This window comes from Sinomicrobium halophytocola, from assembly GCF_052983395.1.
In genome coordinates this window covers 115,344-173,014 of the sequence record NZ_JBRKIT010000042.1, presented here as the reverse complement: position 1 = coordinate 173,014, position 57,671 = coordinate 115,344, and the positions used below count along the sequence as shown (strand labels likewise).

57 protein-coding genes (2 of these 57 cut by a window edge) are annotated in these 57,671 nt (G+C 43.3%); 27 read left to right on the top strand and 30 right to left on the bottom strand.

What is annotated here, in order from left to right:
- The 7 genes from ACVBDY_RS19100 to ACVBDY_RS19070 all read right to left on the bottom strand — a co-directional run.
- Positions 1 to 1,449, bottom strand: partial view of a S41 family peptidase gene (locus ACVBDY_RS19100; protein WP_447177064.1) — the 5' portion only. It extends 186 nt beyond the left edge of the window; only the first 1,449 of its 1,635 coding nucleotides appear in the window; the start codon lies at positions 1,447 to 1,449; the stop codon falls past the left edge of the window.
- A 56-nt stretch (positions 1,450 to 1,505) separates the two neighbouring features.
- Positions 1,506 to 2,111: a bifunctional nicotinamidase/pyrazinamidase gene (gene pncA / locus ACVBDY_RS19095; protein WP_447177063.1), complete on the bottom strand. Its 606-nt coding sequence runs from the start codon at positions 2,109 to 2,111 to the stop codon at positions 1,506 to 1,508.
- Between the two features lie 23 nt (positions 2,112 to 2,134).
- Positions 2,135 to 3,544: a nicotinate phosphoribosyltransferase gene (locus ACVBDY_RS19090; protein WP_447177062.1), complete on the bottom strand. Its 1,410-nt coding sequence runs from the start codon at positions 3,542 to 3,544 to the stop codon at positions 2,135 to 2,137.
- Positions 3,545 to 3,554: 10 nt separating this feature from the next.
- On the bottom strand, positions 3,555 to 3,941 hold the full coding sequence (gene rnpA, locus ACVBDY_RS19085; protein WP_447177061.1) for a ribonuclease P protein component: 387 nt from the start codon (positions 3,939 to 3,941) through the stop codon (positions 3,555 to 3,557).
- Positions 3,942 to 4,016: 75 nt separating this feature from the next.
- A complete protein-coding gene (locus ACVBDY_RS19080; protein WP_447177060.1) occupies positions 4,017 to 5,891 on the bottom strand; it encodes a M1 family metallopeptidase in 1,875 nt (624 codons plus the stop codon).
- 87 nt (positions 5,892 to 5,978) lie between these two features.
- Positions 5,979 to 7,613 (bottom strand): S8 family peptidase, encoded by a 1,635-nt coding sequence (locus tag ACVBDY_RS19075; RefSeq protein WP_447177059.1) that lies wholly within the window; start codon positions 7,611 to 7,613, stop codon positions 5,979 to 5,981.
- Positions 7,614 to 7,659: 46 nt separating this feature from the next.
- Positions 7,660 to 8,526, bottom strand: a complete 867-nt coding sequence (locus ACVBDY_RS19070) for an MBL fold metallo-hydrolase (protein ID WP_447177058.1) — start codon at positions 8,524 to 8,526, stop codon at positions 7,660 to 7,662.
- Positions 8,527 to 8,856: 330 nt separating this feature from the next.
- On the opposite strand from ACVBDY_RS19070, the gene ACVBDY_RS19065 reads away from it, so the two are divergent.
- The 5 genes from ACVBDY_RS19065 to ACVBDY_RS19045 all read left to right on the top strand — a co-directional run bounded on the left by ACVBDY_RS19065 (position 8,857) and on the right by ACVBDY_RS19045 (position 15,371).
- Entirely contained in the window at positions 8,857 to 9,192 is a 336-nt protein-coding gene (locus tag ACVBDY_RS19065) for a DUF202 domain-containing protein (protein WP_447177057.1), read from the top strand.
- A 45-nt stretch (positions 9,193 to 9,237) separates the two neighbouring features.
- Entirely contained in the window at positions 9,238 to 11,022 is a 1,785-nt protein-coding gene (locus ACVBDY_RS19060) for a cation:proton antiporter domain-containing protein (protein WP_447177056.1), read from the top strand.
- Between the two features lie 67 nt (positions 11,023 to 11,089).
- On the top strand, positions 11,090 to 13,114 hold the full coding sequence (locus ACVBDY_RS19055) for a cation:proton antiporter (protein WP_447177055.1): 2,025 nt from the start codon (positions 11,090 to 11,092) through the stop codon (positions 13,112 to 13,114).
- Between the two features lie 11 nt (positions 13,115 to 13,125).
- Positions 13,126 to 14,901 carry an SLC13 family permease gene (locus ACVBDY_RS19050; protein ID WP_447177054.1) on the top strand — a complete coding sequence of 592 codons (1,776 nt, stop codon included), beginning with the start codon at positions 13,126 to 13,128 and terminating at the stop codon, positions 14,899 to 14,901.
- A gap of 299 nt (positions 14,902 to 15,200) precedes the next feature.
- Positions 15,201 to 15,371: a hypothetical protein gene (locus tag ACVBDY_RS19045; RefSeq protein WP_447177053.1), complete on the top strand. Its 171-nt coding sequence runs from the start codon at positions 15,201 to 15,203 to the stop codon at positions 15,369 to 15,371.
- A 136-nt stretch (positions 15,372 to 15,507) separates the two neighbouring features.
- Here ACVBDY_RS19045 and accC read toward each other — a convergent pair whose 3' ends face one another.
- The 6 genes from accC to pdxA form a co-directional block, all read right to left on the bottom strand.
- Positions 15,508 to 16,860, bottom strand: a complete 1,353-nt coding sequence (gene accC / locus ACVBDY_RS19040) for an acetyl-CoA carboxylase biotin carboxylase subunit (protein ID WP_447177052.1) — start codon at positions 16,858 to 16,860, stop codon at positions 15,508 to 15,510.
- Between the two features lie 20 nt (positions 16,861 to 16,880).
- Entirely contained in the window at positions 16,881 to 17,369 is a 489-nt protein-coding gene (accB, locus tag ACVBDY_RS19035; protein ID WP_447177051.1) for an acetyl-CoA carboxylase biotin carboxyl carrier protein, read from the bottom strand.
- A 67-nt stretch (positions 17,370 to 17,436) separates the two neighbouring features.
- Positions 17,437 to 18,435 (bottom strand): beta-ketoacyl-ACP synthase III, encoded by a 999-nt coding sequence (locus tag ACVBDY_RS19030; RefSeq protein WP_447177050.1) that lies wholly within the window; start codon positions 18,433 to 18,435, stop codon positions 17,437 to 17,439.
- 337 nt (positions 18,436 to 18,772) lie between these two features.
- Complete coding sequence (gene rpmF / locus ACVBDY_RS19025) at positions 18,773 to 18,970, bottom strand: 50S ribosomal protein L32 (protein WP_123214281.1); 198 nt, start codon at positions 18,968 to 18,970, stop codon at positions 18,773 to 18,775.
- 27 nt (positions 18,971 to 18,997) lie between these two features.
- Positions 18,998 to 19,531 (bottom strand): YceD family protein, encoded by a 534-nt coding sequence (locus ACVBDY_RS19020; RefSeq protein ID WP_447177049.1) that lies wholly within the window; start codon positions 19,529 to 19,531, stop codon positions 18,998 to 19,000.
- Between the two features lie 332 nt (positions 19,532 to 19,863).
- Positions 19,864 to 20,913, bottom strand: coding sequence for a 4-hydroxythreonine-4-phosphate dehydrogenase PdxA (pdxA, locus tag ACVBDY_RS19015; protein WP_447177048.1), 1,050 nt, complete (start codon positions 20,911 to 20,913; stop codon positions 19,864 to 19,866).
- A gap of 97 nt (positions 20,914 to 21,010) precedes the next feature.
- On the opposite strand from pdxA, the gene ACVBDY_RS19010 reads away from it, so the two are divergent.
- Entirely contained in the window at positions 21,011 to 21,601 is a 591-nt protein-coding gene (locus tag ACVBDY_RS19010) for a riboflavin synthase (protein ID WP_447177047.1), read from the top strand.
- Positions 21,602 to 21,908: 307 nt separating this feature from the next.
- Here the strand turns inward: ACVBDY_RS19010 and ACVBDY_RS19005 are convergent, their stop codons facing one another.
- The 8 genes from ACVBDY_RS19005 to ACVBDY_RS18970 form a co-directional block, all read right to left on the bottom strand.
- Entirely contained in the window at positions 21,909 to 22,694 is a 786-nt protein-coding gene (locus ACVBDY_RS19005) for an enoyl-CoA hydratase/isomerase family protein (RefSeq protein WP_447177046.1), read from the bottom strand.
- Between the two features lie 4 nt (positions 22,695 to 22,698).
- Positions 22,699 to 24,135: a sensor histidine kinase gene (locus ACVBDY_RS19000; RefSeq protein ID WP_447177246.1), complete on the bottom strand. Its 1,437-nt coding sequence runs from the start codon at positions 24,133 to 24,135 to the stop codon at positions 22,699 to 22,701.
- Positions 24,136 to 24,247: 112 nt separating this feature from the next.
- The gene (locus tag ACVBDY_RS18995) at positions 24,248 to 24,802 is read right to left on the bottom strand and encodes a CopD family protein (RefSeq protein ID WP_447177045.1); all 555 of its coding nucleotides are present in this window, start codon (positions 24,800 to 24,802) and stop codon (positions 24,248 to 24,250) included.
- An 81-nt stretch (positions 24,803 to 24,883) separates the two neighbouring features.
- The gene (locus ACVBDY_RS18990; RefSeq protein WP_447177044.1) at positions 24,884 to 26,248 is read right to left on the bottom strand and encodes an MATE family efflux transporter; all 1,365 of its coding nucleotides are present in this window, start codon (positions 26,246 to 26,248) and stop codon (positions 24,884 to 24,886) included.
- Between the two features lie 178 nt (positions 26,249 to 26,426).
- A complete protein-coding gene (gene hemH / locus ACVBDY_RS18985) occupies positions 26,427 to 27,470 on the bottom strand; it encodes a ferrochelatase (RefSeq protein WP_447177043.1) in 1,044 nt (347 codons plus the stop codon).
- 172 nt (positions 27,471 to 27,642) lie between these two features.
- On the bottom strand, positions 27,643 to 28,362 hold the full coding sequence (locus tag ACVBDY_RS18980; protein ID WP_447177042.1) for a ThuA domain-containing protein: 720 nt from the start codon (positions 28,360 to 28,362) through the stop codon (positions 27,643 to 27,645).
- 146 nt (positions 28,363 to 28,508) lie between these two features.
- Entirely contained in the window at positions 28,509 to 28,952 is a 444-nt protein-coding gene (locus tag ACVBDY_RS18975) for a DinB family protein (RefSeq protein WP_447177041.1), read from the bottom strand.
- A 46-nt stretch (positions 28,953 to 28,998) separates the two neighbouring features.
- A complete protein-coding gene (locus ACVBDY_RS18970; RefSeq protein ID WP_447177040.1) occupies positions 28,999 to 29,892 on the bottom strand; it encodes an AraC family transcriptional regulator in 894 nt (297 codons plus the stop codon).
- Between the two features lie 200 nt (positions 29,893 to 30,092).
- On the opposite strand from ACVBDY_RS18970, the gene hemA reads away from it, so the two are divergent.
- The 10 genes from hemA (at position 30,093) to hemB (ending at position 40,299) form a co-directional block, all read left to right on the top strand.
- Positions 30,093 to 31,397, top strand: a complete 1,305-nt coding sequence (gene hemA, locus ACVBDY_RS18965) for a glutamyl-tRNA reductase (protein WP_447177039.1) — start codon at positions 30,093 to 30,095, stop codon at positions 31,395 to 31,397.
- 84 nt (positions 31,398 to 31,481) lie between these two features.
- The gene (hemC, locus tag ACVBDY_RS18960; RefSeq protein ID WP_447177038.1) at positions 31,482 to 32,441 is read left to right on the top strand and encodes a hydroxymethylbilane synthase; all 960 of its coding nucleotides are present in this window, start codon (positions 31,482 to 31,484) and stop codon (positions 32,439 to 32,441) included.
- Positions 32,442 to 32,609: 168 nt separating this feature from the next.
- The gene (locus ACVBDY_RS18955; RefSeq protein ID WP_447177037.1) at positions 32,610 to 34,364 is read left to right on the top strand and encodes a TrkH family potassium uptake protein; all 1,755 of its coding nucleotides are present in this window, start codon (positions 32,610 to 32,612) and stop codon (positions 34,362 to 34,364) included.
- Positions 34,365 to 34,436: 72 nt separating this feature from the next.
- Positions 34,437 to 35,129: a potassium channel family protein gene (locus tag ACVBDY_RS18950; RefSeq protein ID WP_447177036.1), complete on the top strand. Its 693-nt coding sequence runs from the start codon at positions 34,437 to 34,439 to the stop codon at positions 35,127 to 35,129.
- Positions 35,119 to 35,793, top strand: coding sequence for a uroporphyrinogen-III synthase (locus ACVBDY_RS18945; RefSeq protein ID WP_447177035.1), 675 nt, complete (start codon positions 35,119 to 35,121; stop codon positions 35,791 to 35,793). Before ACVBDY_RS18950 ends, ACVBDY_RS18945 begins: the two co-directional genes overlap by 11 nt.
- Positions 35,794 to 35,854: 61 nt before the next feature.
- The gene (gene hemE / locus ACVBDY_RS18940) at positions 35,855 to 36,874 is read left to right on the top strand and encodes a uroporphyrinogen decarboxylase (RefSeq protein WP_447177034.1); all 1,020 of its coding nucleotides are present in this window, start codon (positions 35,855 to 35,857) and stop codon (positions 36,872 to 36,874) included.
- A gap of 47 nt (positions 36,875 to 36,921) precedes the next feature.
- Complete coding sequence (locus tag ACVBDY_RS18935) at positions 36,922 to 37,419, top strand: DUF6973 domain-containing protein (RefSeq protein ID WP_447177033.1); 498 nt, start codon at positions 36,922 to 36,924, stop codon at positions 37,417 to 37,419.
- A gap of 15 nt (positions 37,420 to 37,434) precedes the next feature.
- Complete coding sequence (hemF, locus tag ACVBDY_RS18930; RefSeq protein WP_447177032.1) at positions 37,435 to 38,337, top strand: oxygen-dependent coproporphyrinogen oxidase; 903 nt, start codon at positions 37,435 to 37,437, stop codon at positions 38,335 to 38,337.
- Positions 38,334 to 39,305 (top strand): DUF4421 domain-containing protein, encoded by a 972-nt coding sequence (locus ACVBDY_RS18925; RefSeq protein WP_447177031.1) that lies wholly within the window; start codon positions 38,334 to 38,336, stop codon positions 39,303 to 39,305. The genes hemF and ACVBDY_RS18925 overlap by 4 nt, the downstream gene beginning before the upstream one ends.
- Positions 39,306 to 39,309: 4 nt before the next feature.
- A complete protein-coding gene (gene hemB / locus ACVBDY_RS18920; protein WP_447177030.1) occupies positions 39,310 to 40,299 on the top strand; it encodes a porphobilinogen synthase in 990 nt (329 codons plus the stop codon).
- Between the two features lie 47 nt (positions 40,300 to 40,346).
- On the opposite strand, the gene ACVBDY_RS18915 is transcribed toward hemB, so the two are convergent.
- Entirely contained in the window at positions 40,347 to 41,405 is a 1,059-nt protein-coding gene (locus ACVBDY_RS18915; RefSeq protein WP_447177029.1) for a DUF3667 domain-containing protein, read from the bottom strand.
- A gap of 173 nt (positions 41,406 to 41,578) precedes the next feature.
- Here ACVBDY_RS18915 and ACVBDY_RS18910 point away from each other — a divergent pair, with 173 nt between their 5' ends.
- The 6 genes from ACVBDY_RS18910 (at position 41,579) to ACVBDY_RS18885 (ending at position 46,121) form a co-directional block, all read left to right on the top strand.
- Complete coding sequence (locus ACVBDY_RS18910) at positions 41,579 to 41,944, top strand: hypothetical protein (protein WP_447177028.1); 366 nt, start codon at positions 41,579 to 41,581, stop codon at positions 41,942 to 41,944.
- A gap of 98 nt (positions 41,945 to 42,042) precedes the next feature.
- Positions 42,043 to 42,516, top strand: a complete 474-nt coding sequence (locus tag ACVBDY_RS18905; RefSeq protein WP_447177027.1) for a hypothetical protein — start codon at positions 42,043 to 42,045, stop codon at positions 42,514 to 42,516.
- Positions 42,517 to 42,636: 120 nt separating this feature from the next.
- Entirely contained in the window at positions 42,637 to 43,713 is a 1,077-nt protein-coding gene (locus ACVBDY_RS18900; protein WP_447177026.1) for a CNNM domain-containing protein, read from the top strand.
- Positions 43,710 to 44,186 (top strand): methylated-DNA--[protein]-cysteine S-methyltransferase, encoded by a 477-nt coding sequence (locus ACVBDY_RS18895; protein ID WP_447177025.1) that lies wholly within the window; start codon positions 43,710 to 43,712, stop codon positions 44,184 to 44,186. The genes ACVBDY_RS18900 and ACVBDY_RS18895 overlap by 4 nt, the downstream gene beginning before the upstream one ends.
- A 65-nt stretch (positions 44,187 to 44,251) precedes the next feature.
- Positions 44,252 to 45,406, top strand: a complete 1,155-nt coding sequence (locus tag ACVBDY_RS18890; protein WP_447177024.1) for a serine hydrolase domain-containing protein — start codon at positions 44,252 to 44,254, stop codon at positions 45,404 to 45,406.
- Between the two features lies 1 nt (position 45,407).
- Positions 45,408 to 46,121, top strand: coding sequence for a 3'-5' exonuclease (locus ACVBDY_RS18885; RefSeq protein ID WP_447177023.1), 714 nt, complete (start codon positions 45,408 to 45,410; stop codon positions 46,119 to 46,121).
- Here the strand turns inward: ACVBDY_RS18885 and ACVBDY_RS18880 are convergent.
- Entirely contained in the window at positions 46,110 to 47,075 is a 966-nt protein-coding gene (locus ACVBDY_RS18880; protein ID WP_447177022.1) for an endonuclease/exonuclease/phosphatase family protein, read from the bottom strand. The genes ACVBDY_RS18885 and ACVBDY_RS18880 overlap by 12 nt on opposite strands.
- 274 nt (positions 47,076 to 47,349) lie before the next feature.
- Between ACVBDY_RS18880 and hflX the strand changes: the two genes are divergently transcribed.
- Positions 47,350 to 48,561, top strand: a complete 1,212-nt coding sequence (gene hflX / locus ACVBDY_RS18875; protein ID WP_447177021.1) for a GTPase HflX — start codon at positions 47,350 to 47,352, stop codon at positions 48,559 to 48,561.
- Between the two features lie 69 nt (positions 48,562 to 48,630).
- On the opposite strand, the gene ACVBDY_RS18870 is transcribed toward hflX, so the two are convergent.
- From ACVBDY_RS18870 to ACVBDY_RS18855, 4 genes are all read right to left on the bottom strand, one after another.
- Positions 48,631 to 49,551, bottom strand: coding sequence for a DUF3078 domain-containing protein (locus tag ACVBDY_RS18870; protein ID WP_447177020.1), 921 nt, complete (start codon positions 49,549 to 49,551; stop codon positions 48,631 to 48,633).
- A 102-nt stretch (positions 49,552 to 49,653) separates the two neighbouring features.
- On the bottom strand, positions 49,654 to 50,157 hold the full coding sequence (locus ACVBDY_RS18865; RefSeq protein WP_447177019.1) for a DUF2480 family protein: 504 nt from the start codon (positions 50,155 to 50,157) through the stop codon (positions 49,654 to 49,656).
- Between the two features lie 48 nt (positions 50,158 to 50,205).
- Positions 50,206 to 50,535, bottom strand: coding sequence for an SUF system Fe-S cluster assembly protein (locus ACVBDY_RS18860; protein ID WP_447177018.1), 330 nt, complete (start codon positions 50,533 to 50,535; stop codon positions 50,206 to 50,208).
- A 12-nt stretch (positions 50,536 to 50,547) separates the two neighbouring features.
- Positions 50,548 to 50,970: a SufE family protein gene (locus tag ACVBDY_RS18855; protein ID WP_447177017.1), complete on the bottom strand. Its 423-nt coding sequence runs from the start codon at positions 50,968 to 50,970 to the stop codon at positions 50,548 to 50,550.
- Positions 50,971 to 51,540: 570 nt separating this feature from the next.
- Here ACVBDY_RS18855 and ACVBDY_RS18850 point away from each other — a divergent pair.
- Positions 51,541 to 52,407, top strand: a complete 867-nt coding sequence (locus tag ACVBDY_RS18850; protein ID WP_447177016.1) for a cupin-like domain-containing protein — start codon at positions 51,541 to 51,543, stop codon at positions 52,405 to 52,407.
- A gap of 13 nt (positions 52,408 to 52,420) precedes the next feature.
- On the opposite strand, the gene ACVBDY_RS18845 is transcribed toward ACVBDY_RS18850, so the two are convergent.
- The 3 genes from ACVBDY_RS18845 to ACVBDY_RS18835 all read right to left on the bottom strand — a co-directional run bounded on the left by ACVBDY_RS18845 (position 52,421) and on the right by ACVBDY_RS18835 (position 55,310).
- A complete protein-coding gene (locus ACVBDY_RS18845; RefSeq protein ID WP_447177015.1) occupies positions 52,421 to 52,921 on the bottom strand; it encodes a regulatory protein RecX in 501 nt (166 codons plus the stop codon).
- Positions 52,922 to 53,147: 226 nt separating this feature from the next.
- Complete coding sequence (locus tag ACVBDY_RS18840) at positions 53,148 to 54,692, bottom strand: Rne/Rng family ribonuclease (protein WP_447177014.1); 1,545 nt, start codon at positions 54,690 to 54,692, stop codon at positions 53,148 to 53,150.
- A 327-nt stretch (positions 54,693 to 55,019) separates the two neighbouring features.
- Entirely contained in the window at positions 55,020 to 55,310 is a 291-nt protein-coding gene (locus ACVBDY_RS18835) for an HU family DNA-binding protein (protein WP_072316194.1), read from the bottom strand.
- Between the two features lie 132 nt (positions 55,311 to 55,442).
- Between ACVBDY_RS18835 and mutY the strand changes: the two genes are divergently transcribed.
- The 3 genes from mutY to ACVBDY_RS18820 form a co-directional block, all read left to right on the top strand.
- Positions 55,443 to 56,480 carry an A/G-specific adenine glycosylase gene (gene mutY, locus ACVBDY_RS18830; protein ID WP_447177013.1) on the top strand — a complete coding sequence of 346 codons (1,038 nt, stop codon included), beginning with the start codon at positions 55,443 to 55,445 and terminating at the stop codon, positions 56,478 to 56,480.
- Positions 56,481 to 56,541: 61 nt separating this feature from the next.
- Positions 56,542 to 57,000 (top strand): single-stranded DNA-binding protein, encoded by a 459-nt coding sequence (locus tag ACVBDY_RS18825; protein WP_447177012.1) that lies wholly within the window; start codon positions 56,542 to 56,544, stop codon positions 56,998 to 57,000.
- A 25-nt stretch (positions 57,001 to 57,025) separates the two neighbouring features.
- On the top strand, positions 57,026 to 57,671 hold the 5' end (the start) of the coding sequence (locus ACVBDY_RS18820) for a gliding motility-associated protein GldE (protein WP_447177011.1). The gene runs 698 nt beyond the window's last position; 646 of the gene's 1,344 nt are visible here — the first part of the coding sequence; the start codon lies at positions 57,026 to 57,028; its stop codon lies off the right edge, out of view.

The following is a 57,671-nucleotide window of genomic DNA, read 5'->3' as shown; positions in this document are numbered from 1 at the left end:
TGCGATATCCTCCAGTAATTTCCTGTAGTCTTCCTGTACCTCATCGCCAAACAGTTCCATCTCTTCATTCTCCCCCACCTTCTTAAGAAGTTTCTCCACTTCGGTTTCGTAATTGAAATCACTTTTAGCCACAAAATCCTTAAATTCGTGATAATCCGCATCTGAAAATGAAAAGTTTTCCAGGTCTTCTACCTTATGGTTAAAATAATAATCGGTGGCATAATCAAAAACCACCTGATTGCTCAGCAGTTCCTGTACGAGTTTATTTTGGCGAAGTACCTTTACTTCCAGGTCGGGCATTATCCCCCCACCGTCATATACGGTCCTTCCTTTTCTTGTTTTAAAAGCATTATACCTGGAAGCATCTGTTCTTACGGCATTCCCATTCTCATCCCGATGCATGTAGTCCAGGGCCTGGATACACCTGCCGCTGGGCGTGTAATACCTGGATATGGTCACTTTGAGTTGTGTTCCGTAAGTTAGTTTAAGCGGCCTTTGCACCAATCCTTTTCCAAAGCTTCTGGCACCTACTACAACGGCCCTGTCCAGGTCCTGAAGTGCCCCGGATACTATTTCACTTGCAGAGGCGCTTCTTCCGTTTATAAGAATTACCAGGGGGATTTCCGTATCTACGGGATCTTTCCTGGTACGGAACTCCTGGTTGAACTTCTTCACCTTGGATTTCGTAGTCACAATAGTTTCTCCTTTGGGAACAAACAAATTGGTAATATCTATGGCTTCGGTAAGCAGTCCTCCCGGATTGCCTCTCAGATCCAGAACCAATTGCCTTATTCCCTGCGACTTAAGATCTTCCAGTGCCTCTTTGGTCTGGCTGGCTGCTTTCCGGTTAAAACGGGACAGCACAATATACCCGGTATCGTCATTGACCTTTCCGTAAAAAGGAACGGCATCCACTTCTATTTCCTTCCTGGTCAGTGTTGTTTTACGGATCTCTCCCTGCCGTCGATAGGTTATATCTACCGAACTGTTTATGGTTCCTTTAAGCAGCTCACCCGCATCATCTTTAAAATCCGAGATACGGACATCGCCTATCTGGATCAGTTCGTCTCCTGCTTTCAAACCTGCTTCATCGGCGGGATAGCCCTTATAGGGCTCTATAATAAGTAGCTTATCGTGATAACTGCGAACCACGGCCCCGATACCGGAATATTCCCCGCTATTCTTTATCTTGTATTCCTCCACGTCCTGCTCGTTCATATACACCGTATACGGATCGAGATTATCGAGCATTTCCTTGATGGCCCCGTCCATAAGCCTGGCCGGGTTAATTTCATCCACATAGTTCATATTAAGCTCTTTGAACAAGGTGGTGAAAATCTCTATTTGCTTGGCTATCTCGAAAAAGTCGTTTTTAAATGACGTTGCCGTAAAAAGCATACAAACGGCAATGAGCGGCAATACTATTCGTTTTTTAAGCAGTTTTTTCATGGCTCTCAGATTTAGTCTTTATCTTCTTTACGGGAACAACACACTTTTTCTTTGCATCACAATTCCTCTGAGGATACCAAATGTACTCCAATTTGACGTAAATCGGAAATTGCTTTTTCGTAAGATTCGCCGGCTATGAACCTGGTAGCATCTGTAATATAATGCGTCCGGAACCCGGCATTGCAGGCGTCTTTTGCCGTATAGTATACACAATAATCGGCTGCAAGGCCACAGACATATACTTCTTTTACTTCCATTTCCCGGAGATAGGAAGCCAGCCCGGTACTGTATTTTTTTCCGTTATCGTAAAACCCGCTGTAGCTATCTACCCGGTAATGCATTCCTTTCCGGAAAATAGCAGCAATCGGTTTTTGGTTTAATGCTTTGGCAAAATCAGCACCGGAACTTCCCTGCACACAATGATCCGGCCAAAGCACCTGCTCCAGTCCGTACAGATCTATTATTTCAAAAATTTTTTTCCCGGGGTGTGCAGAAGCAAAACTCAGGTGTTCCTCCGGATGCCAGTCCTGGGTAGCAACCACGAGATCGAAATGGGATTGTAAAGCGTTGATCACCGGTATCACTTCATCTCCGCCCGGAACGGCCAGGCTCCCTCCGGGCAAAAAATCATTTTGTACGTCTACGATCAGTAATGCTTTCATGGGAAGGAATTTATGTTTTATTTTCAGCTTTCTTTTAACTTTTCCGCTTTCAGATGATTCCGCATCTGCTCTATTTCACTACTAAGTCCAACTTTATACACATGCGGAAAATCGAAACGTTTGTGCTCCTCCGGCAAACGCCCCAGGTTTTTTACGGCAGCAGCGGCTATGTCCCGGACAGATCGTGCCGGAAAAAGGCGTCTACCTCCCTTCATAACCTCCTGCAACAACGGCTCTGCCAGGGCAGGGTTTAAAGGCATTCTCTTATGCGGCTCAAACGGGTGGGCCATGCTGTCTGGAGCCTCCAGTCCTTCCAGGGTTATCGCATCTGCAACACATTTGCCATTGCCGTTCAAGTAACGATATACCTGTTTTTGTCCCGGAAAATTCATCTTCCTCAGGTTCTCCGATATTTTTATACGGGGTTTGTCTTCAAAACTGCACAGTTTATACACCCCGTCAAGTGCAGCATTTTCATGTCCTACCACAAGATTGGTCCCGACCCCGAAAATGTCTATAGCCGCACGTTGTTCCTTCAAACTCCGTATAACGTGCTCGTCGAGTTGATTGGAAGCGGCTATTTTAACATATGAAAGTCCCGCATCATCCAGCATTTTCCTGGCTGCTTTTGACAGATAGGCAAGGTCACCGCTATCCAGCCGTATTCCTATCAGTTTCTTTCCTTTTCCTTCCATTTCCCCAGCAATGGTAATAGCATTCGGTATACCACTGTTCAATGTATTATACGTATCCACCAGTAAAACGCAGTTATCCGGATGTGTTTCCGCAAAATCCCGGAATGCGGTGAGTTCATCATCATAGCTCTGTATATAGGCATGGGCCATGGTCCCGGTGACCGGTATTTGAAAAGTTTTACCGGCCAGGACATTGGAAGTAGCATCAAATCCGCCTATAAAAGAGGCACGTGAAGCCTGAAGCCCTGCATATCCCTGAGCCCTCCGTAACCCGAACTCGGCCAAGGATTTGTCTTTACCCGAAATATAACGGATACGACTGGCCTTCGTTGCGATGAGCGACTGGAAATTCAGGCAGTTTAAAAGAAAGGTTTCCACGATCTGGCATTCTACTACCGGTCCCGTAACCGTGATAATGGGTGCGAAAGGAAAGACTATTTCTCCTTCGGGCGCACTTTTAACCGTCCCCGTGAACCGAAAATCGCTAAGATATTCTATAAATCCGGGATCAAAACCCTGTTCCAAAAGATAGTCCAGGTCTTCCCGGGAGAACGAAACTTTCTCCAGCCAGTCCAGCGCATCTTCCAAACCGCAGAAAAGAACATATCCGCTGTTAAAAGGGGTTTTCCTGTAAAAATAATCGAAGGTGGCTTCTGTTTCGTGCTTGCCTTTTAAGAAGTAGGCTTGTCCCATAGCCACCTGGTAAAGGTCTGTATACAATGCGGTATTAAAGTCCATACTTTCTGCTTTAAAGTTTATCTTCCCCGGCTTCTTTTTCCAGGAACAGGTGCAGTAACTCTTTCATTTTACGATCGGTTTTCCGGTATTCGGGCATTTCCCTGCCAAGATACAAAATCATAAAGGCATAAGAATCCCCGATCCCTTCCCGGATCTCGTGTTTATTCAAACGGTACGTTTCCCTTAAAAGCCTTTTTATCCGGTTACGGTCCACAGCTTTTTTAAAATTTCGCTTACTTGCAGACACGGCTGTCTGAACCCTGACTGCTCGGGGAAGTTCGGTTTTAATATACACCAGACGAAGCGGAAACCGGGAGACGCTTTTCCCTTCGGAAAAGAGTTTCTCTATCAGCTTTTTGCTCTTTAATTTTTCCTCTTTCGGGAAACTGTGATCCATCCGATTATATTTCTGTAAAAATAGAAAAACCTCCCGACAACAGGAGGTTTTTCATATAAGTCATTTAAACTTCTTTTATTCAAAAGTCATCCCGTTGTTGCTCTTGTCTATATCAGCCATAAGATCAGAAGGGTCGATCACTATCGCTTTGATGTCGCTTTTAGGTCTGTTTATATTAAATTCATAAGTAGGATATGCCCATGCCCAGTCCGGAAGCACGGTCCTTTCCAGGTTCGGATAAGGATTGTCCTTTATACCGTGCATCATGCGCAGCGGAGCGTAAAAGGTCTCATAAGAGTCGTCTTTGTAAACAACCAGGACATCTAAAGGCATCGGCATCAAACCGATGCGCTCCAGAGTTACCTTGGTGCCTTCTCCTTCTTCAGCCACTTCTTTAATACTATAATCGATCGTATTGGTAGTCATGGTCCAATCTATCAGGTACCAATCGAGCTGAAAGCCGGATACTTTTTCGGCCACCCTTTTAAAATCATTGGGAGTTGGATGTTTAAACTTGAAATCTTCGTAATATTTGTGCAGGGTTTGCATCAGCTTATCCTGCCCTATAATATAACCGAGTTGAGCCAGGAACACCTCTCCTTTACTGTAAGCGCTAAAAGAGTATGCCATATTTTCCGCATAGCGGTCGCCATGCGTGGTTTGCGGTTGTTCTTTACCGGATATGGCCAGCATAAAATAGCTGCGATATGCGTTTTCAAACGGATTGGGTTTGTTCCTTTCCATGATCTCGTTCTCAGCCAGATCGGAAATAAAAGAAGTAAAGCCCTCATCCATCCAAGGGTGTTTGGACTCGTTGGTAGCCAGCAAGTGCTGGAACCAGGCATGTGCCATTTCGTGGGCGGTTACGCCTACAAGACTCCCGAAGCTTCGCTCCCCGGTAATAAGGGTGCACATGGCATATTCCATACCGCCGTCTCCACCCTGTATTACGGAATACTGCTTCCACGGGTAAGGCCCTATGTTTTTGTTATAGAAATCGAGTAATGCCGCGGTTTTGGGTTGAAGCTTTTTCCAGTTTTCCACAATTTCCGGGTTGTCCTTATACAAAAAGTGCAGGGTTACACCGCCCTGAGTTTCCAGGGTATCATGAATATATTCCGGGTCTGCCGCCCAGGCAAAATCATGCACTTTTTCCGCATTAAAATGCCAGGTCAGTTTTTTGCCTTTAGCACGTTTTACCTTGGCTCCCTCTTTTTCATAACCATGCCCTATTTCATCCCCGTTTTGCAGGTTTCCGGTTCCTCCGAGGACATAATCTTTATCGATGGATATCTGCACGTCGAAATTCCCCCAAACTCCGTGAAATTCCCGTCCGATATACGGATCGGCATGCCATCCTTCAAAATCGTACTCCGCCATTTTCGGATACCATTGTGTCATGGACAAAGCTACTCCTTCGGAACTGTTACGGCCCGATCTTCGTATTTGCAGCGGCACCTGGCCTTCAAAGTCCATCACTAGTTTGGTAGATGCCCCAGGTTTTAAGGGGCTGGCGAGTTTCACTTCCAGAATGGTTCCTTCTTCATTAAAAGTCACCGGCTGACCGTTCTGGGTAAGTGATCGTACTTTAAGATATCCTGTCTCATCCGGGTTTAATACTCCGATGCGGCTCTCGTATTCGGGTTCTTCCTTAGAGCCTTTGTTTATAACCATCCGTTTATCCGGGTCGGCTATGGTCTTCAAGCGAACATCCATTTCACTCCCCGGCTGAAAGGCGTTGAAATACAGGTGATAAAATACTTCATCGAGAACATCCGGGGAATTATTGGTATAGACCAGTTCCTGTTTTCCCGTATAACGGAAGTTCTTCACATCCATATCCACATTCATCTTGTAATCCACATGTTGCTGCCAGTAACCGGTAGTTTCCTGGGCATTTGCGGCAACACCGGCAAGAAGGACGGAGCATGCAATAATAATTTTTTTCATACGACTCATTTTTACATCTATACTGTGCATGGCAGGCAAGGCGTTTTTCAGGTAAAAGCAGGCGGTTTCGGGGGCATTTATACTTTCCTACAGAACCAGTTTTTTCCTGGATACTTTGTCGGCCATGATAATGGCGTTATAAGCATTTACCATTCTCCCCGACCCGGATACTTCAGAGAAAGGCTGTTTTTTCTCCGGATCGCCTTCAAGGATAACATTCGCTTTTGCCGCAAGTCCGGAATGCATTATTATTTTTTTAACCTGAGATGCTGTCAGGTCCGGGTAATAAGAACGTATTAACGCAGCAACACCGGCCACTTCGGGAGACGCCATAGACGTTCCCTGTTGAAATTCGTACTTGCTTCCCGGTACTGAAGACCATATTTTGGTTCCCGGCGCAAAGACATCTACGTTGTTTTTCCCGTAGTTGGAAAATTCCGCTACCATTTCCGGTCCGTATGAATAATCCAATGCACCTACGGTTAAGAAGTTATCTGCAATTTCCTCTCCGTTATCTACGGCATCATTGGGATATACATTCGTTTTGTCCAGGTCTTTGGATTCATTTCCCGCAGCGTTGACAATGAGCACGTCTTTTTCCGCAGCGTATTTAATGGCATCCCTTACCCATTCCGGGTGCGGGGAATAATACTTACCGAAGCTTGTATTGATAATCCTCGCCCCGTTGTCCACCGCATAACGGATACCCAGTGCAATATCCTTATCATATTCGTCTCCGCCCGGCACTGCTCTTACCGCCATGATCTTCACATTGTTAGCTACGCCATTCATTCCTAACCCGTTATTCCTTACGGCGGCAATAATACCCGAAACATGAGTGCCGTGTTTGGCCTCTTCTTTATCAGGTCCTATTACGTTATTATTTCCGTAATCCGTATCGTTAATGTCATCGGGGTTATCACCTACGGGACCTCTTCCGTCAAAATCCAGGTTCAGGTTATAATTCAACTGGTCGCTGAAATATTCGATACCTTCTTCAAGCTCTTTTTTCAGTTCTTTTACGGAACTCAGTGAAGTGTCTACAGACATGATATTCGTCAGAAATCCTTTTGCCTGTACCAGTTTCAGATTGGACGAAGGAAGTTTTTCAATATCTTCCCTGGTATAATCTTCTTTCTGGAGTTCTTCCCTGACCGTTTCATCGGCATTATTTACCATCTGCAATATCTGCTCGTACTGGTTTTTATTTGTTTTTGCCTCTCCGATCTCTTTGTCATATTCCGCTTTGGCTCTTTTATATTCTTCGGAACCGTCGTCTCCTTTCTTGATTATCCTCACATACTCCAGGTTCTCGTGAATGGCATCTCCCAGGAAGTTCCAGCCGTGAACATCATCTACGTACCCGTTACCATCATCATCTATACCATTCCCCGGAATTTCCTTTTCGTTGGTCCAGATTATATCTTTCAGGTCTTCGTGTTCTATATCCACACCGGAATCCACCACTCCGACAATTACTTTCACCCCTTTTCTTCCTTTCAGAAGCTCTTCATACGCCTTGTTTACACTCATCCCCGGAATAGTATCGGCTATGAGATCTGCATGAGGCCAGGTCTTAAACTCATTTTCATTAAGATCGGCTACTTTAAGAGGTACCGAATCTATATTTTCTATCGGCGTAGAAACAATGGCCGCAGTTCCGCAACCTGCGAGCAAAAAAACTGCCGAAACCGGCAAAAGAAATGATCTTGTAAGGTTCATAATAAATTGATGTTTTATCCGACCGGGTGTTTTCCGGTCATTTCGTTTAGTTAAACACCTCGTCAAAGGTGTGGATTTCGCGGAGACGAACTCCTTTTTCGGTATGTTTGAGGGTGCATATTTCGTTATGGGCATCGTGCTCCAGGAACAAGTAAAACTCATCCGAAGCTGCTTGGTTCAGAAAATCTGCTTTTTCTTTCAGGGTAAGTAAAGGACGGGTATCATAGCCCATTACAAAAGGCAGGGGAATATGCCCCACAGTAGGCAGCAAATCTGCCATAAATACCAGGGTTTTTCCTTTGTATTGAAGAACGGGGATCATCTGTTTATCCGTATGCCCGTCCACATAAAGGATATCAAAACCCAATCCCGGGTCTTTGAGATAACGGGAATCTTTTTCGGGTACGGGGATAAAAGACAATTGCCCGCTTTCTTCAAGAGGTAGTATATTTTCTTTGAGGAAAGAAGCCTTTTCACGGGCATTGGGCTTGGTGGCCCATTTCCAATGCGCCTCATTGCTCCAGAACCTGGCGTTTTTAAAAGCAGGCTCATATCCGGTACGATCCTTATTCCACTGAATACTGCCCCCGCAATGATCGAAATGCAGGTGGGTCATGAACACATCGGTAATGTCATCGCGGTGAAAACCGTGTTTTGCCAGAGATTTGTCTATAGTATCATCACCCCACAGGTAATAATAACCGAAGAATTTATCAGATTGTTTATTCCCCATACCTGTATCGATGAGCATAAGCCTGTCTCCGTTTTCTATGAGAAGTGATCTTGCGGCAATATCTATCATATTATTTTCGTCCGCAGGATTGGTCCTGTTCCACAAAGACTTTGGCACTACGCCAAACATGGCCCCGCCGTCCAGCTTAAAATTTCCTGTTTCTATGGGATATAATTGCATGCTATTTGGTTCAAGGTTTCAGGTTGCAAGTTGCAGGTTTGGTTCATGGCATTCAAAATTCTCCCGGTCCCCGGGCAGAGCCGAGGGGCCAAATAGTCCGCAAAATAACAAAACCACAGAAGAAAATATCAAAAAGTTGTCTTTTATTGGGTCTTTTTTAACATTTCTTTATTTTATCAGATATTTAAAATGTATATGCATGGCTATTCTAAAATATTGCGCTATTTTTAATGCTGAAGCAGGCCCGGGGAGGATACAGGCAGTTAGCCTGTTCCCTCCATATCGGTTAATCCGAGTTCTCCGGAAAGAACCTTCAAATCATTTGTAACCATGAAAAAACTAGTCCCGTTCCGAAAAATGCAACTTCTGCGATTTGGCCGCGATTTTGAGCGGGATGAAGATATGATCCTCAGGGACTACCTGTCTGTGGAGCGTACCCGGCTCTCCAACGAAAGGACACTCTTGTCGTATATACGGACATCTCTGTATCTTATCCTTGGCGGGATCACTTTTATACAACTGGACGACTTCTATAACCTCAGGTACCTCGGAATATTATCACTCGCACTTAGCATTGTATTTCTCATTATCGGAATATACAGATTTCTGTTGCTCAAAAAAAGTCTGAAACGATTTCATCACAAACCCCGGGATCCGGAAGAGTAATTTCTTCTGCAAATCCGGGACATCACAATAACAGCGTATATCACTATGGAGTTAGAACTGTTGAATTTATTTTTAGTTTTGGTTGTTGCATGGACGGGAGGTTCCCTGGCTACACGCCTTGGCTATCCGTCTATTCTGGGAGAGTTGATTGCCGGTATCGTTTTTGGCCCCGCATTGCTTGGCGTTCTCGCTCCATCGGAAGCTACGGCGGTACTTGCCGAAATGGGGGTGCTCCTGATGATGCTTTACATAGGTATGGAAATTGATTTCCGCGAACTTGGCAAAGCTTCCCGGGCAGGGTTGCTGGCTGCCTTAGGCGGGTTTCTCGTGCCCTTTGTCCTGGGGTATTATGCTGTTCTGGCATTTGATGGCACCAAAATGGGCGCCCTTTTTGTGGCGATTGCCGTGGGCGTAACCTCCCTGGCTACAAAATCGCGTATACTGGTAGACCTGAAACTACTCAATACCCGTATTGCCCATGTGCTTATGGCCGGAGCGCTCATATCCGATACGCTGGCGCTTATTATTTTTGCAGGCATTATAAGTTTTGCCGATGCCGGAAGTATTGAGTTTATGGAAATACTCATCGTGACAGGCAAGGCCCTTATCTTCTTTGTAGTTACCGGGCTACTGGGGATTTATGCTCTTCCTTACCTGGGAAAACAACTGGAAAAAGCGGGTTTTACAAACCGTACCCTGTATTTTACTATAATGCTGATAGTAGCCATTGGATTTGCAGAGCTTGCGGAACTCGCAGGGCTGCACTCCATTCTCGGTGCATTCATAGCCGGATTGTTTTTAAGAGACAGCATCTTCGACCGAAGGCTTTCTAAAGACCTGAATAAGGTGTTTTATGACATTTCCATAGGTTTTCTCGCCCCTGTCTTTTTTGTTACAGCGGGTTACCACGTAACTTTTGACGTTTTTCAGAACAACCTGGCTTTACTGCTGGTCATCCTTGCAGTTGCCGTATTGGGAAAAGTTTTCGGAACAGCACTTTTTTACCTACCCAGTGGTAACGGATGGAGAGAAGGTATCACGGTAGGTACCGGAATGAACGGAAGGGGGGCAGTAGAAATAGTCATTGCCGGTATTGCGTTGAAAATGGGGTTTATAGATAATGAGATCTTTTCTATTCTGGTTTTCATGGCCATCTTTACTACGGCAACCGTTCCGGTCCTCCTTACCTGGACCACCAAATGGCTTCGAAACAGGGGTGAATTGGTGCTCTCCTCGTCTGAAAAGGAGGGTATTCTTATTCTGGGTGCAGGACCGCTATCCTTATATATTGCTAAAAAAATGGCCGGGAACTTCCCGGTCTCCCTCATTGACTCCAATATAGACCACTGCATACGGGCCAATAATCTGGGCTTAAAATGTATTCAGGGAAACGCGCTAAAGGAAGAAACCATTATAGAGGCCGAAGGACACGAAGCAGGGACTTTTGTAAGCCTGACCAATAACAGTGAAATCAATGTGCTCGCCGCACAACTCGCCAGTGAGGTCATAGGCATTCCCAATATATACGTTTCTATCACTCCTTCTCCGGAAGGTGCCAATATAGAGTTATTGGACCCTATAGGAGCATCGACTATTTTTGCAAAGAAAACCGATCCTTATAAATGGGATTACAAGCTGGAAAACAAGGATTTCGAAGAAATCACCGTAGAAATAGCCGAAAATATTTCGTCACGAAATCTCTTAAAGCGATTATCTGAAGAAGAAGGCGATATCCTTCCTGTTTTTTACGAAGACACCAAAGGCAAATTACATATATACCATTACGGAGCAGAATTAGAACCCGGATACAAGGTACATTACATCAAATAACCTAAAAATATATTACAAAAGAAAAGAAGTGTAAATCTCCCTCTATGGTGTAACTTAACTATTTCTCATGGATACTTTCTTTGAACATTTAATGCATGAATTTGAGCTACCCCTGGCAAATCCCGTACTGGTTTTTGCCCTCATCCTCATTATTATTCTGGTATCTCCCATACTCCTGAAAAGACTTAACATTCCTGGAATAATTGTTTTGATTCTGTCCGGTGTCCTCATCGGACCTTACGGACTAAACCTATTGGCCAAAAATTCTGCAATTGACCTGTTCTCTACTATAGGGCTTTTGTACATCATGTTTATAGCCGGCCTGGAACTGGATATGAATGAGTTTAAAGCGAACAGGAATAAAAGTATTTTGTTCGGCTTTCTAACATTTATTATCCCATTGGGCGCCGCATATCCCATATGCTACTATCTCCTGGGCTACAATTTTAACTCCAGCTTTTTAACAGCCAGCATGCTCGCCACACATACACTGGTTACCTATCCCATTGTAAGTAAATTAGGGATTTCTAAGAACAAGGCTGTAGCTATTACTGTTGGAGGAACTGTTCTTGCCGATACCGCCGCCTTGCTTATCCTGGCTATTATACTGGCCGAAAGCCAGGGCACATTAAACCAGGCCTTCTGGATACGGATGGGCGTATCACTTACCATATTTTCCCTCATTATGTTTTTAGTTATTCCCAGAATAGCCAAATGGTTTTTTCGGAAAATGGAAAATGAAAAACACTCGCATTACATCTTCGTCCTGTCGGTAGTTTTCCTTGCTGCTTTCCTGGCAGAACTGGCAGGAGTAGAATCTATAATAGGAGCGTTCGTCGCAGGACTCGCCCTAAACCGGCTCATTCCTCACTCCTCGGCTTTAATGAACCGTATTGAATTTATCGGAAACTCCCTGTTCATCCCCTTTTTTCTTATAAGCGTAGGAATGCTGGTAGATATAAGCGTTATTTTAAAAGGCCCGGAAGCTCTTGCTATTGCCGGTATACTGACGGTCGTTGCATTGTTCGGGAAATGGCTGACCGCCTGGGTTGCCAAATTCATTTTCAAATACTCCAAAATGGAACGGCAACTTACTTTTGGACTTACCAGCGCCCGCGCTGCTGCCACTCTTGCTATCGTATTGGTTGGGTACAGATCCGATATTCTGGATGAAAATATTCTTAACGGAACGGTTATCCTTATACTAATTACCTGTATAATTGCGTCTTTTGTGACACAAAAGGCTGCGAAACAAATCGTAATCGCATCCGATGAAGAACCAAGTATCACTTCCAATGGTTATGCGCTATATGACGAACACATTCTTTTGCCGATTGCCAACACGTTGAACATGGAAAAAGCACTGGAGTTTGCCATTTTAATCAAGGATAAAAAATCCAGCTATCCATTGTCTATACTTTCCGTAGTTCCCAATAATCTGGAAGCGAAAAAAAACGTCACCAAAGCCAGGAACAAACTTGAAAGTTACACAAAAGATGCGGCAGCATCCGAAACCAAAACAGAGGTCATAGCTACGCTCGACTATAACGCATCCAGTGGTATCGCGAGAACAGCGACGGAAATTATGGCCAATATCATTTTACTGGGATGGCCTCAAAGAAAAGGGTTTATAGATAAGCTTATAGGGGAAAAAATGGAACACATCCTGACCTATACGGATAAAATGCTGTTTATATGCGACCTAAAAAATCCTTTGGTAAACCACAAGAGAATACTGGTGACGATACCTCCGTTGGCAGAGTTGGAAAAAGGTTTTGAATTGTGGGTAGACAAAATCATAAAACTCGGGCAGGAATTGAGTATTCCTATCGTATACCATTGCAATAAGAATACGGAGGATACAATAAACAAATACAAAAAACTCAACTACCCGAACTCCAACAGCAAATTCAGCAATTTTGTAAACGGGGAAGATTTCTTTGGCTTTTCCAAGCTACTGGCTTCTCAGGATTTATTTTTCCTGATCTCTGCCCGAAAAGGAGCCGTATCTTATCAGAATGTCATGGACAACCTCCCCACCAAACTGGAAAAATATTTTGACCAGAACAGTAAGATCATTGTATATCCTTAATTGAAAAGCGTATGTCTCTTGACCTTATTATTACCATTGTCATCATAGCCATAGGGATCTTCCTTTTTGTAAAAGATTATTTTACTATAGACACCACCTCTATTTTAATCATGGCTTTATTTATTGTAGCGGGGGTCCTTAGTCCTGAAGAAGGTTTTTCCGGGTTTAACCATCCCGCGACACTCACTTTGGGATGTATGTTTGTGGTCAGTGCAGGTGTTTTCCATTCCGGTTTGCTGGACGGTATTAGCACAAAACTTGTGCGGATTGCCCGGATCAATTATTTCTTTGCCCTCCTTATCTTTTGCCTTACCGCCGCCGTATTTTCGGCATTTGTAAACGATTCGGCCGTGGTGGCCCTGTTACTTCCCGTGGCCCTTAAAGTGTGTCGGGACAGTGAAATAAGTCCTTCCAGGCTGCTTATTCCTATCGCATTCGCCGCGCTTTTCGGGGGTACCTGCACACTCATCGGCACTTCTACTAACATCCTGGTAAGCAGCTATGCGGAAAAATACGGGCTCGAAGGTTTCGGTATGTTCGAATTCAGCCTTGCAGCCCTTTGTATCGCCGCAGTGGGATTTGCTTACCTTCTGTTCATCGGGCCTCTTTTACTTCCGAAAAGAGACAACACCACTCCCGGCCTTAGTGAAGAAGCCGAAAAATATGTAACGGAGATCGCTGTGGAAAAGGGCTGTCCCGACCTGGACAAATCCGTTTTCAGGTCCAAGCTGGTACGGGAATTTAACACACAAATACTAAGTATCCGCAGGGATGAAAGAAATTTGTTTGACATCGGGCAGGAAACCATAATCCGGGAAGGTGACATTTTAAAGGTCATGCTGCTTTCCGACGCCTTAAACAGCCTTCGCAACGTAAAAGGATACAAAATTAAAGGAGACCTTTCGGGATATGGTTTTAAAAACCCTAAAAACGAAAAAAACCTATACGAAACCATCATACCTTTTGGCTCTGCCCTGGCCGGAAGTTCCCTGCGTGCAATCAATTTCCGCCGAAAGTACAAATCTTCGGTACTTGCCCTGCGGCACAGAGGAGAATTACTTCTCGAAAATCTACCGGATATCAAACTCCTTGAGGGGGATATGCTGCTCATACTCGGTTCCAAAGAAGAACTGGATGCCTTGTCTGTCCAGGGACTTACCATTACTCTCTCTGAACACAAAAGCAAGAAAATAAACTTCCGAAAGGTCATCCCGGCCCTGATCATTGCCCTGGGAGTAGTACTGGCCGCAGCACTCGACCTCACTTCAATACTCATAAGCAGTATGATAGGTTCTCTTCTATTGATAACCACGGGAGCACTGAAACCCCAGGAAGCCTATAAAGCGGTAGAATGGAAAGTAATTTTTATGATGGCCGGAGTACTCTCTATGGGTACCGCGCTGGAAAAAACGGGAGGTGCGGAGAAAATAGCCCTGTTTGTACAGCAAGGTCTGGGACATTATGACCCGCGTATTACACTAAGCCTTTTGTACCTTATTACGTTTCTATCCACTAATGTACTCTCCAGCAAGGCGACCGCCGCCCTTATGACTCCCATAGTCATAAGCCTTGCTTCCGCCATGAATGTAAGCGAAAGACCTTTTCTCATTACCGTGATGTTCGCGTGTTCCCTGACGTTTATGACCCCGGTAAGCTACCCGACCAACACTATGGTCTATGCCCCGGGAAACTATAAGTTTAATGACTTTCTGAAAATAGGAACGCCGCTCAACATCATTACCTGGCTTACCGCTTCATTTATAATTCCGCAATTCTTCCCGTTTTAATGGCACATTATCGATAGAGATTTGTTTTATATTATAAAAAATATATTTTTGTGTCGGACAAATAACTGAATACCAACCACAAATCTTTACTTTGGTTCTTTAACTTACCGTTATTACCTTTTCAAGAAGTAATTTACTACCCCTCCGCTTCGCAAATCCTTGCTCTTTTTTCCAAAAAAGAGAGCCGGGGTTATATTATGATGTTTTCACAACACCGAATAACCCAACAAAATGAAAAAGGCCTCAACACCTGCTTCTTTTGTATATGATTAGGAATTAAATATTACAGCACCGTGATTATGATTGGTAAATACAAAAAAGAACTGGAACAACTTCCGGACGAGATGAAGCACGAAATAAACAAGTGCATGGAGATCTATCAAGAACTGGAAAAGTATGATGAGGGGAAAACGGATATAAAAACCCTGCAAAACAGACTAAAGAATATACTGGAGAAATACGAGATATAGATCCTTCTTGTAACAGATACAGTAAAACAACTCCATAAAAAAGGCCCGAAAATCACTTTTCAGGCCTTTATCTGTATACAATACAACAATTATATTACCTGCTTAAGACAGATGGTGCCCCGGGAGATGACAGGATTTACTCTTCCTCTTCGGGCTTCATCTCAAAGTCTTCCATAAACTTGGTCGTGTAATTCCCCGCTATATAATCCGGGTGGTCCATCAACTGCCTGTGGAAAGGTATTGTGGTCTTTATTCCTTCGATCACAAATTCATCCAGCGCACGCTTCATTTTATTTATAGCTTCATCCCTGGTTTGAGCCGTGGTAATGAGTTTGGCGATCATGGAGTCATAGTTCGGCGGGATCACATAACCACTGTACACATGTGTGTCCAGCCGCACCCCATGTCCTCCGGGGGCATGCAATGTAGTGATCCTTCCCGGGGAGGGGCGGAAATCGTTATAAGGGTCTTCCGCATTGATACGGCATTCGATAGAATGCAGTTTGGGGATATAATTTTTACCTGAGATCGGCACTCCGGCGGCAACGAGTATCTGCTCCCGGATCAGGTCATAATCTATAACCTGCTCGGTAATCGGGTGTTCCACCTGGATACGGGTATTCATCTCCATGAAATAGAAATTCCGGTGTTTATCCACGAGAAATTCCACGGTGCCGGCACCTTCGTATTTTATATATTCTGCCGCCTTTACCGCAGCTTTCCCCATTTTATCACGGAGTTCATCCGTCATAAAAGGAGAAGGGGTCTCTTCGGTAAGCTTCTGGTGACGCCGTTGTACGGAGCAGTCCCTTTCGGAAAGGTGACATGCTTTGCCATATGCGTCTCCCACGATCTGGATTTCGATATGCCTGGGCTCTTCGATAAGCTTTTCCATGTACATACCGTCATTTCCGAATGCTGCAGCGGCTTCCTGCTGGGCACTTTCCAGTGCCTTTTTCAGATTCTCTTCTTTCCACACCGCGCGCATTCCTTTACCTCCACCACCTGCAGTAGCCTTCAGCATTACGGGGTATCCCATCTCCTTAGCCAGTTTTTCCGCATGTTTGTATGACTCCAGAAGCCCTTCAGAACCGGGGACCGTAGGCACACCCGCCTCTTTCATAGTAGCTTTGGCCGTGGCCTTGTCTCCCATTTTTTCGATCATGTCAGAAGATGCTCCGATAAATTTTATATCGTGCTCTGCACATATTTTGGAAAACTTGGCATTTTCGGAAAGGAATCCGTACCCGGGGTGAATAGCATCCGCATTAGTAATCTCTGCAGCTGCAATGATGTTGGACATCTTCAGGTAGGACAAGTTACTCGGGGGAGGGCCTATACAAACTGCCTCGTCTGCAAAACGGACATGCAGGCTATCGGCATCGGCAGTGGAATACACCGCTACCGTTTTTATTCCCATTTCCTTACATGTACGAATAACACGAAGTGCTATCTCTCCTCTGTTTGCTATCAGTATTTTTTTAAACATCTGTTGAAATTTAAAATTTCTTATGATGGGTCAACGAGGAAAAGGGGTTGATCAAATTCTACCGGCGAAGAATCCTCTACTAACATTTTTACGATCTTACCGGAAACCTCCGATTCTATTTCATTGAACAGTTTCATGGCTTCGATGACACACAGGACATCTCCTTGTTTAATCGTGCTTCCGACTTCAACAAACGATGGTTTGTCCGGAGACGGTTTTCTGTAGAAAGTTCCGATGATCGGAGATTTTATGGTAATGTATTTGTCGTTTTCCGCCGGAACTGATTCAGCCGGCTTGACAGGAGCGGTTTGTTCCTGTGCCTGTTGTTGCGCCGGTTGCTGAGGAACAGTAGGGGCTACCGGAACATGCTGTATGTAAGTGGTTTCTGACGAGCTTCCTTCCGTACCAGTCTTGATGGTAATCTTAACGTCATCCATCTCCAGCTTTACTTCACTGGCACCCGACTTGGCAACAAACTTGATCAGATTTTGAATTTCCTTTAGATCCATGATTATTCGTTTTGTTAGTATTTTAAGTCTTTTATCTACTTCCCGTTAACGGGACGAACACTTAGCGTTACCGGGGGTCATACGCCCATTTGAGGTAAATGGAACCCCAGGTAAAACCACCTCCAAAGGCAGCAAATATAAGGTTATCTCCTTTTTTCAGTCGATTTTCATAATCATTTAACAGTAAGGGAAGTGTTGCTGATGTCGTATTTCCATACTTTTCAATGTTAATCATTACCTTTTCCTCTTCCAGTCCAATGCGCCCGGCAGTAGCGTCGATAATCCTTTTATTGGCCTGGTGAGGCACCAGCCAGTGTAAATCTTCTTTGGAAAGATCATTTTTTACCATGATCTTTTCTGCAACATCAGCCATATTGGAAACCGCAAATTTAAATACGGTCCTTCCGTCCTGGTGAACATAATGTTGTTTGTTCTTTACGGTTTCTTCCGTTGCCGGGGAAAGTGATCCTCCGGCCTCCATATTCAGGAAAGCTCTTCCACTTCCGTCCGACCTTAGGTATTCGTCCTGCAGTCCAAGCCCTTCTTCATTGGGTTCAAAAAGAACAGCCCCGCCACCATCACCAAAGATAATACAGGTAGTACGGTCTGTATAATCTATAATAGAGGACATTTTATCTGCCCCGATAAGCAATACTTTCTTATACCTTCCGGATTCGATATAGCTGGCTGCCGTAGACATTCCGTAAAGAAAACTGGAACAAGCGGCCTGCAAATCATAAGAAAAGGCGTTGACCGCCCCGATTTCTGTTGCCACATACGCCCCTGTGGATGCCACCAACAGGTCGGGCGTAGCTGTAGCCATTATTAAAAGATCTATTTCCTCCGGGTTGATTTTTGCTTTTTTAATAAGGTCTTCCGCAGCTTTAATGGCAAGATATGAAGTTCCCTTGTCCTTGTCTTTGAGAATACGCCTTTCCTTTATACCCGTACGTGTGGTTATCCACTCGTCGTTGGTATCTACCATGGTTTCCAACATCTGGTTAGATAACACAAAATCCGGAACGTATGCTCCTACAGCTGTAATTGCTGCTGTTTTTCTACTCATAGTCTAATTTCGTTTATACCAAAACTGCGAAACCGAAGAAAATTAATACAAAACATACACCCACCTAGGCTCTTTTTATCCATTCCGGACCAGATCCACCATTCAGTTTTGGTATTCTTCTATCTTAATTTCCACTATCAAACCAAATTAAAACCACACCGTTTCCCGTAAAATCAAACATGCATATCCCTGTGCTTCATGGGATTTCCACCATGTGAAATTATTAATTTTCTTTGAATACCGGTGCAAAATAGTTGGTTTTTACTATTTAGAAAAATATTTCTTCATAAAAAAAACCCCCACAGCGTGAGAGTTTTACTTTTTAGGACCGTCATTACTATGCTACTTCTTCGGCAGAATTGTCGATCAACACTTTACCTCTGTAATACAACTTACCTTCATGCCAGTGCGCCCTGTGATAAAGATGAGCCTCACCTGTAGTAGAATCTACGGCAATTTGAGGAGCAGTCGCCTTATAGTGCGTTCTTCTTTTATCTCTTCTCGTACTAGACTGTCTTCTTTTAGGATGTGCCATTTTCGTCTATTTTAAAATTTCGCTTTCTTATTTATCAGTTAACAGCTTCTTCAGCGTATCCCACCTCGGATCTGTTTCTTCGTCTTTTTCTTTTTCTGTACCCGGTTGTAATTCTGTAAGTTTCCGCACAATTTCCGAGTCAAGGCTTCCGTCTTTTATACCCGGATGCACTTTTTTTGCCGGCACGGAAAGTACGGTCATCTCATAAATATACTGTGCTACATTAACATGGTGTTCCCCATGTGGTAAAATGAGTATTTCCTCATTCTCATCGTTGTATTCCTCCCCGAACTTAACAATAAGGTTAAGTGCCCCTTTTATCTTCTGATCAAAAGGCTCGTTGGAAAGATCACAATTTACATTTACCGTACCTTTTACGGCAAAATCCAGCTCCAGCATATTGCTTCTCTTGTGCAAGACCACATCTACTTTCAACGAAGCATCGTTAAAATCAGTGTAGTCAAACCCTTCAAAGAACAAATTATCGATACGATAACCAAACCGGTGTTCTCCTTGCTTCAACCCCACAAACGGGATATCGAACTCCTTGAACTTCTTCATCTTAAACCTCCGTTATCTTCGCATCTCATTCCTGACCTCCCGGATTCGGAACGGGTGTGCAAAGATATAAATTTTTATTAATGACCAACTTACTATCTTTATTTTTTCCATTCCTTTTTTACCACAACTCCGTGCGGAAACAAAAAGACAACGAAAAAACGATATTTTTCAACACAGTTTTTACCGGATTGCGACATCCGGCATACTCAAAAATACGGAAACAAAACGGAAAACAACCCCAAAATGTCCGCATTAACAATTTTAACTTTCCACGGTAAAGGTTACGAACCATACTTCATAGTCCGTAAGATCACATCCGTAAAGCAAAATCGCTACCTATTGCTCATCGAAGCCTTTTTCAACGGGTTGGAAGTCAATTCTCCATACTCCTCCCGGTTCCTGTAGATCTGGATTGCCGTGAATACAGCTTCTTTAAATGACTGGTAATCCGCCACTCCTTTACCTGCAATTTCGTAGGCCGTTCCATGATCGGGAGACGTCCTCACCTTGTTGAGTCCGGCTGTGTAGTTTACACCTCTTCCGAAGGATAGTGTTTTAAAGGGAATAAGTCCCTGATCGTGATAGGCCGCCAATACGGCATCGAATTTCTTATAACTGTCCGAGCCGAAGAAACTGTCAGCCGAGTATGGGCCAAAAGCCATAATACCTTTCTCAAAAAGTTCATGTACCGTAGGCTTGAGCACTGTGTCGTCTTCTGTCCCTATAACTCCATTATCCCCGCTGTGGGGATTAATGCCCAATACGGCAATTTTAGGTTTACGTATGCGGAAATCGCGTACAAGCGAATCGTGTATTTTTCCCGCTTTTTTCAGAATAAGGTTTTTAGTAATATTTTCACTGACATCTTTTACGGCAATATGATCGGTCATAAGCCCTACTTTCAGCTCTTCGGTTACCATAAACATCAGGGCTTCTCCATTCAATTCTTTGGCCAGGTAATCGGTATGTCCGGGAAAATGAAATTCCTCGGACTGAATGTTATGCTTGTTTATCGGGGCCGTTACCAGGACATCCACTTCATCCTTCTTTAATGCTTCCACGGCCACCTTAAGGGATAAAAAAGCATATTTACCCGCTTCCTCCGTTTCTTTTCCGAATTCTATTTGGGGGGCATTTTTCGAAATATTCACAATATTCACCTTGCCTTCTACCGCCTGGGAAGCTTCCTGTACACCATTGTAATTGACTTCCAGTCCGAAATGTTTTTTCTGAAAAGCGATGACTTTATTGGATGCAAATATTACTGGAGTGCAAAACTCCAGCATACGGCTGTCTTCAAAAGCTCTCAGGATAATCTCCCCGCCTATACCGTTAATATCTCCGATGGAAATCCCGACTCGTATATTATTCTTTGTTTTCATGTGCAATATTTATGTAAATTTTATAAAAGTAATGATTCGGGGTCGTTTTTATATTCCTTACTTTTACATAGCAAAATTAACCAATAAATACGAAAGAATGTTCACAGGGATCATCGAAGAACTCGGAACGGTAACAAATCTTGTTCCGGAGAAGGACAATTTGCACATTTCTGTTAAAAGCAGTATCACTTCCGAGTTAAAAATAGATCAAAGTGTTTCGCATAATGGCGTATGTCTCACCGTGGTTTCCCTGGACGGAGACGAATATACCGTAACCGCTATTAAGGAGACCCTGGAACGGTCTTCACTGGGCAACCTGAAAAAAGGAGATACCGTAAACCTGGAACGTGCCATGAAACTGGGGGACAGGCTGGACGGACATATCGTTCAGGGCCATGTGGACCAGACTGCGGTGTGTTCGGATATAAAAAACGCGAACGGAAGTTGGTTGTTTACATTTACCTACGACGCGTCTTCGAGTAACATTACCATAGAAAAGGGCTCCATAACCATTGACGGCACCAGCCTTACGGTCGTTGATTCCGGAACCGACTTTTTTAGTGTGGCTATTATTCCTTATACTTATGAACACACAAATTTCAGGAATTACAGAACAGGCACTGTGGTTAACCTGGAATTTGATGTGGTAGGAAAATATGTAGCCCGGTTACTGGAACTTCATAAATAGGAGAAAAATTTCCGCATCCTTAATCAACTACCTCAGGGCAAGCCCGCGAGGCATTCAAATGAACGAACCTTAGCTCATTTCGATGCAGAGCATCGAGGAATAAGACCCATTTAATGGGATTTAATCCGGGGAATTTCTGGTGATATATTCCGCAAAACCGGATCGGTATTGTTCGGAAACCGTAATGCGTTTCGTCCCTTATTCATATAAAGGCAGGTTTATTTTACCGATGCCTATATTCATACACAAGGAAAAGATTGGTTTCCGGGAATAAAATACGCAGTTAATAAAAAAAGGAATTACATACTTATTTCCCGGGGAATTCTGCTTTTCTCTTTTCCAGGAATGCGGTAGTCCCTTCTTTAAAATCTTCCGTACCGAAACAGTTCCCGAAAGCTTGTATTTCAGCCCGGTATCCATCCACCCCGTCTTTATATCCTGCATTTATTGCCTGTATTACGGCAGCGATAGCTACACCGGAATTTTTACTGATCTTGAGCGCTATATTTTCGCAATATTCCAGTAATTCCTCTTGTGCGATCACATGATTGACCAAGCCGTAGCTTTTTGCTTCTTCCGCATTGATCATCCCGGCAGTCATTATCATCTCCATAGCCTTGCCCTTGCCGACAAGCTGCGGTAGTCTTTGTGTTCCTCCATAACCCGGAATTACCCCGAGTGATACCTCCGGCAACCCCATTTTGGCATTGTGTGATGCCACACGGAAATGGCATGCCATAGCAAGTTCCAATCCGCCACCGAGGGCAAATCCGTTTACTGCGGCAATAACAGGGGTCGAGAGATTTTCTACAAAATCAAACAACAGTTCCTGTCCTTTTGCTGCCAGGGCACTCCCTTCTTTTACAGAAAAACCGGCAAATTCAGATATATCGGCACCTGCCACAAAAGCTTTATCCCCGCTTCCGGTAATGATGATGACCTTTATATCCGGATCTTCATCATTTTCCTGAAACGCATCGTGCAGTTCTTCTATGGTCTCCCTGTTCAATGCGTTGAGTTTTGCCGGACGATCTATGGTAATAAAGGCAATGCCGTTATCTTCTTCTACATAAATATTTTTGTATTCTTCCATTACGCTATTTTTTTGGTTCTTCTTCCGGTTGTTGTTTGGGAAAAACAATGGTAAAAACTGTCCCTTTGCCGGGTTGCGATGTAAAGTTAATACTTCCCTTATAGTTTTCCACAATATTCTTTACCATTCCGAGTCCGAGGCCCATGCCACTGGTTTTGGTCGTAAATTTGGGTTCAAATATCTTATCCCGGTTTTCTTCGGCAATACCGATACCATTATCGGCTACCGTTATTTTCACTTTATCCCCCTCGGAAAATACCGAGACTACTACTTTTGGCGCTCTTTCTTCGGGTATGGACTGTATGGCGTTTTTCACCAGGTTGGTAATCACCCTTATAAGTTGTGTGCGATCCAGCTTGGCGACAACTTCTTCTTCATGGGTTATAAATACGATATAATCCTCGGTAAAAATATCAAGGGCCAATCTTACGATTTCCACCACATTCAATGTTTCGTTTTGCTGGGCGGGCATACTGGCAAAATTGGAAAAAGCCGAAGCTATACTGCTCATCGTATCTATCTGCTGTATCAGTGTTCTGGAAAATTCGTTGAGTTTTCTTTCCATATCCGGATCGGAAGCATCAAATTTCCTCTGGAAATTCTGCACACTCAGCCGCATAGGGGTAAGCGGATTTTTGATCTCATGAGCCACCTGCCTCGCCATTTCCCTCCACGCCTGTTCTCTCTCACTCCTGGCAAGTTTTATCGCACTGCCTTCCAGGGCATCCACCATACTGTTATAAGCGTTTACCAGGTTGTATATCTCTTCGCTGGCATGATCCAATACGATCCTTTTATTGGCCACCCCAGAACTGAACCTGGTCTCCTGTAGCTTATCACTTATCGTTTTCAGTGACCTGGTAATGTACTTGGATATAAAATAGGCCAGAAATATGGCTATGATAAGAATAAATACATAAACCCCGCCCAGGCGGAACAAAAAGGAACGAAGCTCCCTGTTGTTGAACGAATCGTCCTCGAAATACGGTATATTGAGTATGCCAATGGGTTTAAACCGCATATCGGTGATATACGAATAAGAAGACCTGTACCGGTCACCGGCTGCCATATGCTTTTCCACATATCTTTTGAACGGACTCATGGCTATATGATCCCGTATGGAATCGTTCAGTTTAAGCATGGTGGAATCCTCTTCGGAATAAGGTTTGGAACTGACAACAAGATCTCCTTCCAGGTCATAAATATTAAAAGACACATTCTGCACGTCGGAAATCTTGTAGATCTCATTCCTGAAAATATACTTCAGGTTTTCTGTAGTTGCGGGCCAGGTGGTGGTTTCGAGCGTGTAGTTTATGCTGGCTATAACCTGGTCTTCTTTGCGCTCCATGCGCTCCCGGTGATATTCTTCGGATTGTTGTTTATACTGTAATATCGTAACCCCGGCAATAAGCACAAAGGCCACAAGTACCAACAGGATCATGGTAACGAAAATACGCAGCCTTAATGACATTCTTTTATCCAATGGTACGAATTAAATTTTATACTTGTTCCGGTTTGCAAACCGAACACAACAAACTCCGGGCCACTTACTTTCAGGCGTCCGGATTCTTTTCACGTATGCGTTTATACAAACGTATCCCTAACATAAGCAAAATTCCCAGAACTATAATGCCCAGCACTCCGAAAATCCAGTTTATACTGTTTTTCAAAATAACCAGAAATACAATAGCAAAAAGGAGGATCGTAGCCCCTTCATTCCAGATACGCATAAAGCCGGAAGAGTATTTTACGGTGCCGTCATTTTGTAATTGTTTGAATATACTGTGTGTTTTCAAATGATACAGGACAAGCAAAAACACAAAAAAAAGTTTGATATGCATCCATCCCATTTTTAACCAGGACGGGTATAAAAAAAGTAACCATACTGCAAAGATAATGGCAAGTATAGCTGATGGCCATGTAATAATATACCACAATCTTCTGGCCATGATCTTCAACTGTTTTCCGAGTATTTCTTTTTCAGGAGATGGTTTTTGAGAGGCTTCCACCTGGTAGACAAACAGACGGGGAATATAAAACAGGCCCGCAAACCAGGTGATTACAAATATAAGATGTAATGATTTGATGTAATTATAATAATCTGTCATGCTAAGCTGATTTGTCCTGATAAATTTAGGAATAATATCGGCATATTAGACATTTTAGCCAACAGGGAATTTTGCCCGATATTATTCGCTTTCCGCCGAAATTGCCGGTTTTAACTTCTGTCGAATCTCTTTATTCAGATAAAATCCAGTGACCAGCGTGGACAGGAGATCTGCTATCGGAAATGATATCCACACCCCTAACTCTCCGTAAAAACGGGGAAGTACGAGTATAAGGGGAATGAAGAAAAAACCCTGCCTTGTCAACGTAAGCAACAGTGCAGGAATAGCTTTTCCCACTGCCTGAAAATAAGCTGCCCCGATAAGCTGAATGGCAATAACAGGGGTCGCTGCAAAAACCCAGCGCATGGCATAGGGCGTATTATTCACGACATCCGCATCGGTAGTAAATACCCGGACTATGGCATCGGGAAACAACATGATAAAGGCAAAAACCAGCAAGGCCAGCAAAGCTGCATATTTAATAGCTATGTTAATACTTTCTATTACCCTGGGATACTTCCCGGCACCATAATTAAACCCGGCTATTGGCAAAAAGCCCTGCGTTACGCCCAGTACCGGGAAAAGGGCAAACATAAGCATCCTCCCTATAATGGCATATACGGTAACCGAAGCTTCTCCACCCAGGTGATAGAGTATATTGTTTACAAACAGGTAGGTGATACTCACTACGGCCTGCCTGGCCAGGGTTACAAAACCCAGCGCCCCTATTTCCTTCACTATATCCATACGCAGGGCAAGGTGCTTCCAGCCGATCTTTAGCTCGGAATTCCCGGATCGGAAAAACCAGATAATATAGGCAAAACAAAGGAAGTACGACCCTGTAGTGGCCCATGCGGCCCCATACATACCATAATCCAGCAGGTTGATAAAAATATAGTCGAGAACAAGGTTGCCTACAGACGGGATCATCATGGCCACCATACCGAATTTGGGTTTGCCCTCCGCCCGGATCACATTATTCCCCATCATGCACAAGGCAAGAATGGGAACTCCGTATAACACTATAACATAATACACCCTGGCGGGATCAAAAATAGCTCCTTTACCTCCGAAACTGGATACTATGGAATCTGCAAAGGTGAGTCCGGCCGCTACAAAGGCCAGCGTAACTATAAGTGTCAGGGTGATCTGGTTGCCAAAAGTATAGCGGGCTTTCTGCGGATTATCTGCGCCGAGAGATCTGGATATAATGGAAGCACCGCCTATACCGATAGCCATACCCAGTGCCGCAATGAAAAAAGATACGGGTAACACTACATTTATAGCAGCAATGGCTATAGATCCTATCCAGTTACCCACGAATATGGTATCTATAAGTATATTCAGGGACATTACCAGTATACCTATAGATGCAGGCACTGCCTGTTTTATCAGTAATTTACCTATAGGTTGGTCTCCCAGGTCTTTTGATGAAATACTCGCCATAATCTTTTAAATGTCAAATCCCGAAAATCCGCCATACGCATCCTGACCGATACGAAAAGTAAAAGCGGAACTTTCGGGGTAATGATTGCCAAACGATGGGTTGGCATCCGAAAATCATACTGCCATACTGCCCCTTTTAATGTTGTCGTAACAGGGCAAAAAATATTTTAAACTTGATCTATTTCTTTACAGTTATCATCTCTTCTCCCTGGTTCGCCCATTCATCCATCCAGCGGGCAAGTACTTTCACCCAATCTTCCCTGTCATTGATGCAGGGGACCACATGAAATTCTTCACCTCCCTTTTCCAGAAAATCCTCTTTCGCTTCCATGCCTATCTCCTCCAGGGTTTCCAGGCAATCGGAAACAAAGGCCGGGGTGGCTATTGCCATTTTCCTGGTGCCGTTTTCCGCAAATGCAGCAACGGTTTTATCTGTAAATGGCTGTAACCAGGGATCTTTCCCCAGACGCGACTGAAATGATGTAGAATAAGCACCTTCTTTTAGACCGAGATAGGAAGCTACCTGTTTTGTAGTCTCATAGCACTGGTGCCTGTAGCAAAACTGATGTGCCGGAGAAGGTGTATGACAACACTTGCCATCTATCTTACAATGCGACTTAGTAACGTCGGATTTCCGGATATGCCTTTCGGGGACCCCGTGATAGGAAAACAGGAGGTGCTCCCATTCTTTACCCTGAAGCGCTTCTTCTATGGAAACCGCTAATACGCGGATATAATCCGGATGGTTGTAAAAAGCGGGCAGGGTAGTGAAGCTCATCTCCGGAAAATATTTTTTCCGGAGCTTTTCGGCCAGCACCAGTATGGTTTCGGTAGTGGCCATAGCAAACTGCGGATACAGCGGTATAAGCAATACTTCCGTTACTCCCTTCTTATGCAATTCGTCCAAACCAGCCTGCAGAGACGGGTTTCCATAACGCATAGCCAGGGCTACAGGCACAGATACCAGCTCTTCTACCTTTTCCCGTAACCTTTTGGACAGTACTATAAGGGGAGATCCTTCATCCCACCAGATCCTTTTATAAGCTTCGGCCGAGTTTTTGGGACGTGTTCTTAAAATTATGCCCTTTACTATAAAAGCCCTTAGAATCCAGGGAACATCAATTACCCTTTCATCCATTAAAAACTCGTCGAGATATTTCTTTACATCTTCTACTTCTGTGCTGTCCGGCGAACCCAGATTGACTAATAAAACACCTTTCATCCTCTTGTTCTAAATTTCGGATAAAAATAGGCATTATTTGAGGTTTAAACGGAAGGTTTCCCTTTTTTTTGTCAATGTCGCATAACCAGAATTTATCGCGGTTTTTATCCACGGATATCTTTCTCCGGGATTATCAGATCATCTTCCTGAAGTACAAAATCCAATACTGCAATTACCGGAACAGGCAATATTTGATCCCTTCCAGAAGGTGTTTAACAAAAGCTTCTTCGCTATAGGATTCTTTCGTATGTCCGCCTCCGGTATAGAAAGAACGTCCTCCGGCGAAATCCTGATACCAGGCTATTGGGTGAGAAGGCCCGTTGGTTCCGCCTTCATAAGAAGACTCATCCAAATTGAGCAAGACCTTTATATTGGGGCTAATATTCTTGAAGTTATACCACTCGTCCGTACGTGTCCAGGTTTCACCGAGATGCGAGCAGGTAGAATGGCTCGGCATCTTCACCTGTATCTTCGCTTCCTGAATCTTCGGATGACTATCAAAATACGCTCCTACCAGCATCCCGTACCAGGGCCAGTCAAACTCCGTATCGGAAGCCGCGTGTACACCGACGAAACCGCCTCCTTTTTCCATAAAAAATTCAAAAGCCCTTTGCTGATCTTCGTTAAGAATATCTCCCGTAGTATTTAAAAATATGACGACATTATAATGAGACAGCGTGTCTTTATTAAAAAGAGAGGCATCCTCCGAATGCGTCACGTTAAAATGATTTTCCTGCCCGAGTTTTTCGATCAGCGCCGCACCGACTTCTATCGACTCATGACGAAATCCTTCAGTCTTGGTAAAAACCAGTACATTTTGCTGTTTTTGCGCGTAAAGCCCTAAAGACATTACGGATAACAGTACAACGAGGAGCGTTGAGGTTAGTTTCATTCCAAATATTTCTGATTACGTGTTTCTAAGAAACTGTTTAAGTTTTCACGTCCGGAACCTTTTCCGGCACCGCAAACGGGATTTTCATTCAAAAGAATTCCAAATTTAATGATTAGTTGTGGATTATAGGACCGGCTCCCGTTTTTTTAACGCATTACCTGTTTCAAATGGTGTTCCATATGGTCGGTATAGTCGTTTATCAGAAAACGGAAATCGATAGTCCGACCACTGCTCAGAAGCACCTCCTTAACCATAGTCTCTTCTTTTTGCCCTTTTATTACCCGTAATATTTGCCTGTTGACCAGCAACCATAATTCCAGCACTTCGGGCAACGGTGTGTTCTGGTAATCGCTTGTCCGCACCCACGCGTCCTGGTCATATTCCTTTAGCCGATAGGGCATTTCGCCAGAAGAAATTTCCACAAACCTCACGAGGTTATTTATTCCGGAGTCCACAAGATGTCCCAGTATTTCTTTTCCGGACCATTTACTTTCGGAAACCTTGTGTTCGATCTGCTCCAAAGGCATATTTTCCAGGAACTTCTTTCCTTTAGCCAACAGGTCTTCCAACCTGAATATGATTTCCTTCATTTCAGAAACATTTGATTTTTTCGGAGGAGGAAATACCGGCCATCGCTTACCCGTTAAGCGACATCAGGTATTTTTTGGGGGTAGTCCCGTATTTTTTCTTAAAAGCGGCAATAAAATGACTCGCCGTGCTATACCCGATCTTAAAGCCCACTTCATTGACATTGTGTGCGCCTCCTTCGAGCATTTTACGGGCATACTCCATTTTGTAGTCAAAAAGAAAACTGTAGACGGAATCGCCGTATATCTGCTTGAACCCGGTTTTCAGCTTTTTGAGATTGAGCCCCACTTCATTAGCCAGGCTTTCCAGCCCGGGGGGCTCCGCCATATTGGCGATGATAATATCTTTCGCCTTTCGGATCCTGGCCACGTTTTCTTCATCAACCAGGAAAGGACATTGTTCTATATCCGCATCTTCCGGTTTGTTAAAATACAACCCCATGAGCTCATATGCCTTTCCTTTGAGATAAAGCCGCTTTACCGAATCGTGCAGGTTATGATGTATCATCTGGTTGAGCGCTACCATCATTGCCGGGGATATTTCTGCATTGTTATAATATTTTTTATCCCGGTTATCTTCACTCAAAAAATGTATGTAATCTGCTTCATGCGAGAAGAGAGAATGAAACTTTTTAATGGATATCAGCAATGAAACAAGCTGGGCCTTAGGGGCCATCTCCAGATCTATGGGAAGATCGCGCTGCGGATTGTACAGTAATAAAGACTGTTCTTCTTCCACCTGCAGGTGATACCGCCCGTCGTTAAAATTGAACCTGGAACTGCCCCGGAGACAAAAATGGAACTGAATAAAACTACAGTCTATCTCCCGGATTATATGCTGATCGGTACTTTCTTCATTTTGAAGCCTTAAGATAGAAAAGCCTTCTTCGAGCTGTATCTCATCAGCAGAACTTATAGCGATATTTTTATCTTCTATAACCATGGTCTAATTGGTGTTTTTTATTTAGAATTATTCTAAACTGATGTTTTTTAAACCGTTGATATTACTACAAATTTACAGTATTTGGGCCATAATGCCATCCAAAAGGACAAAAATTTCCTAAAGCGTCATAAAAAGTTCTTTGAGCGTTATTTTTTTATAAGAAGGTATTTTACTTTTGTTCCGATTTTAGAAATTACCTAATGGAAAATTACAACCTTAACCGGGGAAAATATTTTTACGTTGTAGGACTGAGCTACAAAAAGGCAGATGCGGAAATTAGGGGTAAATTCAGCTTGGATGAAGAGAGAAAGACTATTTTGCTTCAACAGGCCAAAGAAGAAGGCCTGGATGAGACCCTGGTTATTTCTACCTGTAACCGTACGGAAATATACGGTTTTGCACAGCATCCTTTTCAGCTTATCAAATTACTTTGCGACAATTCCAACGGCAGCGTGGAAGAATTCCAGCAGGTCGCTTATGTTTACAAAGGCAATGAGGCCATTACTCATATGTACCGTGTAGGCACCGGCCTGGACAGCCAGATACTGGGCGATTTCGAAATCATAGCACAGATAAAAAAGAGTTTTGTCCTTTCCCGCAAACACGGAACGGCCAATGCATTTCTCGAACGCTTGTGCAATTCTGTTATTCAGGCCAGCAAACGCATTAAAAACGAAACCGACCTGTCTTCCGGGGCAACTTCCGTTTCTTTTGCATCCGTACAATACATTCTCAATCACGTGAAAAACGTATCCGAAAAGAACATATTGCTTTTCGGAACCGGAAAAATAGGCCGTAATACCTGTGAAAACCTGATCAAACACACAGGGAACGACCATATTACACTTATAAACCGAACAAAAGGCAAAGCCGAAAAAATAGCCGGAAAATTCAACCTCTCGGTCAAGGATCTTTCGGAGCTTTCTTCGGAGATTGAAAAATGTGACATCCTGATCGTTGCTACCGGCGCCCAGTCTCCCACAGTTTCTGCCGACCTTATCCCCGCCGGAAAAGAAATGCTGATCCTCGACCTTTCTGTTCCTAAAAATGTGGACAGTGCCATAGCCGGAACGGACCACGCGACCCTGGTACACCTGGATCACCTTTCCCGGATGACCGATCAGGCCCTGGAACGAAGAAAAACCTTTATACCCCAGGCAGAGGATATTATAGACGAAGTTAAAAGCGAATTCACGGAGTGGCTGGGCACAAGAAAATTTGCCCCCACCATCAAGGCGCTTAAAAAGAAGCTGAAATCTCTCAAAGACGCCGAATTGGATTTTCAGCGCAAAAAAATAAACGGCTTCAATGACGAACAGGCGGAAATCATAGGCAACCGCATCATACAAAAGATAACTACGCATTTTGCCAATCATCTGAAAGAAAACAATTCTTCTGCAGACGAAAGCCTGGAGCTTATTAAAAAGGTGTTCCAACTGGACAATCCCAATGGCAGTTCCGTATCCGTTCCCGAAGAAAAAGTCTCCAAAGCTGCTTCCAATTGAAGATACAAATAACCCGCTAACAACCTCCGGCCACATGAAATACCGGGAAAACCTTATCTTTCCCGATGTGGTAAAACCGAAATCATGGAAAAAACTATCCGTATAGGAACCCGAGACAGCGAACTGGCCTTGTGGCAGGCAAACAAAGTAAAAGACGGCCTGGAACAACTGGGTTGCCGGACCGAGATAGTCCCGGTAAAATCGGATGGAGACATTATCTTGGACAAGCCGTTGTATGAACTCGGAATTACCGGTATCTTCACCAAGACTCTTGACGTTGCCATGATACAGGGCAGAATAGACGTTGCCGTACACAGCATGAAGGATGTTCCCACAGCCCTACCAAAAGGCATTGTTCAGGCGGCCGTATTACAAAGGGCAGATGCCGCAGATGTACTGGTCCATAAGGGAGCCCTCTCTTTCCTTGAAAAAACAGGGACCATAGCTACAGGCAGCCTGCGCCGGAAAGCACAATGGCTTCATCGCTACCCTGAACATTCCGTAGAAAACCTCAGGGGCAATGTCAATACCCGTATGCGGAAATTACAGGACAGCAACTGGCAGGGTGCTATTTTTGCCGCTGCCGGGCTCGAAAGAATCTCTCCTTTTACCGGAACAGAGATCAACCCGGAACATTGTGTCGCACTGGACTGGATGATCCCCGCTCCCGCACAGGGTGCTATGCTGGCGGTAGCCCTGGAAAACGATTCATACAGCAAAGAATGCCTTTCGAAACTAAACCACAGGGAAACCGAAATATGCACATATATCGAACGACAGTTCCTGCGTGTACTCGAAGGCGGATGTACGGCACCCATCGGTGCCAAAGCGGAAATAAAAAACCATGAAATAACCTTTACCGGTGTCTTGCTTTCCCCGGACGGAAAGAGAAGGCACATCGTAACCCGAAAGATAATATCGCAGGACTATCTCCGCTTTGGAGAAGCATGTGCCCTGGAAATCCTGGAAAACGGAGGGAAGGAGACCCTGCATCTTATAAAACTACATGAAACTAAAGGCCCTGACAGCCAGGTTTCTTCATAAAAAACACTTCCGGGAACCGGGAATAAAACTCCGCTACGGACTTTATTTTTTAAAAACCCTCTTTATCTTTTTAGTTTATATAATTTATTATGAAATTTGCACCACATTTGTTTGCCACTCATATCCCGACAATTACGGGTAATGAGAGGAAAATATTTCGGATGAAAGATGCCTAAAAAAAACTTAAAAAACTATAAAAGCCCTCTTTCCAAGATTTACGGCTTTACGGATATAATCCTCATCGTATTTCTGGTTATCGATTTCGGGTACAAGACAGATTACCACCTTATTTACAACAAGTCACTGACCCTGCTGTTAATAGCTATTGCTCTTGTTGTCCTGAACTTCGCCAGACTCTACATATCCAAAAACCCCACGGTAAACCGGATGTACAAGGCCAATCTCATTGTTCTTATAAGTACCGTAGTTATAACTCTTACTGTTTTCTTTCTCGGGGACTTTGACAGTATTCATAAAATACGGGATATATCTTATCTTATTGATATTGGGCTTATATTGTATTTTTTACTCCGGCTCACCCACCTTCTCCGCAAACTTTATACGGTGTATCACAATCCGTTGATCCTGTTCATAGGCAGTTTTATGGTTATAGCACTGATAGGCTCTTTCCTGTTAATGCTTCCGAATGCTACAACCAACGGTATCCGTTATATCGATGCTCTTTTTACCTCCACAAGCGCCGTTTGTGTAACTGGTCTTATTGTCATGGATACCGCCACGGAATTCACCTCGCTGGGGCAAACTATTATCCTGATCATTATTCAGCTCGGAGGAATTGGTATGCTCACATTTACATCGTTCTTTGCTTTTTTCTTCAAGGGAGGGACTTCGTTCCAGGAAGGCCTTAATATAAGAGACCTCATGGGCACCGAGCAATTAAATGATGTATTGAAAATGGCTATGCAGGTCGTGATTTTCACTTTCGGACTGGAACTGGTCGGTACCATCTTTATCTTTTATTCCGTGCACGATATACCCGACATACAAAACAAGTTGTTTTTCTCAATTTTCCATTCCATATCCGCATTCTGCAATGCCGGTTTTTCCACGTTATCGGACGGACTTTACGATCAGAACATCAGTCATGCCTATACTTTTCAGTGGATCATCATGTATCTCATTATTCTCGGCGGACTGGGTTATAATATAGCTTTTAACTTTATTAAGTATGCCAAGCAACTGCTGCTGAACCTCATTACATTCCGAAAATTCAAACAACCGGTAAGGGTACTGACCCTGAATTCCAAAATTGTAATTGTCAGCACCTCTATCCTCCTCTTTATAGGCACCGTATTTGTCTTCTTCGGAGAACTGAATAATACACTCAAAGACCACGAGGGTTTCTGGGGCAAGTTCACTACCGCCAGTTTTGTGTCTGTAACTACCAGGACCGCTGGTTTTAATACGGTAGATTTTTCGGCACTAACAATGCCTGTTATTCTCTTTACCATATTACTGATGTGGATCGGGGCATCACCGGCATCTACCGGAGGTGGTATAAAAACCAGTACCTTTGCACTGGCCACCCTCAACATCATAGCCACGGCAAAAGGCAAAGAACACATAGAGATCGGAACACGAAAGGTAAACAACCAATCCGTAAGAAGGGCCTTTGCCATTATATGCATTTCCCTGATCGTCATCGGGAATGCCATATTGTTATTACTGATATTCGAAAAAAAATTCACGCTGATCCAGATTGCATTCGAAGTTTTTTCAGCGTACAGTACCGTAGGGCTATCTCTCGGTATTACCGGGGAACTCAGCGATCCGAGCAAATATGTACTCGTCTTTGTCATGTTTTTCGGCAGGATAGGATTACTCAATTTACTCATAGGTATGCTCCGTCGTATACAATCCCATTCGTATCAGTATCCGGAAGAGAATATTTTAATAAACTGATTTTTAACAAAGACCGATCCCGGAAGGCATTAAACCGGTTTGGTACAGCCTTCCTCTTTAAAATAAGGACGTATGAAAATTATAATTATCGGACTGGGCAACTTCGGGTCATCGCTGGCCGCGTACCTGACCGAAACGGGAAATGAAGTTATCGGTGTGGATAACAAAATGGAAAAGGTAGACCGTTTGAAGGATACGATTGCCCATACCGTATGTATGGATGCTACCAATGAAATGGCCTACGCATCTATTCCCCTTAAAAGTGCGGATATCGCTGTCATTGCCATAGGGGAAAACGAAGGAGCCACGATTATTGCAACCGCGATTATTAAAAAACTGTCCACAGCAAAAATCATAAGTCGTTCACTTTCGGCCATTCACGATACGGTCCTGCATGCCATGGGAATAGAGATTATCGTTCATCCGGAACAGGAATTTGCCGAGGCGCTAGCCAAAAAGATCAACCTGAAAAGTATGATCAACAATTTCGAACTGGACCCTGACCACTCCGTATCCGAAATTAAGGCCCTGCCCGATTTTGAAGGAAAAACTCTTCAGGATATCGATTTCCGGAACGAATATAATCTCAATATCATTACCATTATCCGCAAAGAGATCAAAACGACCTTTTTCGGTACCAGGCAATCCCTGGGCAAAGTCATGGGGGCCGTAAACAAGGACACTGTGGTCATGGCCAATGACGTTCTCGTGGTTTTCGGCGCCAATAAAGATATTGCCAAATTCTGTTCCATGAATGAAGCATGACAATCCTCGCATATTATCTACGAAGAAACTGCTTCCCAGCCAAAGAGATCTTTTGCTACATGCAGGCTTTCGGCTGATAGAGGCAGATTTCATAAAGATAGTATACAGGGATGTGGACCTCATCCATGTCCGGGACTATATTATTTTTACAAGCAGCAATGCCGTAAAAAGTGTATTACTACATAAAAACAGTGAAACGCTTAAAAGTAAACCCAGTTTTTGTGTAGGTAAAAAAACAGCGGCATTGCTGGAACGGAACGGATTTAAAGTCTTGGTGCGAAAAGACTATGCCAAAGAACTCACTACGGAGATCCTTCAAAATTATGCAAATCACAGGTTTACATTTTTTTGCGGCAATTTAAGAAACGATGATCTCCCGGGAACGCTTTCGGCACATCATATCGACTTTAACGAGATGGAAGCCTACACCACATATCTGGCTCCACGTAAAATAGAGAGTCGGCCGGCAGGAATTCTTTTTTTCAGTCCTTCCGGTGTGGAGAGTTTCCTGACGGAAAATAATATCACCGATGAAATTTGTTTTTGCATCGGTTCCACTACGGCAAAAGCCCTAATAGGTGTAACGAAGAACATTGTAATAGCCAATACGCCCGAAGTGGAAAGCGTTATTGCAAAGGTTGCAAAATTTTTTAAAAAGATATAAATCCCGGAGGGCGGCAAAATACCATTGTATATCCCTCCTTACCTAAATAACAGTATAATCTATGATAAAAAACGACCTGTTTTTGAAGGCCCTCAACGGAGAGACTGTAGAACGTCCCCCGGTATGGATGATGCGTCAGGCCGGAAGATACCTGCCTGAGTTTCGTGCGTTACGCGACAAGTACGATTTCTTTACCCGTTGCCGCACCCCGGAACTTGCTGCCGAAATTACCATACAACCCATCCGTATCGTAAAACCCGATGCCGCCATACTGTTTTCGGATATTCTGGTCATTCCCCAGGCTATGGGTATTGATGTGGAGATGAAAGAAAATATCGGCCCCTGGCTTCCCAATCCCGTCCGGTCATCACATGATGTCGACAAGGTAACGGTACCGGACATCCACGAGACCCTGGGATATGTCATGGATGCTATAAAACTCACCAAACAGGAACTCAATGATGAAGTTCCCCTTATCGGGTTTGCGGGCTCTCCCTGGACCATCTTCTGCTATGCGGTGGAAGGAAAAGGTTCCAAAAGTTTTGACACGGCAAAAGGTTTTTGTTTTTCACAGCCCGAAGCCGCACACAGACTATTGCAAAAAATAACCGATACCACCATAGCCTATCTCCTGGAAAAGGTAAAAGCAGGCTGTAATGCCATCCAGATTTTCGACAGCTGGGGAGGTATGCTTTCTCCCGTAGATTATCAGGAATTTTCCTGGCAGTATATCAACCGGATCGTGGAGGCACTGGCTCCTCATACCAAAGTAATCGTATTTGGAAAAGGATGCTGGTTTGCGCTTCACGAAATGGGCAGGAGCCGGGCCAGCGCACTAGGCGTGGACTGGACCTGTTCGGCCCGTAATGCGCGTTATCTGAGCGGGGGACAAATAACCCTCCAGGGAAATTTCGATCCTTCACGATTGTTATCTCCCCCGGCAACCATCAAAAAAATGGTACACCAGATGATAGACGAATTCGGTAAAGATCGCTACATTGTAAATCTCGGTCATGGCATCCTGCCTAATATCCCGGTAGACCATGCCAGGGCATTCATAGACGCGGTAAAAGAATATTGAGGCGGTAGCGTCCGGCAGAACGAGATGTAGCTTAAAAATAAGGGACTATGTCGTTATGGAAATTAATCCGGCATCTGAAATTCCGGCAAATCCTAAGCCTTATGGTTTTGTTTGCGAAGCATCCGCTTATGCTTATCCCAACGGCAAAAGCAACGACAAGGAGCCTTCGTATTGCCGGTAACCTGTTCCCAAAAAAACACCGGGGCAACGGTAGGGCCAATGCTTTTCGGCATGCCCTTTGGAATATACTGATTGCCCGTGAAGCCATGAAATGGAACGGGAGCAGGGAAAAATCCCTGGATTGGGCAAAAACAATAACGGATTGGCATGAAGAATTTGCTCCTAATAAAGAGCTCGCTAAAGTCATGGACCTGCACAATAATGCTATAGGCAGAGAAATATTCGAGACATGGCCACACAATGAAAAAGACCTGTCAGACAGTAATATAACAGCATATCTGAAGAATGCTATCGCGGAAAGCAAGAGAATAACCGTTCCTTCCGATGCAGATTGTTCCGGACTGGTCCACACTGAAGAAGAATAAAAACCGGTGACACTAATGAAACACAAATTCTATCAATATATAGAAGATCTTCAAAACACCATAACTTCCGGCCTGGAAAAAGAGGACGGCACGACAAAGTTCCGGGAAGATCTATGGGAGCGTCCCGGCGGTGGCGGGGGACGTACGCGGGTTATAGAGAACGGCGGGGTCTTTGAAAAAGGAGGCGTAAACATTTCCCGTGTTTTCGGAAAACTTCCGGAATCCATGCAAAATTATTTTAACGTTAAAGATGCCGATTTCTTTGCCTGCGGACTCAGCCTGGTTCTCCACCCGAAAAATCCGTTTGTCCCTACCGTACATGCTAACTGGCGCTATTTTGAAATGTATGACAAAGACGGGGACATCGTAGACCGGTGGTTCGGGGGCGGACAGGATCTTACCCCGTATTACCTGTTCGATGAAGACGCGGTACACTTTCACAAGGTATGTAAAACCGTTTGTGACAGATACCACCCGGATTTCTACCCGGACTTTAAGAAGAAATGCGACGATTACTTCCGGAATACACATAGAGGTGAATCCCGCGGCATAGGCGGCCTGTTTTTTGATTACTGTAAGCCTTCCGAAGAAATGTCCGCAGAAAACTGGTACGCCTTTGTTACCGGAGTGGGGGACAGTTTCCTGGACGCTTATCTCCCTATTGTCAAACGCCGGAAAGAACTGCCGTACTCCGAAACTAACCGTACCTGGCAGGAGATCCGCCGGGGCAGGTATGTAGAGTTCAACCTCGTCCACGATAAGGGCACCTTGTTCGGACTAAAGACCAATGGGCGTATTGAAAGTATATTGATGAGCCTCCCTCCCCGGGTACAATGGGTCTATGACCATCATCCGGAAAAGGGAAGTGAGGAAGCAAGGTTGCTCGAAGTTCTTAAAAAACCTAAATCCTGGGTATGAAACGATTATTTTCAACCTTTTTTATTCTTTTTTCCGGATTTCCAACTTTTTCCCAGGAAACCGCAGAAGAAGTTATCTATGATAAAAAGGATGATCATATCGAATCATTTCCCAATAGGATTACAACGCGTTTGTTTTATGTGAACACCTCGAATTCCTTTAATTTAAATGACAAAAATTCAAAAGATGCGATCAGGTTAGTCCCCAATAAACAGGATCGCATCGGTGCTTCGGTGGCTTTCAGGAACATTTCGGTCTCCTTTTCCGTTGCGCCCGATTTCCTGGCAGAGAATAAAGATAATAGACGCTCAAAATTATTCAACCTGAACTTAAGAGCTTATTTTGGTAAGTGGATGCAAACTCTTGATTTATACCACCAAAAAGGTTTTTTTGTCAACTATGAAACTTTAAGTCCCTATTATCCTGAAATGAAATCCTTTAAAATTGGCGGGGCCACGTCTTATATTTTAAATGATAAATTTTCATACCGGGCTATCGTTTCTCAAGACGAGAAACAACTACAAAACGCCGGAAGTTTCATTCCCGGGGTTGTATACTATTATACCAAATTAAATATCAACATGGACTCGTTCACCCAGGAGTTCCATTTGTTTGACATCGCATTAGCACCGGCTTATTATTACAATTTGATACCTGCAAAGAACCTGTTGTTATCGGCCGGTGTTTCGGCAGGCATCGGTCTGAACCACTCGAATTCCGAAGAAGGATCGTTTACGTCTCTCTTAACCGAATTAAACCTTAAAGGCTCATTGACATATGATCTTTCTAATATTTATACAGGCCTGCATTACAGTTACCTGTTTCTGAACCACAGTACGGATCATTCAACCTATATAAAGGACAATATTCCTTTTTTGCAAATTTTTATAGGTTACCGGTTTAAGGCATCGGAGAAGCTGGTCCGTAAGGCAGATAAAATTAATGACAAACTCAAGATAAAACCATAATATTATGTATCCTCTAAAACGCAATAGGCGCCTCCGCACCAATGAAAGTATTCGCTCATTAGTTCGGGAAACCATTATTACACCCAACGACTTTCTGGTACCGCTCTTTGTTACAGAAGGTAATAACCTGAGGAAAGAGATCGCTTCCATGCCCGGCTATTACCGCTACAGCCTGGACCTGCTGGAAAAGGAAGTAAAGGAGTTATATACAATGGGATTAAAATCCGTCCTCCTGTTTGTAAAGGTTGCCGATAACCTGAAAGACAATAAAGGTACCGAAGCCATAAACCCGGACGGCCTGATGCAACGGGCAATAAAAACCGTTAAAAATGCCGTTCCGGAAATGGTAGTTATGACAGATGTTGCCCTTGATCCTTATTCTTCTTATGGACATGACGGTATTGTAGAAAACGGGATTATACAGAATGATGAGTCTGTAGACGCCCTGACGGAGATGAGCCTTTCTCATGCCCGGGCCGGAGCCGATTTCGTAGCACCCAGCGATATGATGGACGGCCGTATATTATCTATCCGTGAAGCCCTGGAAGACGATGGGTTTACTGAAACCGGTATTGTAAGTTACAGCGCGAAATATGCCTCTGCCTTTTACGGCCCTTTCCGGGATGCCCTGGACTCTGCCCCGGTTGACCGGAAAGATATTCCGAAAGACAAAAAAACTTACCAGATGGATTACGGTAACCGCATTGAAGCCCTGCGCGAAACTGAAATGGATATTGATGAAGGAGCGGATATCGTTATGATAAAACCCGGTCTATGCTACCTGGATATCGTGCGGGATATAAAAAATGAATTTGACGTACCCGTAGCCGTTTACCAGGTCAGCGGAGAATATGCCATGATAAAAGCGGCAGCAGAAAAAGGCTGGCTGGACCACGATGCGGTAGTCCTGGAACAACTTACCGCTATAAAACGTGCGGGGGCAGACATCATAGCTTCTTATTTTGCCAAAGACGCTATCCGTCTCTTAAAATAAATATCCTTCGGGGAATATCCGCATTTCCGCATATTCCCCGATATCCTTTACAAGAACCGCAAGGAAAGATACAATTCATAGGACAAGGCTATCCAAAAAAGAAGGAAATACACGAATCCCAGTACATTAAACTTTAAAAGAGTCTTGAACCATCCCTGTTTATAGACATTCAGCAGGGAAATATAGGCGTAGGCCGATACCAAAACGAACGAAATAACGGAAACCCAATTGGTGTTTGCCGTCTTTAAATGAATCATAACAATACCTATACCATACACGAGGTAAGCAAAACTGTGAAGGTGAAGCCCGTGTATAAGGTGCTCCACATAATACCAGGGCCCCCGTACATAAAGGAGCTTTAACATCAGTGCAAAAAAGGGCAATAAAAACAACATCATCACCGGAAGGTTCCGTGCAAAACCTACCAGGAAAAGATTGGAGTTGGCCACGAAATTCCGCTTTCCTTCCAAACTGACAAAATCTACTCCTTTGAGAGTACTTTTTTCCACAGCCAGTCCGAATGCACTGTCCGATACCATCGGGTCCTGTGCCAGGAGTTTAAGTTCTTTCCATCCTAATTTTCCTTCGGAAGAATTCCCGAGTTTGGTCGTAAGTGTATCCAGTCCGCTCAGAACACCGGGGTTTTTAGCCTGTGCCTGATTCAGCAGGCTATCCAGTTCTGCCTTGTCCTTCTCATTCAGGGCATTCTTTACCTCCGGTCTCTCCAATATTCCGCCATCTCCAACTATACCCGTATAATCCCCGGCCATTACACGATCGAACAGGTTACGGGGTATGATAAGGCTTATCGCAAAGAAATAAAACAGGGACATTACGAGGTACAGGCGGATAGGGTTGAGATATACCCTCCTTTTCCCTTTGTTATAAACATTGGTCAACTTGCCAGGTTTAAACAGAAATACCGGGGCTGTTTTAAATAGGGTGGAATCAAAATTCAGATATGTAGAAAAGAAATCTGCAAGAAATGCCTTCAGTGGCACTTTTTGATCCCAGTTCTCCTGTCCGCAGGAAGGGCAGTAATTTTCCTTTTCTCCCAATGCGGTCCCGCAATTAAGACAAAACGGTAACTTCTCTTTATTTTTCATGAAACAAATACAAATCGGGGTGCGGATAAAAATAATAAAAACCCCTTATGAAAAACAATAGCAGTGTAAAAAATGATGAAAATTTCCTTCAGGCAGGGGTCTTTCATAGAGATCATCTAAAATTTTAACTTCGATTTAGTTTGCATAATACTGTTTTAAAGTAATTTTGCGTCGTGAAAAAGCAAAAGTATAAGATATACATAGCCTTATCTTTCGTTTTGTTCTGGCTGGCTTCTGTCCTGGGACCTTTCCCCGGAACACAGGTAAAGACCATATCGCACAATACAAAAGATCGCACTTCGCTGAGTATTGCAAAAGCTTCTGCCTTTGTGGGTATTATGAGTGAAGAAGAATCTTCACGTACTTTTTTTTCCGGTAAAATAAAACTTCTGCCTTCCGGACTTCCTGTTCCGGAATTATTGCATAACACATTACCGGACCGACCTGATACACTTACCAAATTTGTGGGTCTTACCAAAACTGCCGATCTTAAGCATCACATAGAACAACTTATATTCCCTTTCCATTTTTTTTATTGATTTACAATCTCTCTTCTGAACCGGCAATACTCCGGGTGCACCCCTGCACTATCCGGACGATATGGCCGTACCCTTATTATTAATCAAAAAAAGAAAAGATGGATATAATATCTCTGGAAATGGGAATTGCGTTCCTGTTTATCTTTATGGCCCCTATCATTTATATTTTGGCCAAAGAAAATGTGAAAAAGAAAAAGCTGAACAATCACATTACAAAAATATGTTCGGACAATAATATTAGAAAAACAGATACTGTCAGTATAGCCAATTATATATTCGTATCGGATACCGAGGGGAAAAAACTGCTGAATTACCACAAAAAACAAGGAGATTTCAATGTAGTTGACCTGGAGGATTTTGACGCCTGCAGTATACAAAAATCCTGGAAGAACGGTGAAAATTCCAAAGCTATTCTACAGCATATCGCTATGGTTTTTACCAAAAAGGGACAAGGAAGTCCTTACGTTATTTCCGTATTCGACGATTCTTATGAAAACCCTCTTGAAGCGGAAGCTATCCTATACAAGGCCGACCGTTTTGTAAGACACCTCAATACAGAGGCTTTCCATTAGGAAAAAAGGCCACGCGGTATTTCCTCGTGGCCTTTTTCTTTTGCCCTCTTCATATCCTCCTTTCACGCTCTCCCTTTGGCTTTTATTTCCTAAATTAGCACATATAAATATATAATCGAAATGCCTTTATTAATCCTATATGCTGTCATATCCATACTCTTTTCTTTTTTGTGCTCCGTCCTGGAAGCTGTTTTATTAAGTATAACACCGACTTTCATAAACCTGAAAAAACAGGAAGGCAAGAGTTATGCCGCCAACCTGGAGGCATTAAAGAAAGATGTGGACAAACCATTGATAGCCATACTCACCTTCAATACGGTGGCACACACCGTAGGAGCCATATTGGTCGGGGTACAGGCCGAAAAAACGTTCGGCAGTGGTAACAATGCCGTGGGTATCGTGTCGGCAATCATGACGGCTCTTATCCTCATAGTATCCGAAATCATCCCGAAAACCATCGGCGCTACTTTCTGGAAACAACTCGCTAATTTTACTTCAAAAGCACTGAATCTGATTATATTCCCTTTACAATATACGGGCCTTTTATGGATACTGCGCCTTGCAACCCGGCTCATCGGGGGTAAACAGGCCCATGAATCGGTCTTCAGCAGGGAAGATTTTTCTGCCATGGCAGATATAGCAGAGCAGGAAGGTGTCTTTGAACAGGGAGAAAGCAAGATCATTAAAAACCTTTTGCAGTTCAACGAGGTATATGCCAGGGACATTATGACCCCCAGGACCGTTATAAAAACGGCCTCCGAAGACCTGACCATAGAAACTTTTTTTAAAAACAACCCAAAGCTACGTTTCTCCCGGATCCCTGTCTACAAAGACAATCCGGATAACATCACGGGATTTATCCTCAAAGATGAAGTTATGGAGGAAATCATTGACGGTAACGGCCACCTTAAACTCGCAGATATCCGACGTAATATACTGGTTATCCAGAGAAGCCTGCCTATACCCAGCCTGTTTGAGAGCTTTATACTGCAAAAGGAACACATTGCCCTTATTGTAGATGAATATGGGTCCGTAAGCGGACTGGTCACTATGGAAGATGTCATAGAAACCCTTCTGGGGCTGGAAATCGTGGATGAAAGCGATAATGTCGAAGACCTTCAGGTCCTCGCCAGGCGAAACTGGCAGCTCAGGGCCAAAAGGCTGGGCATTATTGATGATACCGAAGAAGAATTATGAAAACAGTATACCTGAAAACACCTCTTGGCCCTGCAAAAATAACCGGGGACGAAAATGGTATTTCTGCTATATCTGTCCTTAATGCCGAAGACATAAAGTACGATGAAGTTATTCCGGAAGAACTGGAAGATTGTGTATACCAGCTCCGGGAATATTTTGCAGGAGAACGCCATGAATTTGACCTGAAACTAAACCCGGGAGGATCGGATTTTCAAAAAAGGGTATGGGCTGAGCTCCTGAAAATACCCTTTGCCAAAACCATGTCCTACCTGGAACTCTCCAAAAGACTTGGTGATGTAAAAGCCATTCGTGCGGTAGCCGGAGCCAATGCCAGGAATCCTTTGTGGATCATCATCCCCTGTCACCGTGTCATCGGCAATGACGGTTCGCTAACCGGTTATGCGGGAGGCCTGTGGCGAAAGAAATGGCTGCTCGAACACGAAAGCCCGTATAAACAACAATCGCTGTTCTGAAAATGGAATCGTCTGATTTCCCCCGATAATTAACTATCTTTAACTTCGTTAAATCCGTCCTTTCCATGAGATTTCTAAAGATTTTTTTCAAGTGGCTCTTTATCCTGTTGATCGTACTTATAGCCTCATTGTACCTGTTTGGATATGATTACCTCATAAAAGCTGTAATTGTTACTTATGGTACCGGCCACGACACCGCTTACCTGGAAGATTATACCGCTTTTGATAACCGGGTGATTAAAAGTGCAACCCCGCAACCGTGGTTTATCCATAAAGACTACAATAAGGCCGTGGCTACCGAAAAACTCGAGACCATCAATGAAGAACTGGGTACCGTTGCCTTTCTGATCATTAAAAATGATAGTCTATGGTATGAAAAATATTATGAAGATTACAACAAAGATTCCAGGAGCAATTCTTTCTCCATGGCCAAAAGTATCGTCTCCGCCCTGTTGGGAAAGGCTATTATGGAAGACAAAATAAAGGGGCTTGACCAACCGGTAAGCGATTTCTTTTCCGAATTTTCGGATGGTATGGCCGCACATATGACCGTTGGCGATCTCTCTTCCATGTCCAGCGGGCTCAATTGGGATGAATCTTATTACAGCCCGTTCTCCGTCACCACCAGGGCTTATTTTGACGACAACCTTCGGGATATCATCCTCGGACTAAAGGTTTCGGAAGAACCGGGCCAATCCTATAAATACCTTAGCGGAAACACCGCGCTTCTGGCCATGATACTGGAAAAGGCTACCGGGCAGACCATCTCCGATTATCTTTCGGAAAAATTCTGGAAGCCTATGGGTGCGGAAAGCGATGCCTTATGGCAACTGGACAGTGAAAAAGACGGCCTGGAAAAGGCTTATTGCTGCGTAGCCAGCAATGCCCGCGATTTTGCCCGCTTCGGAAAACTGTATAAAGACTATGGCAAATGGAACGGGAAACAACTGCTCGATTCTTCCTTCGTAGCCAGGTCCGTAACCCCTAGATTTCCCGATTCCCCTCAATACGGTTATGGCTTCTGGCTAAGCAATTACAGGAACAAACAAATATTCTATATGCGCGGGCACCTGGGGCAATACGTCATAGCCATTCCGGAAGACAACCTTATCCTGGTGCGTCTGGGGCACCGTAAAGGAGAACAAACCAATGACGATCCGCATAGCTCTGATTTTTATACCTATATTGAAGAAGCTTATACCATGCTAAACCAGGAATAATATGTTACACAAAATCCCTTTAGAGAATATACTGTTTCTCGATATTGAGACCGTGCCCGAAGAAGAAGATTTTAATAACCTTTCCGAAACACAACAGCAACTCTGGAGCCAAAAGACCGAATACCAACGTAAAGATGAATACACTCCGGAAGAATTCTATGACCGGGCGGGAATATGGGCGGAATTCGGAAAAATAGTCTGTATATCGGTAGGTTACTTTGTGTCCAGAAACAACGAAAAGCAATTTCGAACAACATCTTTTCTCGGGGAGGAGAAGCAACTTCTCACAGAATTCAAGAACCTTCTGGAGGGCCATTTTAGTCAATCATATCACCTCCTGTGTGCCCATAATGGTAAAGAATTTGACTTTCCGTACATTGCCCGCCGTATGGTAATACATAGTATACATATTCCGTTTAAACTGAACCTGTTCGGTAAAAAACCGTGGGAAGTACCTCACCTGGATACTATGGAACTCTGGAAGTTCGGGGATTACAAGCATTACACCTCCCTGAAACTGCTCACCAGCATTCTCCGGGTACCCTCGCCAAAAGACGATATAGACGGCAGCCAGGTAAGGGATGTGTTTTACACTGAAAAAGACCTGGACCGGATCGTTACTTATTGCGAAAAAGATGTCGTTGCCACCGCACAGGTCTTTCTCAGGTTTCGCGGAGAAGATATACTGCCTGAAGATGCTATTCTACACGTTTAGTTTCAGCTGAATATATACCGGGAAATGATCGCTGTATCCGCCGAGATACCTTCTGCCCGCATAGGTGCGAAAAGGACTGTTCTTGAACCTCCCTGTCCATTCCGCTAAAAAGCGCTTGTTGAAAATCCCTGCTTTTACAAAACTATGCGTCCCCTTTTCTTCCATGAAAAAATCACGGGAGAATACTATCTGATCGAAGAGGTTCCATTTAAAATTATAATTGGCACTGCCCCTGTCGTGAGAAAGTAATTTTTCCATTGGATTATACAAATCCGGAGACACCAAATATTCCCTGATGCTTTTGGAAAACGGGTCGTCATTAAAATCTCCCATAATAATAAACACGGGGGCTTTTTCTTCGGCTCTTACGCTATCCATCACCTCGTGTACCCGTTGTGCCGCAGCCACGCGTTTATAAGCCGTATCTTCTCCACCTTCTCTTCGGGAAGGCCAGTGGTTTACCAATATATGAATACGTTGTCCGTTCAACAGACCGGTAACGTGCAGTATATCTCTTGTGTAATCGCGTTCACCGTTACTATTGTCAACCAGCAATGGTATGGTCTCCGAAGCAAGTACCTGAAAATACCGGCTTCTGTAAATAAGCGCGGTGTCTATCCCCCTTTCATCGGGAGAATCGTTATGAATAAGCTCGTAACCTTTATCTTTTAAAGAGCGTGATCCGAGAAGTTCCCGGACTACCTGCCGGTTTTCCACTTCAGCGAGCCCTACCAGCACGGGTGCCATTCCGCTGGTACCATAACCGATATCGGCGATGGCTCTCCCCAGTTTATATAGCTTTTTTTTATATCGCCTTTTCGTCCAGTGCAAAACCCCACCGGGAGTAAAATCGTCGTCCAGGGTGTCTGGATCGTTATAGATGTCGAAGAGATTTTCTACGTTATAAAATCCGATGGTATATAATTCCGGAGAAGGTTTTTTCTTAAAAAACATAGTCTAAAAGTCCGTTTTTGCAAGACTAAAATAGCAATTACAGGACAAGCAAGGAAATTATTTTTCCAGGCTGGGCCGGAAAAGCAGAAAGATGGGATACGATGTTAGTATCTCTTCATAAAAATCCTTCGGAAAGTGCGGAATTATGTACCTTTGTATTTCATTTAACCCTCACATATCCATTTTGTTACTACAGAATTATTGTTTGAAAAACGGGGGAACGGTCATATGGAATAAAATAACCGGCAGTTTATTGTTTATCTTTTAATATTATATGCTAGAAAAAAAGACCTTAGATTATGAGAAAGTAGTGCTCATCGGTGTTATAAACCGGGAGCAGGATGAAGAGAAGTCTAACGAATACCTGGACGAGCTGGAATTTCTCACGTATACGGCTGGCGGGGAGGTAGTGAAACGCTTTACACAAAAAGTTGATATTCCCAATCCGAAGACCTTTATCGGAAGCGGGAAAATGGACGAAGTGGCCGCATATGTGGAAGAACACGAAATCGGAACGGTAATCTTTGATGATGAACTCTCACCGGCCCAGCAAAAGAACATAGAAAAGATCCTCCGGTCCAAGATACTGGACCGGACCAGCCTTATCCTGGATATTTTTGCACAACGGGCGCAAACATCCTATGCCCGGACACAAGTAGAACTGGCACAATACGAATATCTACTTCCGCGGCTAACCGGGTTATGGACCCACCTCGAAAGACAGCGTGGAGGTATAGGTATGCGCGGACCGGGGGAAACCGAGATTGAAACGGACCGCCGGATTGTCCGGGACCGTATAGCCTTGTTAAAGAAAAAACTGGAGACCATAGACAAGCAAATGGCCACCCAGCGCGGAAACCGTGGCGCCCTGGTGCGGGTAGCACTGGTAGGATATACCAACGTGGGAAAATCCACCCTGATGAATGTTATCAGTAAAAGTGATGTTTTTGCCGAAAACAAACTCTTTGCCACACTCGATACGACGGTGCGCAAAGTAGTTATCGGCAACCTGCCGTTCCTTCTTAGTGATACGGTAGGGTTTATACGCAAACTACCCACCCAGCTTGTCGAATCGTTTAAAAGTACCCTGGATGAAGTCCGTGAAGCCGATCTCCTGCTTCACGTAGTGGATATTTCACATGCGAACTTTGAGGAACACATTGCTTCGGTGAACCAGATACTGGCGGAAATAGATACTGCAGACAAGCCTACTCTTATGGTATTCAATAAAATTGACCAGTACACCCATGAAACCATAGATTCGGATGATCTGGCCACGGAAAAGTCAGAAAAGCACTTTACCATAGAAGACTGGAAACGTACGTGGATGAACCGGGCCAACGGACAGGCACTGTTTATCTCCGCTATCAACAAGGAAAACCTGGACGAATTCCGTAAAAAAGTTTACGAAGAAGTCCGGAAGATCCACATTACCCGTTTTCCTTACAATAATTTTCTCTATCCGGAATTCATTGACGAATTGTAAAAAAGCACAGAGCCTGTCGAAAAAATCCGTGCAGGCTCTGCTATTTTATACTTTTACCGGGACTATACCCTAGAATCCGAAGTTAACACCAAGACCAAAGACTTCCCTTATCTGGAATCCTTTATAGGCATTGTCATCATATATGGTCTGGAAGATAAGATTTGTGGAAAGATAATCATTGATTTTCATCACGAGGTTCAACGTATAGTTGATATCCACATTTTGCGGGTCTTCGAGATAGTTGGAATACAGGTTTAAGATATTCTCGGCAGATACGTTCTGCATCAGGTTAAACTTGTAATATCCTTCTACATAAAAACCAAGTTCATAACGCAGGCTTTTACCCGGATCTACTCCAAAGGTCTCTACATCATTGCTGGACATAAATTCGCCCAAGCCTTTATCGTAAGTAAACACTTCCCCGCTGAGAATAGTCATTTTGGAAGTCACAGGAGCGATGTTAACTTTCAGGTTTTCACTTCTTTTCCAGAGCATACCGGGGCCGAAAGTAACGTACGCCGGTTTAAAGAACCCCGAAGTCTGAAATTCCTCTGCTTCATCGTTGGCGTAATCATACCCGTCTGTAAACTGGGTCCTGAGATTTGCAAAAAATGAGTAACTCCAGTAACCGGAAGCTTTTTTACCTACCAGGGAATTGAATTCCAGACGGTCATCTGTTTTCCTGGTATCTTGTCCTTTCAGTTTGGTAAGACCGTAACTTGCGATAATTTTATTATCCCAGGTCCAGTCTCCCCTTTTATAGTTAAAATCGTAGTTGATCCCTAAATTCCCCGCAACGTTGTTTTCTCCTCCTGCAAGCCAGTTGGAAAATGCGGACTGGTTTAATAAAAAAGTGACATTACCGCCCCGGATCCATCCTTCAGGTCTTACGGTGTCTTGTCCCTGGTTAAAAGAATCTTCACTCAACACCTGTGCATTTACCACTGTTACACCCAGAATAAAGGCTAATGCGAATACAATTTTTTTCATCTTCTTACTTTTAATTTTTAAGTCCACAAACGTAATCCGGACTTCTTGTTCTGACAAAAATAAGAAGTTTTTTAATACAAGTCGAGGATAAAGTGTGCGTTTTTATCGTTTAAATAACGGGACGGAGGAGCAAGCTTCTCCATACATCACGCTTTTTGCGAATTTTCGAAGTTCTTCCACCAGCATGATATACGCATTTTGAGGAACGGGTTTTTCAGCACAACCGCGTACAATAACAGGAAGGTCTTTATACTGCTCAAAATCTACTTTTTCCAGGGCATCCCGGTAGACAGCCGTTTCCAGTAACTCCATATCGCCAACCACGACTTTGCGGGAGTAAGGAGTTAAATGGGAGGTTACCAGCATAAAGGCCCAAGCCGGAATAATGGCATCGGCAGAGCAGGTAAGCGCTACGAAAGCCCCTTCATACCGGCTCCAGTCATGTTCTTTGAGTGCCTGCCGGAAATCTTTTTCCCTGAGTATAAAACCTTCGTACAGCCAGTCTTTGATATCCAGATGTACCCGCTCCCCTCCAGGGTAATAATCGCCCGGGTCTATGGTCACGAGTTTGCTCTGTGCTACACGATTTATAATTTCTTCTGCCATCTTCTTCTGCACATAATGGCGCGCATAACATATGTATGCCCGCTACGGTTAAAGTAATCCGAGTTCCAGTTTAGCCTCTTCACTCATCAGATCCTGGTTCCACGGCGGATCGAAGGTAATTTCCACTTCCACGTCTTTTAAACCGTCAATGGATTTTATTTTTTCTTCCACTTCCACAGGTAGGGTTTCGGCTACGGGACAATTGGGTGTAGTCAGGGTCATCAATATCTTTACATCATAATCTTCATTGACAAAGACATCGTATATGAGGCCCAGTTCGTAGATGTCCACCGGAATTTCCGGATCGTATATCGTCTTCAGTACTTTAACGATCTTTTCTCCCAGCTCTGTAGTATCTATAGTTGTTTCTGCACTCATAATTTCTCAGGTTTAATTTAACTGTGTCTGGTATGCTATGGCATACATTTTCAGTTGTTTTATCATATTCACCAATCCGTTGGCACGGGTAGGGGACAAGTGTTCTTTCAATCCTATTTCGTCAATAAACTGTGTGTCTGCTTCAATGATATTCTTGGGTGCCTGGTTGGAAAAAACCCTTATCAATATGGCTATAATCCCTTTGGTTATAATGGCATCACTGTCTGCCGTAAAACACAATTTATCTGCCTGAAGTTCGGCATGGACCCATACCTTGCTCTGGCATCCTTTAATAAGATTGTCATCCGTCTTATATTTTTCATCGATAAGAGGAAGTGATTTGCCGAGTTCTATCATATATTCATAACGCTGCATCCAATCGTCAAACATGGAAAACTCCGCAACTATTTCTTCCTGAATATCCTTAATGCTCATAGTGCAATTTTTATACAAAAGTACGATAAGTATTATTGCTTTTCAACAGTTTCTGCCAATGCCGGAATAGTTTTAACCAATAACCTTGTCCTTTCGGGAAGTAAGCCATTATACTTTTTTTATTCCAGATGGCCTCAGTTCTGTTAGCCGGCTTGCTCCACCTGTCCCGGTTCTGATAACGGTTTTCCCGGGATCTTTTTCTTATCCGAAGTTCGTCTTAACCGTTTTTACCCTTATTTTTAAAGACCCGTATTTATGTTTTGCATTATTTACGGAACGGGTCCCCCGATTTACAGAAAAAAGGCATTATCAACTTTATCCTCATGATTCCTTTTCACATAAAGATATACAAAAAAGACACCAAAGCCGTACCTTTAAGAATATTTTAAAATTTCACTGTCCCCGGATGCAGATACGGAACGCTTATATGTTTGATATGCGAAACCATGCAGGTAAAAGTCATGATTTCTGACATATATTATATGCGAAAAATCACTTAAATGAAATTTTTATAAACATTTTTGAAACAATTCTTTAACTTTGCCCGGTTAAAATTCAATGTACTTTCGTATGCAACTACAGGAAATCCCTCGTGTAAAAAACATCACAAAAGAGGACTTTGTAGCCCGGTATGTGAAGCCTCAAAAGCCTGTGGTTATTCAGAAACTCACCAAAGACTGGGGGGCATATGAAAAATGGCATCTCGACTATATAGCCCGTATCGCAGGAGACAGAACAGTACCTTTGTATGACGATCGGCCTGTAAGCCATGAAGACGGTTTTAATGAACCGCATGGCAAAATGAAAATGTACGAATACATTAAACTCTTAGAAACGGAACCCACCCGTTACAGGATATTTTTATACAACCTTATGAAGGAAGTACCGGCACTTCAAAAGGATTTCGAATGGCCCGATATAGGCCTGAAGCTGGTAAAACAACTGCCCATGTTATTCTTCGGAGGGGAAAACAGCAAGGTATTCATGCATTTCGACATTGATTATTCCAATATACTGCACTTCCACTTTCACGGTAAAAAACAGTGTATCATCCTTCCCCCGGACCAGAGCAAATACATGTATAAAATCCCGCATTCCCTTATTTCCAGGGAAGATATTGATTTTGATCATCCGGATTATGACAAATGGCCGGCCCTGAAAAAGGCAAAAGGGTATATCGCCAACCTGGAACACGGGGAAATGCTTTATATGCCCGAAGGATACTGGCATTATATGAAGTACCTGACTCCTGGTTTTTCGATGAGCCTCCGGGCTTTTCCCCGCAAACCCCTGAACCTGGTAAAGGCAGCATACAATGTGCTTGTTATGCGCCATTTTGATACTTTTATGCGAAAGCAGAAAGGACAAGCCTGGATAGATTATAAAAATGAACAGGCAATCATAAAAACCCACAGGGAACTGGGCATACAGATTTGACTTGAATTGAAGTTCAGTTGGTAAGTTCGTTTACCTTTTCATATACCAAATGGCTTTCCCATCCCCTGTATAACAAATAATCAGATAGTTTTTTTCTTCCCCGAAAAAGGGTGTCGGCCTGTTTTTTGCCGCCGGGAAAAGCATCTTTTATCTGGCTCCATTTCTTTTCAGCAATATCGTGAAACGTATCCAGGTAATCTTCTTCCGAAATTTCTTTAAGGCTTTCACGGATATTAGGAGCAGATATTTCTCTTGCCTGGAGCTCTCTCACTATACGTTGCTTACCCCATTTTTTAATTCGGAATTTCCCCCGGGCAAAACTTCTTGCAAACCGTTCTTCGTTCAGGAAATCATTCTCAATAAGGTGCACTACTATGGTATCGACAGCCAGGGGTATCATGTTCATTTCCCTAAGTTTCGTCACTACTTCTTTATGGCAGCGCTCGCGGTAAGCACAATAATGTTCCAGTTTTCGCTTGGCTTCGTCTACGGTAAAGGTTTGTTTGTTCATCATCCGGAAAAGCTAAATAACGGATCAAATAAAAGTAAAATATTCCAAATAAAGCAAGGATAAAAGTTGTGGAGTTTTTAGTTCGGAGTTATTTTAACGTAACAATCATGTTTTGTACTAAGAGAAGTATGTGTTTTATTGGATTTATAGAAGAATTATCAGCAACGCCTAGCAAACTAACTATACAAAACAAAAAAACCACGCTATATGGCTTATAGCGTGGTAGTTTTTAAGATAAAATTGTTCCCTTTTTATCTTTAAATCGGTATTCCAAATACGTGTAAGCGTCTCTTGGTAATATTTTTACCCATTTTTTGTGTTCTAAGAACCACTTAGAACGGATGGATGGAAATCCTTTGGTTAAATATGCTGCAATAAACGGGTGTACATTAAGTACAATACCGTTTTTGAAGCTTTTGTTTTGTATAATTTTTTCAAGATCGGCAGAGATCTTGTCTATAATTAAGATAGGAGCCTCTATTTCCCCGTTACTGTTGGGATTCTCTTCCCTGGTCTTAATATTCATTTCCGGTCTCACTCTCTGCCTCGTAATTTGTATCAGGCCAAATTTACTGGGGGGTAAGATCTTGTGCTTGGCCCTGTCTTCTTTCATTTCCTCTCTGAAATGGTCATAGAGTTTTCTGCGGTTCTCCTGTCTTGTCATATCAATAAAATCGACGACAATTATTCCGCCCATATCGCGCAACCGGAGTTGCCTGGCAATTTCACTTGCTGCTATCAGGTTAACTTCCAATGCGGTTTCTTCCTGCGATTTGGCTTTGTTGGAGCGATTACCACTGTTTACATCTATCACATGGAGGGCTTCGGTATGTTCTATAACGAGGTATGCGCCCTTACTCATGGATACGGTTTTTCCGAAAGAAGTCTTTATTTGCCTTTCTATCCCGTATTTTTCGAATACGGGAATACGGGGATCGTGTAATTTCACGATAGATTCTTTTTCCGGTGCGATTTCATGCACATAATCTTTAATTTGATAATAAAGCGTTTCATCATCTACATAGATCCCTGTAAACGAATCGTTAAACACATCCCTTAATATGGATGCTGTACGATTCAGCTCACTGAGCACTTTTGACGGATGTCCCGCTTTATGGATTTTTTTACACATGGCTATCCATCTTAGGTATAGGTTGTGTAAATCTTTATCCAGTTCTGCGACTTTTTTGCCTTCTGCAACGGTACGAACTATAACACCAAACCCTTTGGGCCTGATGCTTTGCACGAGCCTTTTCAACCTGTCTTTTTCTTCTTTGCTTTCAATTTTTTGCGAAACCGAAATGCGATCGGAAAAAGGTACCAGTACCAGATAACGCCCGGCTATGGATAGCTCGGAACTGATCCTGGGTCCTTTGGTAGAAATAGGTTCTTTTACAATTTGCACCAATATAGACTGATTGGATTTCAGCACATTTATAATGCTTCCGTTCTTATCTATATCTTCTTCAAATGGGAAGTCTTTTAATGAAAAGTCTTTTAATTTACCTGTGCTTACACGTTTAATGAATTTCAACAAAGAAGGTAATTTGGGGCCGAGGTCATGATAATGCAAAAAAGCATCTTTCTCATACCCTACATTTACAAAGGCTGCATTAAGCCCGGAAACAGGCTTTCTGATCTTGGCGAGCATAATATCGCCCACGGCAAAATCACTGCTGTCCTCTTCCTTGTGCAATTCTATTAGTTTTCCATCCTTTAACAAGGCAAAATCAACGTCAGAGGAGCCAGATCTTACTATCAATTCCTTATTCACTCTGAATGATTTTATGTCCATTCGCCAGTAACCATAACAGTACGTGCGAACGAAAGGATTAAACAATAATTTTCACAGGTTTCCCGCTTTTGGCGGGATAATAACCCGGCGAAACTTCATCACCTTACGGGCAAAGTTTCTATTTCAATGAACGTTTATAATTCTTAAAACTGAAAACGGCAGAGACACACAATGGTGTGTCTCTACTTTATTTTTTCTTTTTATGTCGGTTAGCTCTCGCCCTTTTTTTACGTTTATGCGTAGCTACCTTATGTCTTTTTCTTTTTTTACCACTCGGCATAGTCTGTATGATTAAATTAATATTGCTTACTTAACTTCCACGTTGGTTTTTACTCCCTCAACAAAAACTTTCGCAGGCTTAAATGCAGGGATGTTATGAGCAGGTATTTTAATGGTAGTATTCTTAGAGATATTCCTACCTGTTTTCTCTGCTCTGGTTTTAATAATAAAGCTGCCAAATCCTCGCAAATACACATTGTCTCCGCTTTCTAAAGAATTCTTCACTTCATCCATGAAAGATTCTACTGTGGCCTGCACATCTCCTTTTTCCATGCCAAGTTTTTCTGAAATCTTAGCTACGATGTCTGCTTTCGTCATTTTTATTATGTTTTATTAACTTATATTAATTTTAGGGGATGCAAATATATAAATTAATTACTCAAAATTTAAACCCTAATTGATTAAAATTTAACCATATAAACTTTATACTTTTGATCCATATTCAAAAACATGACTTTTTCAGAGGTAATAATAGACTGGTATCGGCAAAATAAACGCGAATTGCCGTGGCGAAAAACCACTGACCCGTACAAAATATGGCTTTCCGAGATCATGTTACAGCAAACCAGGGTAGATCAGGGGCTCCCTTACTATCTGAAGTTTGAAAAAGCCTTTCCGACAGTCTTCGATCTGGCCGATGCGACAGAAGAAGAGGTTCTCAAATTATGGCAGGGACTGGGCTACTATTCGAGGGCCAGAAATCTGCATCATACCGCCGGATATATTGCCAGGGAAAGAAAAGGTAAATTTCCTTCTTCCTATAAAGAACTGCTTAAACTGAAAGGAGTTGGCGATTACACGGCAAGCGCCATAGCATCCATATCTTACAACGAGGCTTCGCCCGTAGTGGACGGTAATGTGTACAGGGTACTTTCCCGCTATTTTGGTATCGACATCCCGATAAATTCGGGCAGGGGCCCAAAATACTTCAAAGAACTCGCCCAGGAGCTCATAGACAAGGAAAACCCGGCTACTTTTAACCAGGGTATTATGGAATTCGGTGCCGTTCAATGTAAGCCCAAGTCTCCATTATGTTCCAAGTGCCCCTTAAATACGGGATGTGTGGCTCTCAAAGACAACCTGGTAGATCGGCTTCCGGTAAAAATCAAAAATACCAGAATAAGACACCGGTATTTCAATTATCTTATTGTACATAACGAACAACGCACGCTGCTCTTTCAAAGAAGGGAGAAAGACATATGGCAACACCTGTATGAATTTCCCCTGGTAGAAACGGAAAAATCCATGAGCGAAGAGGAAATTATAAGCCACCCGCAATTTAAGGAACTCATAGGAGGAAACCGTTTTGAGATTTCCCTTTACAATAAAGAAAAAATAGTTCATAAACTCTCTCATCAACATATATACGCCACATTCTGGATCGTTTACCTGAAAAATGATATAGAAGGGGGAATCCGGAAATCTGAAATAAAAGAGTATCCCGTCCCCGTTTTAATTGCTAATTTTGTACGCGAGTATGAATTTTGAGTCCTTTGCAGGGAAAAACAGCTAATTTTTAGTATTTTTGAGTAAACAGAACCAGAAGATTATGACTGGAACATTAAACAAAGTAATGCTGATAGGGCATTTGGGAGATGATGTGAAAATGCATTATTTTGAAGGAGGGAATTCCATTGGACGCTTCCCCCTGGCCACTAATGAAACTTATATGAACAGGCAAACCGGGGAACGCGTCACCAATACGGAATGGCATAATATAGTAGTACGCAACAAGGCTGCTGAAGTTTGTGAAAAATATCTTAGCAAAGGAGACAAGATATATGTTGAAGGACGTATAAAAACAAGACAATGGCAGGGAGAAGACGGTAATACCAGGTATTCTACGGAAATACAGGTAACCGATTTCACCTTTCTGTCTACCAAAAAAGAAAGCAACGACAACAATTTCTCTCAGTCAAGTTCTTCCCCTTCAACGGAAAACAAGCCTGCCGCTAATAATCCCGCTCCTTCCCAGGATACGGAAGAGGACGACGATTTACCGTTTTAACGAAGTTTAACCAAATTCGCAGCGATTGGACCCTGAACCCTCGAGTTTTTTAATTTTTCTTTCCGATACAGAAGGCGTAAATATTTTTAAATTCGCTATACTTTTTATATTGCTCGGTTGCTCCGCATTGGTATCGGGGGCAGAAGTAGCTTTCTTTTCCATGACACAAACCGACCTCAATGAAGAAGAAGCTTCCAAAACCCCCCGGGGGGACCTCATCGTAAAACTCCTCCAGCGTCCTAAAAGATTACTGGCCACCGTACTGGTAGCCAATAACTTTATTAATATAGCTATAGTACTGCTGTTCAGCTCACTCGGTAAATCGCTGTTCGGTGGGCTGGAACAGAAAATCTTCGGTGTTGTGGAACTGAGATTTCTGCTCGAAGTAGTAGTAGCCACCGCCATGATACTCCTTTTCGGAGAAATACTGCCAAAAATATATGCGAGCCGTAACCGTATCAAGTTCGTACACTTTATGGCTTACCCTCTCATGGTTCTCGACAAACTGCTTGCCCCCTTAAGTATTCCCATGAAGGCTTCCACATCTTTTCTGCAGGACAGGCTGGGAAGGGAAAAAACAAACTTGTCGGTGGACCAGCTATCCCATGCCCTGGAGTTGACTTCCGAAGAAGACACGACCAAGGAAGAACAAAAGATACTTCAGGGTATCG

Excerpts from the sequence above, each read along its gene's own strand:
- pncA (WP_447177063.1), bottom strand. The coding sequence starts at position 2,111 with ATGAAAGCATTACTGATCGTAGACGTACAAAATGATTTTTTGCCCGGA.
- ACVBDY_RS19090 (WP_447177062.1), bottom strand. The coding sequence starts at position 3,544 with ATGGACTTTAATACCGCATTGTATACAGACCTTTACCAGGTGGCTATG.
- rnpA (WP_447177061.1), bottom strand. The coding sequence starts at position 3,941 with ATGGATCACAGTTTCCCGAAAGAGGAAAAATTAAAGAGCAAAAAGCTG.
- ACVBDY_RS19080 (WP_447177060.1), bottom strand. The coding sequence starts at position 5,891 with ATGAAAAAAATTATTATTGCATGCTCCGTCCTTCTTGCCGGTGTTGCC.
- ACVBDY_RS19075 (WP_447177059.1), bottom strand. The coding sequence starts at position 7,613 with ATGAACCTTACAAGATCATTTCTTTTGCCGGTTTCGGCAGTTTTTTTG.
- ACVBDY_RS19070 (WP_447177058.1), bottom strand. The coding sequence starts at position 8,526 with ATGCAATTATATCCCATAGAAACAGGAAATTTTAAGCTGGACGGCGGG.
- ACVBDY_RS19065 (WP_447177057.1), top strand. The coding sequence starts at position 8,857 with ATGAAAAAACTAGTCCCGTTCCGAAAAATGCAACTTCTGCGATTTGGC.
- ACVBDY_RS19060 (WP_447177056.1), top strand. The coding sequence starts at position 9,238 with ATGGAGTTAGAACTGTTGAATTTATTTTTAGTTTTGGTTGTTGCATGG.
- ACVBDY_RS19055 (WP_447177055.1), top strand. The coding sequence starts at position 11,090 with ATGGATACTTTCTTTGAACATTTAATGCATGAATTTGAGCTACCCCTG.
- ACVBDY_RS19050 (WP_447177054.1), top strand. The coding sequence starts at position 13,126 with ATGTCTCTTGACCTTATTATTACCATTGTCATCATAGCCATAGGGATC.
- ACVBDY_RS19045 (WP_447177053.1), top strand. The coding sequence starts at position 15,201 with ATGATTGGTAAATACAAAAAAGAACTGGAACAACTTCCGGACGAGATG.
- accC (WP_447177052.1), bottom strand. The coding sequence starts at position 16,860 with ATGTTTAAAAAAATACTGATAGCAAACAGAGGAGAGATAGCACTTCGT.
- accB (WP_447177051.1), bottom strand. The coding sequence starts at position 17,369 with ATGGATCTAAAGGAAATTCAAAATCTGATCAAGTTTGTTGCCAAGTCG.
- ACVBDY_RS19030 (WP_447177050.1), bottom strand. The coding sequence starts at position 18,435 with ATGAGTAGAAAAACAGCAGCAATTACAGCTGTAGGAGCATACGTTCCG.
- rpmF (WP_123214281.1), bottom strand. The coding sequence starts at position 18,970 with ATGGCACATCCTAAAAGAAGACAGTCTAGTACGAGAAGAGATAAAAGA.
- ACVBDY_RS19020 (WP_447177049.1), bottom strand. The coding sequence starts at position 19,531 with ATGAAGAAGTTCAAGGAGTTCGATATCCCGTTTGTGGGGTTGAAGCAA.
- pdxA (WP_447177048.1), bottom strand. The coding sequence starts at position 20,913 with ATGAAAACAAAGAATAATATACGAGTCGGGATTTCCATCGGAGATATT.
- ACVBDY_RS19010 (WP_447177047.1), top strand. The coding sequence starts at position 21,011 with ATGTTCACAGGGATCATCGAAGAACTCGGAACGGTAACAAATCTTGTT.
- ACVBDY_RS19005 (WP_447177046.1), bottom strand. The coding sequence starts at position 22,694 with ATGGAAGAATACAAAAATATTTATGTAGAAGAAGATAACGGCATTGCC.
- ACVBDY_RS19000 (WP_447177246.1), bottom strand. The coding sequence starts at position 24,135 with ATGATCCTGTTGGTACTTGTGGCCTTTGTGCTTATTGCCGGGGTTACG.
- ACVBDY_RS18995 (WP_447177045.1), bottom strand. The coding sequence starts at position 24,802 with ATGACAGATTATTATAATTACATCAAATCATTACATCTTATATTTGTA.
- ACVBDY_RS18990 (WP_447177044.1), bottom strand. The coding sequence starts at position 26,248 with ATGGCGAGTATTTCATCAAAAGACCTGGGAGACCAACCTATAGGTAAA.
- hemH (WP_447177043.1), bottom strand. The coding sequence starts at position 27,470 with ATGAAAGGTGTTTTATTAGTCAATCTGGGTTCGCCGGACAGCACAGAA.
- ACVBDY_RS18980 (WP_447177042.1), bottom strand. The coding sequence starts at position 28,362 with ATGAAACTAACCTCAACGCTCCTCGTTGTACTGTTATCCGTAATGTCT.
- ACVBDY_RS18975 (WP_447177041.1), bottom strand. The coding sequence starts at position 28,952 with ATGAAGGAAATCATATTCAGGTTGGAAGACCTGTTGGCTAAAGGAAAG.
- ACVBDY_RS18970 (WP_447177040.1), bottom strand. The coding sequence starts at position 29,892 with ATGGTTATAGAAGATAAAAATATCGCTATAAGTTCTGCTGATGAGATA.
- hemA (WP_447177039.1), top strand. The coding sequence starts at position 30,093 with ATGGAAAATTACAACCTTAACCGGGGAAAATATTTTTACGTTGTAGGA.
- hemC (WP_447177038.1), top strand. The coding sequence starts at position 31,482 with ATGGAAAAAACTATCCGTATAGGAACCCGAGACAGCGAACTGGCCTTG.
- ACVBDY_RS18955 (WP_447177037.1), top strand. The coding sequence starts at position 32,610 with ATGCCTAAAAAAAACTTAAAAAACTATAAAAGCCCTCTTTCCAAGATT.
- ACVBDY_RS18950 (WP_447177036.1), top strand. The coding sequence starts at position 34,437 with ATGAAAATTATAATTATCGGACTGGGCAACTTCGGGTCATCGCTGGCC.
- ACVBDY_RS18945 (WP_447177035.1), top strand. The coding sequence starts at position 35,119 with ATGAAGCATGACAATCCTCGCATATTATCTACGAAGAAACTGCTTCCC.
- hemE (WP_447177034.1), top strand. The coding sequence starts at position 35,855 with ATGATAAAAAACGACCTGTTTTTGAAGGCCCTCAACGGAGAGACTGTA.
- ACVBDY_RS18935 (WP_447177033.1), top strand. The coding sequence starts at position 36,922 with ATGTCGTTATGGAAATTAATCCGGCATCTGAAATTCCGGCAAATCCTA.
- hemF (WP_447177032.1), top strand. The coding sequence starts at position 37,435 with ATGAAACACAAATTCTATCAATATATAGAAGATCTTCAAAACACCATA.
- ACVBDY_RS18925 (WP_447177031.1), top strand. The coding sequence starts at position 38,334 with ATGAAACGATTATTTTCAACCTTTTTTATTCTTTTTTCCGGATTTCCA.
- hemB (WP_447177030.1), top strand. The coding sequence starts at position 39,310 with ATGTATCCTCTAAAACGCAATAGGCGCCTCCGCACCAATGAAAGTATT.
- ACVBDY_RS18915 (WP_447177029.1), bottom strand. The coding sequence starts at position 41,405 with ATGAAAAATAAAGAGAAGTTACCGTTTTGTCTTAATTGCGGGACCGCA.
- ACVBDY_RS18905 (WP_447177027.1), top strand. The coding sequence starts at position 42,043 with ATGGATATAATATCTCTGGAAATGGGAATTGCGTTCCTGTTTATCTTT.
- ACVBDY_RS18900 (WP_447177026.1), top strand. The coding sequence starts at position 42,637 with ATGCCTTTATTAATCCTATATGCTGTCATATCCATACTCTTTTCTTTT.
- ACVBDY_RS18895 (WP_447177025.1), top strand. The coding sequence starts at position 43,710 with ATGAAAACAGTATACCTGAAAACACCTCTTGGCCCTGCAAAAATAACC.
- ACVBDY_RS18890 (WP_447177024.1), top strand. The coding sequence starts at position 44,252 with ATGAGATTTCTAAAGATTTTTTTCAAGTGGCTCTTTATCCTGTTGATC.
- ACVBDY_RS18885 (WP_447177023.1), top strand. The coding sequence starts at position 45,408 with ATGTTACACAAAATCCCTTTAGAGAATATACTGTTTCTCGATATTGAG.
- ACVBDY_RS18880 (WP_447177022.1), bottom strand. The coding sequence starts at position 47,075 with ATGTTTTTTAAGAAAAAACCTTCTCCGGAATTATATACCATCGGATTT.
- hflX (WP_447177021.1), top strand. The coding sequence starts at position 47,350 with ATGCTAGAAAAAAAGACCTTAGATTATGAGAAAGTAGTGCTCATCGGT.
- ACVBDY_RS18870 (WP_447177020.1), bottom strand. The coding sequence starts at position 49,551 with ATGAAAAAAATTGTATTCGCATTAGCCTTTATTCTGGGTGTAACAGTG.
- ACVBDY_RS18865 (WP_447177019.1), bottom strand. The coding sequence starts at position 50,157 with ATGGCAGAAGAAATTATAAATCGTGTAGCACAGAGCAAACTCGTGACC.
- ACVBDY_RS18860 (WP_447177018.1), bottom strand. The coding sequence starts at position 50,535 with ATGAGTGCAGAAACAACTATAGATACTACAGAGCTGGGAGAAAAGATC.
- ACVBDY_RS18855 (WP_447177017.1), bottom strand. The coding sequence starts at position 50,970 with ATGAGCATTAAGGATATTCAGGAAGAAATAGTTGCGGAGTTTTCCATG.
- ACVBDY_RS18850 (WP_447177016.1), top strand. The coding sequence starts at position 51,541 with ATGCAACTACAGGAAATCCCTCGTGTAAAAAACATCACAAAAGAGGAC.
- ACVBDY_RS18845 (WP_447177015.1), bottom strand. The coding sequence starts at position 52,921 with ATGATGAACAAACAAACCTTTACCGTAGACGAAGCCAAGCGAAAACTG.
- ACVBDY_RS18835 (WP_072316194.1), bottom strand. The coding sequence starts at position 55,310 with ATGACGAAAGCAGACATCGTAGCTAAGATTTCAGAAAAACTTGGCATG.
- mutY (WP_447177013.1), top strand. The coding sequence starts at position 55,443 with ATGACTTTTTCAGAGGTAATAATAGACTGGTATCGGCAAAATAAACGC.
- ACVBDY_RS18825 (WP_447177012.1), top strand. The coding sequence starts at position 56,542 with ATGACTGGAACATTAAACAAAGTAATGCTGATAGGGCATTTGGGAGAT.